The 55,998-nt window shown below is 71.0% G+C and carries 58 protein-coding genes, 2 tRNA genes and 1 pseudogene (2 of these 61 cut by a window edge); 34 read left to right on the top strand and 27 right to left on the bottom strand.

The genetic code is table 11. The features are described 5' to 3' along the window. From ER308_RS02910 to ER308_RS02870, 9 genes are all read right to left on the bottom strand, one after another. On the bottom strand, positions 1-50 hold the 5' end (the start) of the coding sequence (locus ER308_RS02910) for a EutN/CcmL family microcompartment protein (RefSeq protein ID WP_131153613.1). Its footprint begins 235 nt before the window's first position; 50 of the gene's 285 nt are visible here — the first part of the coding sequence; its start codon is at positions 48-50; the stop codon falls past the left edge of the window. A gap of 97 nt (positions 51-147) precedes the next feature. Then, entirely contained in the window at positions 148-732 is a 585-nt protein-coding gene (locus ER308_RS02905) for a BMC domain-containing protein (protein ID WP_131153612.1), read from the bottom strand. A gap of 4 nt (positions 733-736) precedes the next feature. Then, positions 737-2,197 (bottom strand): aldehyde dehydrogenase family protein, encoded by a 1,461-nt coding sequence (locus ER308_RS02900; RefSeq protein WP_131153611.1) that lies wholly within the window; start codon positions 2,195-2,197, stop codon positions 737-739. Continuing rightward, entirely contained in the window at positions 2,194-2,502 is a 309-nt protein-coding gene (locus ER308_RS02895; protein WP_131153610.1) for a EutN/CcmL family microcompartment protein, read from the bottom strand. Before ER308_RS02895 ends, ER308_RS02900 begins: the two co-directional genes overlap by 4 nt. 67 nt (positions 2,503-2,569) lie before the next feature. Continuing rightward, complete coding sequence (locus ER308_RS02890) at positions 2,570-2,881, bottom strand: BMC domain-containing protein (RefSeq protein WP_131153609.1); 312 nt, start codon at positions 2,879-2,881, stop codon at positions 2,570-2,572. Between the two features lie 74 nt (positions 2,882-2,955). Next, the gene (locus ER308_RS02885; RefSeq protein ID WP_131153608.1) at positions 2,956-3,591 is read right to left on the bottom strand and encodes a hypothetical protein; all 636 of its coding nucleotides are present in this window, start codon (positions 3,589-3,591) and stop codon (positions 2,956-2,958) included. A 44-nt stretch (positions 3,592-3,635) separates the two neighbouring features. Then, positions 3,636-4,520 carry a deoxyribose-phosphate aldolase gene (gene deoC, locus ER308_RS02880; RefSeq protein WP_240731934.1) on the bottom strand — a complete coding sequence of 295 codons (885 nt, stop codon included), beginning with the start codon at positions 4,518-4,520 and terminating at the stop codon, positions 3,636-3,638. After that, positions 4,517-5,119, bottom strand: a complete 603-nt coding sequence (gene rpiB / locus ER308_RS02875) for a ribose 5-phosphate isomerase B (RefSeq protein ID WP_205745866.1) — start codon at positions 5,117-5,119, stop codon at positions 4,517-4,519. Before rpiB ends, deoC begins: the two co-directional genes overlap by 4 nt. A 22-nt stretch (positions 5,120-5,141) precedes the next feature. Continuing rightward, positions 5,142-5,936 (bottom strand): GntR family transcriptional regulator, encoded by a 795-nt coding sequence (locus ER308_RS02870; RefSeq protein ID WP_131153607.1) that lies wholly within the window; start codon positions 5,934-5,936, stop codon positions 5,142-5,144. A 199-nt stretch (positions 5,937-6,135) separates the two neighbouring features. Here ER308_RS02870 and ER308_RS02865 point away from each other — a divergent pair, with 199 nt between their 5' ends. Continuing rightward, positions 6,136-7,515, top strand: coding sequence for a glycine--tRNA ligase (locus ER308_RS02865; protein ID WP_420826240.1), 1,380 nt, complete (start codon positions 6,136-6,138; stop codon positions 7,513-7,515). 490 nt (positions 7,516-8,005) lie between these two features. Here ER308_RS02865 and ER308_RS02860 read toward each other — a convergent pair whose 3' ends face one another. Further along, on the bottom strand, positions 8,006-8,401 hold the full coding sequence (locus ER308_RS02860; RefSeq protein ID WP_131153606.1) for a hypothetical protein: 396 nt from the start codon (positions 8,399-8,401) through the stop codon (positions 8,006-8,008). 112 nt (positions 8,402-8,513) lie between these two features. Here ER308_RS02860 and ER308_RS02855 point away from each other — a divergent pair, with 112 nt between their 5' ends. The 3 genes from ER308_RS02855 (at position 8,514) to ER308_RS02845 (ending at position 12,390) form a co-directional block, all read left to right on the top strand. Continuing rightward, positions 8,514-9,530 (top strand): deoxyguanosinetriphosphate triphosphohydrolase family protein, encoded by a 1,017-nt coding sequence (locus ER308_RS02855; RefSeq protein WP_131153605.1) that lies wholly within the window; start codon positions 8,514-8,516, stop codon positions 9,528-9,530. Between the two features lie 89 nt (positions 9,531-9,619). Continuing rightward, complete coding sequence (dnaG, locus tag ER308_RS02850; protein WP_165491770.1) at positions 9,620-11,464, top strand: DNA primase; 1,845 nt, start codon at positions 9,620-9,622, stop codon at positions 11,462-11,464. Continuing rightward, positions 11,461-12,390 (top strand): sigma-70 family RNA polymerase sigma factor, encoded by a 930-nt coding sequence (locus ER308_RS02845; protein ID WP_165491769.1) that lies wholly within the window; start codon positions 11,461-11,463, stop codon positions 12,388-12,390. Before dnaG ends, ER308_RS02845 begins: the two co-directional genes overlap by 4 nt. Positions 12,391-12,394: 4 nt before the next feature. On the opposite strand, the gene ER308_RS02840 is transcribed toward ER308_RS02845, so the two are convergent. After that, complete coding sequence (locus ER308_RS02840) at positions 12,395-12,667, bottom strand: YtxH domain-containing protein (protein WP_131153602.1); 273 nt, start codon at positions 12,665-12,667, stop codon at positions 12,395-12,397. 131 nt (positions 12,668-12,798) lie between these two features. After that, positions 12,799-12,871: transfer RNA gene (locus ER308_RS02835), tRNA-Asn, on the bottom strand. A gap of 154 nt (positions 12,872-13,025) precedes the next feature. Here ER308_RS02835 and ER308_RS02830 point away from each other — a divergent pair. The 5 genes from ER308_RS02830 to ER308_RS02810 all read left to right on the top strand — a co-directional run bounded on the left by ER308_RS02830 (position 13,026) and on the right by ER308_RS02810 (position 17,976). Continuing rightward, positions 13,026-13,928: an SCO4651 family lipoprotein gene (locus tag ER308_RS02830; protein ID WP_131153601.1), complete on the top strand. Its 903-nt coding sequence runs from the start codon at positions 13,026-13,028 to the stop codon at positions 13,926-13,928. Between the two features lie 114 nt (positions 13,929-14,042). Continuing rightward, complete coding sequence (locus ER308_RS02825) at positions 14,043-15,482, top strand: FAD-binding oxidoreductase (protein ID WP_165491768.1); 1,440 nt, start codon at positions 14,043-14,045, stop codon at positions 15,480-15,482. Continuing rightward, positions 15,473-16,639 carry an FAD-binding protein gene (locus ER308_RS02820; protein WP_131153599.1) on the top strand — a complete coding sequence of 389 codons (1,167 nt, stop codon included), beginning with the start codon at positions 15,473-15,475 and terminating at the stop codon, positions 16,637-16,639. Before ER308_RS02825 ends, ER308_RS02820 begins: the two co-directional genes overlap by 10 nt. An 11-nt stretch (positions 16,640-16,650) precedes the next feature. After that, positions 16,651-17,889, top strand: coding sequence for a (Fe-S)-binding protein (locus tag ER308_RS02815; protein WP_131153598.1), 1,239 nt, complete (start codon positions 16,651-16,653; stop codon positions 17,887-17,889). 14 nt (positions 17,890-17,903) lie between these two features. Then, positions 17,904-17,976: transfer RNA gene (locus ER308_RS02810), tRNA-Ile, on the top strand. Between the two features lie 231 nt (positions 17,977-18,207). On the opposite strand, the gene ER308_RS02805 is transcribed toward ER308_RS02810, so the two are convergent. Further along, positions 18,208-18,438, bottom strand: coding sequence for a type II toxin-antitoxin system RelE family toxin (locus ER308_RS02805; protein ID WP_165491767.1), 231 nt, complete (start codon positions 18,436-18,438; stop codon positions 18,208-18,210). A gap of 22 nt (positions 18,439-18,460) precedes the next feature. On the opposite strand from ER308_RS02805, the gene ER308_RS02800 reads away from it, so the two are divergent. Genes ER308_RS02800 through ER308_RS02790 form a run of 3 tightly spaced genes read left to right on the top strand, consistent with a single transcriptional unit; the run spans position 18,461 to position 19,855 of the window. Continuing rightward, positions 18,461-18,802: an ArsR/SmtB family transcription factor gene (locus ER308_RS02800; RefSeq protein ID WP_131153596.1), complete on the top strand. Its 342-nt coding sequence runs from the start codon at positions 18,461-18,463 to the stop codon at positions 18,800-18,802. Next, positions 18,799-19,281 carry an SRPBCC family protein gene (locus ER308_RS02795; protein ID WP_131153595.1) on the top strand — a complete coding sequence of 161 codons (483 nt, stop codon included), beginning with the start codon at positions 18,799-18,801 and terminating at the stop codon, positions 19,279-19,281. Before ER308_RS02800 ends, ER308_RS02795 begins: the two co-directional genes overlap by 4 nt. Continuing rightward, positions 19,268-19,855 (top strand): TIGR03086 family metal-binding protein, encoded by a 588-nt coding sequence (locus ER308_RS02790; protein ID WP_131153594.1) that lies wholly within the window; start codon positions 19,268-19,270, stop codon positions 19,853-19,855. The genes ER308_RS02795 and ER308_RS02790 overlap by 14 nt, the downstream gene beginning before the upstream one ends. 379 nt (positions 19,856-20,234) lie before the next feature. Here the strand turns inward: ER308_RS02790 and ER308_RS02785 are convergent, their stop codons facing one another. Both ER308_RS02785 and ER308_RS02780 read right to left on the bottom strand, forming a co-directional pair. Next, on the bottom strand, positions 20,235-20,849 hold the full coding sequence (locus ER308_RS02785) for a histidine phosphatase family protein (RefSeq protein ID WP_131153593.1): 615 nt from the start codon (positions 20,847-20,849) through the stop codon (positions 20,235-20,237). A 52-nt stretch (positions 20,850-20,901) separates the two neighbouring features. Continuing rightward, on the bottom strand, positions 20,902-22,236 hold the full coding sequence (locus ER308_RS02780; protein WP_205745865.1) for a PEP/pyruvate-binding domain-containing protein: 1,335 nt from the start codon (positions 22,234-22,236) through the stop codon (positions 20,902-20,904). Between ER308_RS02780 and ER308_RS02775 the strand changes: the two genes are divergently transcribed. Together ER308_RS02775 and ER308_RS02770 are read left to right on the top strand one after the other, a co-directional pair. Continuing rightward, positions 22,213-22,596, top strand: a complete 384-nt coding sequence (locus tag ER308_RS02775; protein WP_131153592.1) for an SANT/Myb-like DNA-binding domain-containing protein — start codon at positions 22,213-22,215, stop codon at positions 22,594-22,596. The genes ER308_RS02780 and ER308_RS02775 overlap by 24 nt on opposite strands. Then, positions 22,593-23,231 (top strand): transcriptional regulator, encoded by a 639-nt coding sequence (locus ER308_RS02770; protein ID WP_131153591.1) that lies wholly within the window; start codon positions 22,593-22,595, stop codon positions 23,229-23,231. Before ER308_RS02775 ends, ER308_RS02770 begins: the two co-directional genes overlap by 4 nt. 292 nt (positions 23,232-23,523) lie before the next feature. Here ER308_RS02770 and ER308_RS02765 read toward each other — a convergent pair whose 3' ends face one another. Beyond that, complete coding sequence (locus ER308_RS02765) at positions 23,524-24,384, bottom strand: NAD(P)-dependent oxidoreductase (protein ID WP_276319865.1); 861 nt, start codon at positions 24,382-24,384, stop codon at positions 23,524-23,526. A 582-nt stretch (positions 24,385-24,966) separates the two neighbouring features. On the opposite strand from ER308_RS02765, the pseudogene ER308_RS23045 reads away from it, so the two are divergent. Continuing rightward, positions 24,967-25,512 (top strand): annotated as a pseudogene (locus ER308_RS23045) (putative immunity protein). Here the strand turns inward: ER308_RS23045 and ER308_RS23040 are convergent. Beyond that, positions 25,509-25,703: a DUF5615 family PIN-like protein gene (locus tag ER308_RS23040; RefSeq protein ID WP_420826239.1), complete on the bottom strand. Its 195-nt coding sequence runs from the start codon at positions 25,701-25,703 to the stop codon at positions 25,509-25,511. The pseudogene ER308_RS23045 and the gene ER308_RS23040 sit on opposite strands and share 4 nt — an antisense overlap. 183 nt (positions 25,704-25,886) lie before the next feature. On the opposite strand from ER308_RS23040, the gene ER308_RS02755 reads away from it, so the two are divergent. The 8 genes from ER308_RS02755 to ER308_RS02720 all read left to right on the top strand — a co-directional run bounded on the left by ER308_RS02755 (position 25,887) and on the right by ER308_RS02720 (position 34,345). Further along, positions 25,887-26,321, top strand: a complete 435-nt coding sequence (locus tag ER308_RS02755; protein ID WP_131153589.1) for a VOC family protein — start codon at positions 25,887-25,889, stop codon at positions 26,319-26,321. A 146-nt stretch (positions 26,322-26,467) separates the two neighbouring features. Then, the gene (locus ER308_RS02750) at positions 26,468-27,880 is read left to right on the top strand and encodes a stress response protein (protein WP_131153588.1); all 1,413 of its coding nucleotides are present in this window, start codon (positions 26,468-26,470) and stop codon (positions 27,878-27,880) included. 236 nt (positions 27,881-28,116) lie between these two features. Further along, positions 28,117-29,781 carry a bifunctional metallophosphatase/5'-nucleotidase gene (locus tag ER308_RS02745; protein WP_131153587.1) on the top strand — a complete coding sequence of 555 codons (1,665 nt, stop codon included), beginning with the start codon at positions 28,117-28,119 and terminating at the stop codon, positions 29,779-29,781. 230 nt (positions 29,782-30,011) lie between these two features. Further along, complete coding sequence (locus tag ER308_RS23035) at positions 30,012-30,569, top strand: GNAT family N-acetyltransferase (protein WP_420826238.1); 558 nt, start codon at positions 30,012-30,014, stop codon at positions 30,567-30,569. A gap of 25 nt (positions 30,570-30,594) precedes the next feature. Beyond that, positions 30,595-31,533: an ABC transporter ATP-binding protein gene (locus ER308_RS02735; RefSeq protein WP_131153585.1), complete on the top strand. Its 939-nt coding sequence runs from the start codon at positions 30,595-30,597 to the stop codon at positions 31,531-31,533. Beyond that, on the top strand, positions 31,530-32,399 hold the full coding sequence (locus ER308_RS02730; RefSeq protein ID WP_131153584.1) for an ABC transporter permease: 870 nt from the start codon (positions 31,530-31,532) through the stop codon (positions 32,397-32,399). Before ER308_RS02735 ends, ER308_RS02730 begins: the two co-directional genes overlap by 4 nt. Before the next feature lie 72 nt (positions 32,400-32,471). Further along, positions 32,472-33,668, top strand: a complete 1,197-nt coding sequence (locus ER308_RS02725) for a sensor histidine kinase (protein WP_205745864.1) — start codon at positions 32,472-32,474, stop codon at positions 33,666-33,668. Continuing rightward, positions 33,665-34,345: a response regulator gene (locus ER308_RS02720; protein WP_131153582.1), complete on the top strand. Its 681-nt coding sequence runs from the start codon at positions 33,665-33,667 to the stop codon at positions 34,343-34,345. Before ER308_RS02725 ends, ER308_RS02720 begins: the two co-directional genes overlap by 4 nt. 337 nt (positions 34,346-34,682) lie before the next feature. On the opposite strand, the gene ER308_RS02715 is transcribed toward ER308_RS02720, so the two are convergent. From ER308_RS02715 to ER308_RS02700, 4 genes are all read right to left on the bottom strand, one after another. After that, entirely contained in the window at positions 34,683-35,156 is a 474-nt protein-coding gene (locus tag ER308_RS02715) for a hypothetical protein (protein ID WP_131153581.1), read from the bottom strand. Positions 35,157-35,338: 182 nt separating this feature from the next. Then, positions 35,339-36,250 (bottom strand): NAD-dependent protein deacetylase, encoded by a 912-nt coding sequence (locus ER308_RS02710; RefSeq protein ID WP_131153580.1) that lies wholly within the window; start codon positions 36,248-36,250, stop codon positions 35,339-35,341. Positions 36,251-36,436: 186 nt separating this feature from the next. Next, positions 36,437-37,012, bottom strand: coding sequence for a copper resistance CopC family protein (locus tag ER308_RS02705; protein WP_131153579.1), 576 nt, complete (start codon positions 37,010-37,012; stop codon positions 36,437-36,439). A gap of 23 nt (positions 37,013-37,035) precedes the next feature. Next, positions 37,036-38,916: a copper resistance D family protein gene (locus ER308_RS02700; protein WP_131153578.1), complete on the bottom strand. Its 1,881-nt coding sequence runs from the start codon at positions 38,914-38,916 to the stop codon at positions 37,036-37,038. Between the two features lie 161 nt (positions 38,917-39,077). Between ER308_RS02700 and ER308_RS02695 the strand changes: the two genes are divergently transcribed. Continuing rightward, the gene (locus ER308_RS02695; RefSeq protein ID WP_205745863.1) at positions 39,078-39,557 is read left to right on the top strand and encodes a DUF2243 domain-containing protein; all 480 of its coding nucleotides are present in this window, start codon (positions 39,078-39,080) and stop codon (positions 39,555-39,557) included. A 292-nt stretch (positions 39,558-39,849) separates the two neighbouring features. Then, positions 39,850-40,335, top strand: coding sequence for a nucleoside deaminase (locus ER308_RS02690; protein WP_131153577.1), 486 nt, complete (start codon positions 39,850-39,852; stop codon positions 40,333-40,335). A 269-nt stretch (positions 40,336-40,604) separates the two neighbouring features. Here the strand turns inward: ER308_RS02690 and ER308_RS02685 are convergent, their stop codons facing one another. The 3 genes from ER308_RS02685 to ER308_RS02675 form a co-directional block, all read right to left on the bottom strand. Continuing rightward, the gene (locus ER308_RS02685; protein WP_131153576.1) at positions 40,605-41,156 is read right to left on the bottom strand and encodes a TIGR03086 family metal-binding protein; all 552 of its coding nucleotides are present in this window, start codon (positions 41,154-41,156) and stop codon (positions 40,605-40,607) included. Between the two features lie 209 nt (positions 41,157-41,365). After that, on the bottom strand, positions 41,366-41,587 hold the full coding sequence (locus ER308_RS02680) for a VOC family protein (protein ID WP_205745862.1): 222 nt from the start codon (positions 41,585-41,587) through the stop codon (positions 41,366-41,368). Continuing rightward, positions 41,584-41,982, bottom strand: a complete 399-nt coding sequence (locus ER308_RS02675; protein ID WP_240731929.1) for a helix-turn-helix transcriptional regulator — start codon at positions 41,980-41,982, stop codon at positions 41,584-41,586. The genes ER308_RS02680 and ER308_RS02675 overlap by 4 nt, the downstream gene beginning before the upstream one ends. A gap of 230 nt (positions 41,983-42,212) precedes the next feature. Between ER308_RS02675 and ER308_RS02670 the strand changes: the two genes are divergently transcribed. After that, complete coding sequence (locus ER308_RS02670) at positions 42,213-43,247, top strand: NAD(P)-dependent alcohol dehydrogenase (RefSeq protein WP_131153573.1); 1,035 nt, start codon at positions 42,213-42,215, stop codon at positions 43,245-43,247. Positions 43,248-43,369: 122 nt separating this feature from the next. Here the strand turns inward: ER308_RS02670 and ER308_RS02665 are convergent, their stop codons facing one another. After that, on the bottom strand, positions 43,370-44,206 hold the full coding sequence (locus tag ER308_RS02665; RefSeq protein WP_131153572.1) for an alpha/beta fold hydrolase: 837 nt from the start codon (positions 44,204-44,206) through the stop codon (positions 43,370-43,372). A gap of 100 nt (positions 44,207-44,306) precedes the next feature. After that, entirely contained in the window at positions 44,307-47,144 is a 2,838-nt protein-coding gene (locus ER308_RS02660) for a winged helix-turn-helix domain-containing protein (RefSeq protein WP_131153571.1), read from the bottom strand. 530 nt (positions 47,145-47,674) lie between these two features. On the opposite strand from ER308_RS02660, the gene ER308_RS02655 reads away from it, so the two are divergent. From ER308_RS02655 to ER308_RS02625, 7 genes are all read left to right on the top strand, one after another. Continuing rightward, on the top strand, positions 47,675-48,739 hold the full coding sequence (locus ER308_RS02655; protein ID WP_420826237.1) for a tartrate dehydrogenase: 1,065 nt from the start codon (positions 47,675-47,677) through the stop codon (positions 48,737-48,739). 174 nt (positions 48,740-48,913) lie between these two features. After that, entirely contained in the window at positions 48,914-50,101 is a 1,188-nt protein-coding gene (locus tag ER308_RS02650) for a CaiB/BaiF CoA transferase family protein (protein WP_131153570.1), read from the top strand. Between the two features lie 2 nt (positions 50,102-50,103). Continuing rightward, complete coding sequence (locus tag ER308_RS02645; protein ID WP_131153569.1) at positions 50,104-50,883, top strand: enoyl-CoA hydratase/isomerase family protein; 780 nt, start codon at positions 50,104-50,106, stop codon at positions 50,881-50,883. Between the two features lie 15 nt (positions 50,884-50,898). Beyond that, complete coding sequence (locus ER308_RS02640; RefSeq protein WP_205745861.1) at positions 50,899-51,423, top strand: gamma carbonic anhydrase family protein; 525 nt, start codon at positions 50,899-50,901, stop codon at positions 51,421-51,423. Next, positions 51,420-52,613, top strand: a complete 1,194-nt coding sequence (locus tag ER308_RS02635) for a CaiB/BaiF CoA transferase family protein (RefSeq protein WP_131153568.1) — start codon at positions 51,420-51,422, stop codon at positions 52,611-52,613. Before ER308_RS02640 ends, ER308_RS02635 begins: the two co-directional genes overlap by 4 nt. Positions 52,614-52,645: 32 nt before the next feature. Further along, on the top strand, positions 52,646-53,851 hold the full coding sequence (locus ER308_RS02630) for an MFS transporter (protein ID WP_131153567.1): 1,206 nt from the start codon (positions 52,646-52,648) through the stop codon (positions 53,849-53,851). 87 nt (positions 53,852-53,938) lie between these two features. Beyond that, positions 53,939-55,051: a zinc-binding dehydrogenase gene (locus tag ER308_RS02625; RefSeq protein WP_131153566.1), complete on the top strand. Its 1,113-nt coding sequence runs from the start codon at positions 53,939-53,941 to the stop codon at positions 55,049-55,051. 57 nt (positions 55,052-55,108) lie between these two features. Here ER308_RS02625 and ER308_RS02620 read toward each other — a convergent pair whose 3' ends face one another. Further along, entirely contained in the window at positions 55,109-55,501 is a 393-nt protein-coding gene (locus tag ER308_RS02620) for a universal stress protein (RefSeq protein WP_131153565.1), read from the bottom strand. A 279-nt stretch (positions 55,502-55,780) separates the two neighbouring features. Between ER308_RS02620 and ER308_RS02615 the strand changes: the two genes are divergently transcribed. Next, a protein-coding gene (locus ER308_RS02615; RefSeq protein WP_131153564.1) for a tripartite tricarboxylate transporter substrate binding protein crosses the window boundary here: on the top strand, positions 55,781-55,998 show its start. The gene runs 913 nt beyond the window's last position; the window shows 218 of its 1,131 coding nt (coding positions 1-218); the start codon lies at positions 55,781-55,783; its stop codon lies beyond the right edge, outside the window.

Genomic DNA, 55,998 nt, shown 5'->3' with positions numbered 1-55,998 from the left:
GCGGCCTTCACCGAGGCGACGACCGTGCCCCGCACGCGCGCGAGCTGCATCAGTCGACCCTCCCCATCAGTCGACCCTCGCCGACCGCGCCCATCAGTCGACCCTCGCCGACCGCGCCCATCAGTCGACCCTCGCCGACCGCGCCCATCAGTCGACCCTCCCGGGGATCCGCGGGGCGAAGCGCGCGTCGGCGGTGAGGTTCTGGTCGGTCTCCTCGTGCAGCTGCGCGATCACGACGTGCTCGATCAGGTCGCCGGCGGGAACCCGAGCGGTGCCGATGTCGACGCCGGCCTGGACCTCCGAGACCGTGCCTCCCAGCAGTACGTAGGCCTTCCCCCCGAGGTCGTCGGCGAGCCGCAGCTCGCGCAGCACGACCTCGGCGCCCTTGACGGCCGCGTCCGCCGACTCGATCGCCGACGCGACGGTGCCGGTCTCGATGACCCCGAGCGCCTCGTGCGCGGGCCGGCGGACGCCCTGGATGGCCGCGACCACGTCCTCGTGCACGTCGGGCAGGAACACCAGGCCGACCATGGCGGCGCCCGCGGCCTCCTGGCCGGCCTCCAGGGCCTCCTCGACGTCGGCGGTCTCGCCGGCGAGCAGCACGAGGTACTTGCCCGGGTGCACCGTTCCCGCGCGCATCACGTCCAGCGGCGAGCGCTTGACCATCGCGTCGGCGGCGGCGATGCCCCGTGCGACCGAGTCGAGCTCGCAGACCGCGACCGAGGGTTCCATCGCGCTAGACCATCCTCAGCGAGCCGACGATGGTCATCCGCCGCTCCCGCGAGAAGGTCTGGGGCCGGGTCAGCCCGTCGCCGGTCGGGGTGGCGATCGAGAAGGAGCAGAAGCCCTCCCCGCCCTCGCCGAGACCCGCGTAGCAGGGGCCGTTGGCGACGAAGATCGAGCAGTTCATCGCTCGGCCCATGCGGGTGATCCGGCCCACGTCCGAGGAGTGCATCGAGGCGGTGTGGCCGAAGCGGTGCTCGGAGCGCACCGCCAGGTCGATCGCCTGGTCGACGTCGCGCACGCTGGTCACCGGCATGACCGGCATCATCTGCTCGGTCCAGACGAGGCTGTGCTCGTTCGGCACGCGGGCCACCGCCATGCGCACCTCCGGGCCGACGCGCACGCCGATCTCGGCCAGGATCGCCTGGACGTCCTGGCCGACCCACTGCGGGTTGATGCGGCCCGGCTTGTTGGGCTCACCGAGCTCGCGGAAGATCACGCGCTCGAGCCGGCGCAGCTCGTGCTCGGCGAGGACGTAGGCGCCGCTGCGCTCCATCGCCCGCACCAGCGGGTCGGCGATCGAGTCGACCGCGATCGTGGTCTTCTCGTCGGTGCAGATGATGTTGTTGTCGAACGAGCCGCCGGCGACGATGTCGGCCGCCGCCTGCTCGATGTCGGCGGTCTCGTCGACCACCGCGGGCGGGTTGCCCGGCCCGGCGGTCACCGCGCGCTTGTCGGTCTTGAGGGCCTCACGGACCACCCCCGGACCCCCGGTCACGAGCAGGAGGCGCACGTCCGGGTGGTTCATGACCTCCTGGGCGCTCTCGATCGTCGGCTCGGCGATCGTGGTCACGAGGTCCGGCGGGCCGCCGGCGCGCATGATCGCCTCGTTGATGAGCCGCACGTTCTCGGCCGAGACCTGCTTGGCGTTGGGGTGGACGTTGAACACCACCGCGTTGCCGGCCGAGACGATCGCGATCGTGTTGTTGATGACCGTCGACGTGGGGTTCGTCGTCGGGGTGATCGCGGCGACGATGCCGAACGGGGCGAACTCGGTGACGTTCATCCCGCGGTCGCCGGTCTCGGCGTCGAGCTCGAGGTCCTCGGGCCCGGGCGTGCGGGTGGTCACGAGCCGGTTCTTGCGCGTCTTGTCGTCGGCCCGGCCGAGTCCGGTCTCGGCCTGGGCCATCTCCGCGAGCCGGTCGCCGTGCTCGAGCATCGCCTGCCGGACCGACGAGATGATGCGCTTGCGGGCCTCCAGGCCGGCGCCGTCGAACGCCGCGAACGCGCGCCCCGCCGCCGACAGGGCGTCCTGCACGCCCGCGTGGACGCCGCCGCCGGCGGAGACGCCGGGCGACGCCTCGAGCGCCTGCTCGCCCCGCAGGCGGGCGCCGTCCGGCTCGCCGTCGTCACCCACCCGACGGCGAACCCGCTCGATGATCGCCTGGATCTCGTCAGGCTGGAGCCCGCTCATGCCTCATCCACCGTCCGGTACTTGTGGAATCGTTCCTGGCCACCCACGTCCCACGTGTCGACGATGGCCATGACCACCGCGTCGCAGGGCCGGTCGCGGGTGGTCTCGGTCTGGCGGGCGGAGCTGCCCTGCGCGACCATCACGACCTCATCGACCCCTGCGCCGACGGCGTCCATGGCCACGAGCGACTGCCCGGTCTCGTTGCCGTCGTCGTCGAGCGTGCGCACCAAGAGGAACTTGATGCCCTCGATCGTCGGCTCCTTGCGGCTCGCGACGAGCGTGCCGGCCACCTTCGCTAGGAGCACGCGCGCCTCCTTCCGTCACCGAGGGCGCCCGGTGCCGCGATGCGGCGGCTGACCGTCATCGGTCGGCCTACGCGTCGCTGCCGGCGCCGACCTCCGCCGCGGCGCCGCGCCCGAGGGGCAGCACCTCGTCGACGTTGGCGTGCGGGCGGGCGATCACGTGGCTCGTCACCAGCTCACCGACGCGCTCGGAACTCTGCACGCCGGCCTGTACCGCGGCCTTCACCGCGGCGACGTCGCCACGCACGACGGCGGTCACGTACCCGCCGCCGGTCTTCTCCATCGACACCAGCGAGACCTTCGCGGCCTTCACCATCGCGTCGGCGGCCTCCACCATCGCCGGAAAGCTCCGGCACTCGATCATGCCCAGGGCCTCAGCCATCGCTCTGCTCCTTCTGCTGCTCGGGGTTCGCGTTGCTGCTCGGGGTTGTCGCGGTACTTGCTCGAGGGATCGCGCTACCGCGAGGGCTCGCGGCCGTCCAACCCCTCGAGCGCCGCCACGGCCGCCTGCCAACCGACGTCGATGTCGCGCTCCTCGCCACCGAGGTAGACGCGACCCTGCGAGCCGAACGCCCGCACCTCGAGGATGTTGACCTCCGCGGCCTTCTCGGCCTCGTTGGCCGCCAGCGCCGCGTAGGCCGCCGGCTGGCACTCCAGCACGTACAAGGTCTGATGGCGGATCAGCATCTGCCCGTGCCGCATCCGGTTGATCAGCTGGGTGTGGTGGTCGTCGACGTGCCGGATGATCTGGCTCGACAGGATCTGCGGCTTGATCCGGTCCTGCTCGGCCAGACCGATGGAGTCGAGGACGGCCGCGCCGGCCTCGCGCGTCTCGGACTGCTCCGGCGCGTGGACCTCGAGCAGCCCGAAGACCCGCTCGACGATCTGCATCCCGGGCTTGACCGTGGTGGACTTCACCGCGACGTCGGTCAGCCGGTTGATCTCGATGCCCGGGGCCACCTCGATGAAGAGGGAGGCGTCGCCGGCGACGGGCAGGAAGCCGGGCGCCACCGTCCCCAGGAACGCGGCGTACTGCGGCTGGAGGTTGTCCAGGAAGCAGTACGCCCTGAGCTCGACATCACCACTGCTCATCGGTTCTCCTTCGGCCTGCTCATCGCGCCTCCCATTGGCCGGGTTCAGTACCCGCCGTCGCCGTCGCCGCCGGTCATGATCTGCACGCCCGCGGACGCTCCGATGCGCGTCGCGCCGGCGGCGAGCATCGTGCGGATGTCCTCCTCGGTGCGGATGCCCCCCGACGCCTTGAGTTCCATGTGCTCGCCGACGGTCTCGCGGATGAGCAGCACGTCGTAGGCCGTCGCCCCTCCGGGTCCGAAGCCGGTGGAGGTCTTGACGAAGTCGGCGCGCGCCTGCTTGGCGAGGTGGCTGGCGACCACCTTCTCCTCGTCGGTGAGGTAGGCGGTCTCGATGATCACCTTCAGCCGTCCGCGGGTCTCGTGGCACGCGTCGGCGACGCCCTCGATGTCGGCGCGGACGTCGTCGTGATGGCCGCTCTTGAGCGCCCCGACGTTGACGACCATGTCGATCTCGGTCGCGCCGTCGCGCAGTGCTCGGCGCGCCTCGAGGGCCTTGGTCTGTCGCGTCGTCGCCCCGAGCGGGAAGCCGACGACGGAGGCGACCTCGACGTCGGTGCCGCGCAGCAGCTGCGCGCAGCGGCGCACCCAGGTGGGGTTCACGCAGACGGCCTTGAACGAGAAGCGCAGCGCTTCGTCGCAGAGCTGATCGACGTCGTCGGCGGTCACGTCGGCGCGCAGCAGCGTGTGGTCGATGTAGGAGGCGAGGTCGTCGGGCACGTCGTGTCCGTGCCCGTTGTGGGCGATGCGGTCGGCTCCGGTGTCGACGATCTCGCGGACCTTCTCGGCCGGGTCGGTGGCCCGCGTCCCGGTGCAGTTCGGGCATCCGGTTCCACCGGCCTGATCGGTGCTCGACCCGTGGCGGGCCTCGAGCGCCCGCACGACCTCCTCGGTCACCGTCTCGACGAGCCTGTCGCGGTCGCTTCTCACCGCTGCCCCCTCAGGTAGCGCCCCTCGTACTCGGTGATCTTGTTCACGCGCCGCGCGTGCCGCTCGCCTCCCCACGGGGTGGCCAGCCACGCGTACACGACCTGCAGGGCGAGGTTCTCGCCGAGCAGCCCCGCCCCGAGGGAGAGCACGTTGGCGTGGTTGTGCTCGCGGCTGTTCTGCGCGCTGGAGACGTCCCAGCACGTCGCGGCCCGGATCCCGGGGACCTTGTTCGCGGTCATCGCGGACCCGATGCCCGCGCCGTCGACGACGATGCCGACGTCGCAGCTGCCGTCGGCGACGTGGCGGGCGACCGCGTGGGCGAAATCGGGGTAGTCGGCGGACTCCGTGCTGTGGGTCCCGCAATCGGTGACGGCGTGGCCGCGGTCGCGCAGCTCGGCCGCGAGCCGCTCCTTCAGGGCGAACCCGCCGTGGTCGGCGCCGACCGCGATCCGGTCCGCGCCGGCCGCGCCGCTGCGCGCGTCGGCCTCGCTGCGGGCGGCGGCCTCCTGGGAGGCCGGGTTCGACGCGTCGCCGAGGACCTCGTCGACGACCGCCGTGACCAGGCCGCGGATCTCCTCCCGTGACGGCTCGCCGCTCACGCGGGGCCCTCCGCCGGCCGGCTCACGCGGGCCCCTCCGCCGGCCGGCTCGGGTGGAGCTCGACGCGGTACTCGTAGTGCCCGCCCAGGAAGCGCAGTCGGGACCACTCGAGCGGCTCGTCGTCGGCGGTGTGGGTGACCCGGTGGATCAACAGCAGGAGGGTGCCCGGCGCGCACCGCAGCAGCCTGGCGCTCTCGTCGTCGGCGATCGCGGGGTTCACGGTCTCGATCGCGCGGGCGAGGCGGAGGCCGAACGGCTCGTCCTGCAGCACCGCGTAGAGCGACCAGTCGCCGTCGGCGGGGTCCGCCAGCAGCTGGTCGTGGGGTTCGAGGCGCGCGATCGGCAACCAGGTCTCGGCGGTGCCCACCGGGCTGCCGTCGGCGAGGAAGAGCCGCTGCAAGCGCCGGCAGGGAGTCCCGACGGCGGTGCCGAGGCCCTCGGCGACCTCCCCGGGGGCCTCACGTACCTCGGACTCGAGGAGGCGGTGGCTGGCGTCGTAGCCCTGCTTGCGCAGGAGCTCGGAGAACGACTCGAGGACCGGCAGGTGCTGGATCTTCGGGGTCCCGACGAACGTGCCCTTGCCCTGGACGCGCGTGACGTGGCCCTCGGTGGCGAGGTCGGCCATCGCCTGGCGGATGGTGCTGCGGGACACGCCGTACCGTTGCTCGAGCTCGCCTTCGGTGGGGAGCCGGTCGCCCGGTCGCAGGCCCCGCTCGTGGATCTCGGTGAGCACGGCCCGCCGGAGCTGGACGTGCAGTGGCAGCCCCGATCCCTGGTGGATGGCGGCGCCGACGGCGGGGGGATCCTGAGTCATCATGATGACGTGATGAACCTAGTCGTCGGCCGCCGGGCTCGTCAAGTGCGGCTACGCTCGGGTGTCGACTCGCGCCGCCAGCGCGGGCACCCGATCCCAGGAGACCGACGTGAGCACCGAGACCTCCTCCCTGAGCGGCGCCCATCCGCACGAACTCCCGCCGGCCGACGGTGACCCGGTCGTCGATGCCACCTACACCGAGGTGGCCGAGGACGCCGACGACACCGTGGAGTCGCACCACACCTCGATGCGCGAGATCACCGAGCTGTGCAAGCGCCGCGGGATCATCTTCCAGTCCTCGGAGATCTACGGGGGACTGCGGGGCGCCTGGGACTTCGGTCCGCTCGGCGCCGCGCTCAAGGACAACGTCAAGGCCGCATGGAAGCGACACATGATCCAACTGCGCGGCGACGTCGTGCAGCTTGACGCGTCGGTCCTCATGCACCCCCGGGTGTGGGAGGCCAGCGGGCACATCGAGAACTTCACCGACCCGCTGACCGAGTGCCGCACCTGCAACGCGCGGTTCCGCGCCGACCAGGTCACCCAGGGCGACGCCTCCACCTACGAGTGCCCGCGCAGCGACTACTCGCTCTGCGAGTTCGGCGAGCCGCGCCAGTTCAACCTGTTGTTCCAGACCCACGTCGGTCCCACGCAGGAGTCCGGCAGCGAGGTGTGGCTGCGGCCCGAGACCGCGCAGGCGATGTTCGTCGACTTCGCCCACGTGCAGCTGACGAGCCGCCAGAAGGTCCCGTTCGGGATCGCGCAGGTCGGCAAGTCGTTCCGCAACGAGATCACCCCGCGCAACTTCATCTTCCGGGTGCGCGAGTTCGAGCAGATGGAGATGGAGTACTTCGTGCGGCCCGGCACCGACGAGGCGTGGCACGAGTACTGGATCAAGCACCGCTGGGACTGGTACACCCGCTACGGCCTCCGCGCGGAGAACCTGCGGATCCGCCCGCACGCCTCCGACGAGCTCAGCCACTACGCGAAGCGCACCGTCGACGTGGAGTACCGCTTCCCGTTCGCCTGGTCGGAGCTCGAGGGGATCGCGAACCGCACGGACTTCGACCTCGGCGCACACGCCGAGACCAGCGGCAAGGACCTCACGTACTACGACGGCGAGCGCGACGAGCGCTATCTGCCGTACGTGATCGAGCCGGCCGCGGGCGTCGACCGCGCCGCGCTGGCGTTCCTGATCGACGCGTACCGCGACGAGCAGGCGCCGGCCGCGAAGGGCGGGACCGAGCGGCGCGTGTGGTTGCAGCTGCATCACGCGCTCGCGCCGGTGAAGGTCGCGGTCCTGCCGCTGTCGCGCAACGAGAAGCTCGTGCCCACGGCCCGCGAGGTCGCGGACCTGCTGCGCCCGCGGTTCCCGATCGAGTACGACGACGCCGCCTCGATCGGCAAGCGCTACCGCCGCCAGGACGAGATCGGCACGCCGTTCTGCGTCACGGTCGACTTCGAGACCGTGGAGGATGACCGGGCGGTGACCGTGCGCGACCGGGACACGATGACCCAGGAGCGCGTGGCGATCGACCAGCTGTCCACGTATCTCGACGAGCGCCTCGACCTCACGCCGTAGACGAGCGCTTCGACCGCACCCCGTGATTGCGAGGTTCGCCCCCGTAGTCCTCCCTGACGGCGCACCCCTGGCGGCCTGTGCTGGCGGGGGTGAGCTTCCCGACGAGGTCCGGACGGTGTGGACGACTCCGCAGGTTCCACGCGCGGAACCGTCCACACCGTGCGCGGAGAGCCGTCGCCTTCCCGGCGGTGTGGACACATCGGGGAGGTGGCGCCGCCGGGTCCGTCCACACCTCGCGCGCACGGGCCCGACGTGGTAGCGGTGTGGACACCATTGGCACTTGCGGTGTGCGGTCGTGTCCACACCGCCGGCAAGCCCGTGTCGCGGCGCTGGTGCAGGCCGCCGAGGCGCTTCCGCGGTCGTCGCGGCCTGGGCGTCGGCGCTGGTGCAGCCGCCGAGGCGCTTCCACGGCCCGTAGCGGCCTGGGCGTCGGTGCTAGTGCCAGCCGCCGAGGCGCTTCCACGGGTGCGTGGCGGCCTGGACGTCGGCGCTAGTGCCAGCCGCCGAGGCGCTTCCACGGGTCCGGGGGTTCGTCGCGCCCGCCGGGTCGGCGCCCCCCGGAGTCGCCGAAGCCCGGGGGGAGGTCGCGTTCGTGGGGGCCGGCCCCGGGATCCTGCTCGCGCGGGCGGACGAGCAGGTGGGTGAGGTCCCGCTCCATCCGGGCGGTGCGTTCCAGCAGCTCGGCGAGGGCCTTGGCGGCCCAGGCGGCCAGCCGCAGAGCTGCGCCGGCCACGAAGGTCAGCACCCAGGCCACGACGGCGAACCAGCGCTGGCCCTCCATGAACAGGACCCCGCCGGCAACGACACCGGCCACACCGGCGGCGTAGACGAGCGCGTCCGCGACGCGGGCGGCCACGATCAGCTCGCGTGGTTTGACCTGCTCCATGGGGTTGCCTGCCCTTCGCGTCGTCATCGTGGTCCCGAACGCCCGATTCCGGGCCGTTCTGGGCCGCTTCGGGGCTCCCGATCCCTCGTTGCCTGCTGGTACCATGCCCAGTGTGATCGAATCGTTCGACATTCGGGAGCGCGCGGAAGCGGTCGAGCGAACGAGCCTGTCGACGTGGGCGGCGCTCTCCGGCGAATCGAAGGGTCGGGATCGCTACGAGGACCCGGATCCGATCCGGACGGCCTTCCAGCAGGATCGGGACCGGCTCCTGCACGCGGACGTGTTCCTGCGGCTCGCGGGGACGACCCAGTCGTTCGTCCCGGCCGAGCCCACCGCGCAGGTCCTCGACGTCGTGCCACCGTGGCGGTCGCGGCTCGCGCACAGTCTCGCTACGAGCCAGCTCGCGCGCACGATCGCGCGGGCGCTGCGCCTCAACGAGGACCTCGCCGAGGCCGTCGCGCTCGGCCAATCCGTGGGCGCCCCGCCGTTCGGGGTGGCCGGCGAGCACGCACTCGCCGAGGTCGCCACCGCCGGGTTCGACGTCGGCGAGCAGAGCCTACGCGTCGTCGAACGCTTGGTTCGCGACGGGCGGGGCCTCAACCTCACGTGGGAGGTGCGCGACGGCCTGCTGCACCAGACCTGGCCCCGCTCCCATGCGGCCACGCACGAGGGCCAGGTGGCGGCCCTGTCGACGTGGGTCGCGGGCAGCCTCCACGATCTGACCGGGGCCCTGCGAGGCGAACTCGTCCACCTCGACGACGTGCCGGCCGAGGTCCGCACCGGTCTCGGCGCCGGACACGGCACCAGGGTCGCGGCCGTGGTGACGTCGGCGGTGCAGGCCAGCGCCGAACGGCCCGAGATCGCGCTGACCCCGCCGGTGGAGGCCGCGCTCGGGACGCTGGAGGCGTTCCTCGACGAACGCGTCCACGGACGCCCGGAGGCGCGGGCCGAGGCCGGGCGGGCCGCGCACTGCCTGCAGAGCCTCGCCATCGAGGGGGCGACCAACCCTGAGAGCCTGCCGGGCCGCGACGGCGACGTGACCGAGCAGCGGGTGCTCGACCACCTCTGCCGGCTCACCGACCGCGAGGCGCGCAGCGCCTTCACGGAACGCTTCCTGCCGCGCGGGTAGCCGCACGGGCGACATCCCCACAAGCCGGCGGCTCGGGTTCGGCGACGGCCGGGAGCGGCTGCGTACACTCGCGCCGGAGCATCCAAGTCGTGGCCTTCAGAGGGGAGCGGGTGGCCGGTCGCATCAGCTCCGGGGACATCGAGGCGCTGCGCGAGCGCGCTGACCTCGCGTCGGTCATCGGGGACTACACGGGCCTGAAGCGCGCCGGGACGCGGTACAAGGGCCTCTGCCCCCTGCACGAGGAGCGCACCCCGTCCTTCACGGTCGATCCGGCGCGCGGGCTGTGGCACTGCTTCGGCTGCGGGGAGGGCGGGGACGCCTACAAGTTCCTCGAGAAGGTGGAGGCGCTCACGTTCCCCGAGGCCGTGGAGCGGCTGGCGCGCCTCACCGGCTACGAGCTGACCTACGAGGACATGTCGCCTGGCCAGCGCAAGGCCCTCGGCCGGCGGACGCGGCTGACCGACCTGGTGGGGGAGGCGGCGCGCTTCTTCCACCAGCACCTGTTCACCGACGACGGCTCGGCGGCGCGCACGTACCTCAAGCAGCGCGGGCTCGACCGCGAGGCGGCCGAGCACTTCCAGCTCGGCTGGGCTCCCGACCGGTGGGACGGGCTGGTCCGCCATCTCACGAACGCCGGCTTCGGCCAGGCCGAGCTGGTCGACGCCGGCGTGGCGACCCGCGGCCAGCGCGGGCTGCTCGACCGGTTCCGCGGCCGGCTGATCTTCCCCATCTTCGATGCGAGCGGGCGCGACGTGCTCGGGTTCGGCGGCCGGGTCCTGCCCGACCGCCCGCCCACGACCGCGCCCCGCGACGGGGAGCCCCCGAAGTACATCAACTCGCCCGAGTCCGAGATCTACGTCAAGAGCAAGGTGCTGTACGGCCTGAACTGGGCCCGGGCCGAGGCGCAGCGCCGCGACACGGTGCTCGTCGTCGAGGGCTACATGGACGTGATCGCCCTGCACCGGGCGGACGTGCGCAACGCGGTCGCGACCTGCGGGACGGCGCTGACCGCCGAGCACTTCCGCCAGCTCGAGAAGTTCGCCCGGCGGGTCGTGCTCGCGCTCGACGCCGACGACGCCGGATTCGCCGCCGCGGACCGGGCGCGGGCGCTGGCCGAGGAGGCCGGGGTGCGCGAGGTCGCGGTCCTGCCGCTGCCCCCGGGTGAGGACCCCGCCGACCTGGCGGCCAGCGGGGCCGAGCGGGTCGAGGAGGCCCTCGCCGACGTCCGCACCGCGATCGAGTTCCAGATCACCCACCTGCTGCGGACCGCGAACACCAGCACCCCCGAGGGTCAGGTGGAGGCCTACCGGCGGACGTTCCCGCTGCTCGCGCGGATCGGCGACCGGGTCCTGCGCTACCGGTACATCCGCGACATCGTCGCCCCGGTCGTGAAGCTGTCGGCGGACCGGATCGAGGCCGAGCTCGACGCGGCCGACCAGGAGCCGTCCTCGTCGACCGCGGTGGAGGTCGCCGCGGCCCCTCGTCCGTCCGAGCCCCGCGACCCGCAGCTGCGGCTCGAGCGGCAGGTGCTGCAGCTCGCGCTGCAGCGGCCCGACCTGCTGCCGCCCAGCTGGTCGAAGGTCGGCGAGCACGATTTCACCTCCCCGGCGTCGCGGCAGTTGTTCGTGGCGCTCGCGGCGGCACCGAGCGGGGGGCTCGACGACGTGCTGGAGGCCCTGCCGGACGAGGACACCCGGCGACGCGTGCGTGCCCTGGCCCTCGCGGACCTGCCGACGTCCGACTCGGCGCACGCCGCGCAGGTGATCGACGCGCTGCGCCGCGCGGCGATCGACCGCGAGATGGCGGAGGTCCGCGCGCGCATGGACACCCAGCGCGAGCAGCTGTCCACCGACGAACGTCGATCGCTGGCCGCCCGGATCGAGGAGCTGCGTCGCCGCCGCGACGCGATCCGCGACGGCCACGAAGGGGGGTGAGCCCGCTGACCGCTGCCCGTGTGTCCCCAGCCAAGCCGGGTGGCCTCGACCCCGATCCCGAGCAGGCCCGCCTGCGCACTCCCGCCGAGGAGGCCGATCTCGCCAAGCGGGTCGCCGCCGGCCAGGAGGCCTCGCGCCTGCTGCGCGGGGCGGATGCCGCGGCGTGCCCTCGGCGGCTGGACCGGGTGCGGCGCGAGGGCGACCGGGCGCGCACGACGTTGGTGGAGGCCAACCTGCGGCTGGTCGTCTCGGTCGCGAAGCACTATCGAGGGCGCGGCCTCGCCTTCGCCGACCTCGTGCAGGAGGGCAACATTGGACTGATGCGCGCCGTCGAGCGGTTCGACCCCGCGCGGGGCTACCGGTTCTCGACCTACGCGACCTGGTGGATACGCCAGGCGATCGTCCGCGCGCTCGCGGACCAGGGGCGCACGATCCGGATCCCCGGGCAGGTGCTCGACGAGTTGCACCGGGCGCGTCGCGCCGAACAGCAGGCCAGTCAACGCCTGGGCCGGCAGCCCGAGGTGGAGGAGGTCGCCGCGCTGACCGGGATGACGCCGGAACGGATCCGCGAGCTCGACGGCCTGCGCCGCGAGTGCGTGAGCCTGCAGACCCCGGCCGACGAGGGGGACCGCGAACTGGTCGACGTGCTCCCTGATCCCGACGTGCCGCAGCCGCCCGAGACGACCGACCGGGTCCTGCTGCGCGAGCAGATCGAGCGGCTCCTCGCCGAGCTGTCCGACCGCGAGCGACGGGTCGTGCGGTGGCGCTTCGGGCTCGACGACGGGTACCCCCGCAGCCTGGAGGAGGTGGGGGCGGCCTTCGACCTCCCGCCGGATCGGGTCCGCCAGATCGAGGGCAAGATCCTCTCGAAGCTGCGCCACCCCGCCCGGGTTCGAACGATCAGCGCCGGCGACCCGACGGGCTAGCGGATCACCGGCCCGTGGTCGGGTCGTCGGACCCGTCCCCGCCGCGCTTGACCGAGTCGGTGATCCGGCTCACGCCCTGCGTGGCGCGGTCCTCGAGGCGGCCGCCGGCCTTGCCGGCGAGGTCACGGACCTCCCCGGACAGCTGCTGCGCGGGTCCGCTCGAGCTGAGGCGCTGGTACATGCTGCGGATCTGCTCGTAGCGCTGGCGGCCCGCGGCCGCGCCGGCGATGTAGCCGATCGCGAGGCCGAGCACGAGTCCGAAGCGGAACAGGCGCATCGCGGCTCCTCCCTGGTTGCCGTACCGGGTTCGTATCCCGTTGCGCGTAGTCTCACACGACGGGGGCGGTCCGCGCCCGCCCCGGAACGCACCACGCCCCGCCCGAGGGGCTCGGGCGGGGCGCTTCCCGGCTCCGGGGGCCGGGCTCGAACCGGCGACATCTCGCTTAACAGGCGAGCGCTCTGCCAACTGAGCTACCCCGGAATGGCGTCCACGAGTCTAGCGTCTCGCGCCCGTCCGCAACGGCGGGGTGCCTGCGCGCCGCACCGGTGGCGTGCCCCGATGCCGCCGATCGCATAGGATACCTGCGCGGACACGGAAGAAGCTCAGATCAAACGGGGGGAGCATCATGCGGGTCATGATCGGTGTGGGGGTGCTCGCGGGCCTCGCGTTGCTCGCGGTGGCGTGCGCGGGTGAGGGCGGAGCGGCGGAGCGGGTCGCCGAAGCCGCGGAGGCCACGGGCGACGAGACCGCGCGGCTGAGCTTCGAGGTCGAGACCGAGGGTGGTCCCGACATGGCCGGGCCGATGACCATGGACGGCGAGGGGGAGATCGACTTCGCCGAGCACCGGATGACGATGCGCACCGACCTCGGCGCGATGATGGGGGCGCCCGGCCAGGACGGCATGGACGAGATGGAGATGCGCATGATCGATACGACGATGTACATGCGCATGGGCGACATGGGCGAAATGATGGGCCTCGACGCGGAATGGATCCGCCTCGACCCCGAGGCGATGGGCGTGGATCCGGCCGCGTTGATGGACGCCCAGCCGGACTGGGACCCGGGTGCGCAGCTCGCCGTGCTGAAGGAGGCGGCCTCCGAGGTCGAGGAGGTCGGCGAGGAGGAGGTCCGCGGGGAATCCGCCACCCGGTACGCCATGGTGGCCGACCTGGCGGAGGTCAGCCTGGAGGACATCGACGACCCCGACACACGGGCGGCGCTCGAGGAGCAGATGGACGTGACGGGGTTCGACGAGCTGCCGATCGACGTCTGGGTCGACGAGCAGGAGCGGGTCGTGCGGATGGAGATGACCGTGGACTTCTCGGACGTCGATCCCGAGGAGCTCGCGCCTGACGCTCTCCCCGATGAGGGCCCCGAGCAGGCCGACGTGGACGCGATGGTCGACGAGATGGCCGACATGACCCAGACGACGCGGATGGAGTTCCACGACTTCGGCGCCGACGTCGACATCGAGGAGCCCGAGGACGCCGTCGACTTCGAGGAGGCCTTCGGGGAGATGCCGGGCGCCGACTTCTGACCCGGCATCGTTGGCGGGATCCCTCGCGTTGTCGCGGGAAGGCCAGCTCCGTAGCCTGCGGCCGACCGAGCGAACCCGCCAACACCGGTGCTGCGGGAGGACGGAGAGGCGTTCGTGGACGACGCGACCTTCCTCGAGCGTCTCGAGCGGATCGTCGGGCCGGAGGGCCTGCGGGCGGGCCGCCTGGGCCGCGCGCTGTACCGGCGGGACGCCTCGTTCCTGAACGCGGAACCACTGGCGGTGTGCGCGCCGGCGACCGTGGCGCAGGCCCAGCAGGTCGTCCGCCTCTGCCGGGAGGCGTCGGTGCCGTTCACCCCGCGCGGCGCGGGCACCGGCCTCGCGGGCGGCGCGGTCCCGGTGGCGCCGGAGCGGGCCCCGCTCGTGGTCGCGCTCGGCCGCCTCGACCGGATCATCCACATCGACCCAGAGCACCGACGCGCGTGGGTGCAGCCGGGCGTGCCCAACGCGCGACTGTCGGAGCGGGCCGCGCCGTACGGCTTGCGGTTCGCTCCCGACCCCGCGAGCCAGATCGCGGCGACGCTCGGCGGCAACGTCGCGACCAACGCCGGCGGGATCCACTGCCTCTCGGAGGGGGTGACGAGCGCGCACGTCCTCGCGGTCGAGCTGCTCGGCGCCGACGGGGAGCTGCACCTCCTCGGCGGCGACCTGCCCGAGCAGGGAGGCCTGGACCTGCGGGGCCTGGCCGTCGGCAGCGAGGGCACGTTCGGCCTGGTCACCAAGGCGTGCGTGCGGCTGCAGCCACTGCCGCCGCAGACCCGCACGCTGCTCGCGGGCTTCCCGAGCGCGGTCGCCGCCGCCCGCGCGGTGAGCCGCATCGTCACCGGCGACACTCTGCCCGCCGCGCTCGAGCTGATGGACCGCGAGGCGGTCGAGCTCGTCGAGCCCTACGCGCGGGCTGGCTACCCGATGGACGCCGAGGCGGTGCTGCTCGCCGAGTTCGAGGGGCTGCCCGCCGAGGTCGCCCACGGCGCCGAGGCCGCCTCCGAGGCGTGCACCGCGGAGGGCGCGACCAGCGTCGAGATCGCCCGGACCGCCGAGCACCGCACCAAGCTGTGGAAGGGGCGCAAGGGCGTGGCGGGTGCGATCGCCAAGCGGGCTCCCGACTTCTACCTGCACGACGTGGTCGTCCCTCGGTCCGGGCTGGCCGACATGCTCGCCGGCGTGCTGGAGATCGCGGCCGATGAGGAGCTGCTCGTCATCAACGTCGTGCACGCGGGCGACGGCAACCTGCACCCGTTCCTGCTGTTCGACCGCGAGGACCCGGGGGTGCTCGACCGGGTCCTGCGCGCCGGGCACCGGATCGTCGAGACCGCGCTGGCCGCCGGCGGCGTGCTGACGGGTGAGCACGGGGTCGGCATCGAGAAGCGCGACCTCCTCGGGGACGTCTACAGCGAGGACGACCTCGCGGTCCAGCGCGCGGTGCGCGACGCGATGGACCCCTCGGGGCTGGCCAACCCCGGCAAGGTGCTGCCCTCGCCGCAGGGGTGCGCGGAGGGCACCCAGCGCCTCGTGCCGGAAGGGACGTGGGTCTAGTGTCCGCGGCCCCCACCCCCTCGACGCCGTCCACACCGGGGGAGGTCGCCGAGGCGATCACCGAGGCCCGGTCGGCGGGCACGGCGCTGGTGCCGCGCAGGGGCGGCAGCGTCCTGGCGCGCCTACCGGCGGGGGAGGGGGTCGGCGCGGGCCAGGACGGCGACGACGGGGCCACCGCGGGCCCGGACGGCGACGACGGGGCCACCGCGGACACGGTCCCTGCCGACCCGGTGGGCGCTGGGGCGGTCGGCACGCGGCCGCTCGACCTCGGCGGGCTGACGGGGATCGTCGAGCGCCGGCCCGAGGACCTCACGCTCACCGTGCGCGCCGGCACTCGGCTCGACGAGGTCGCCGGCGTCCTCGCCGCCAGCGGCCAGGAGTGCCCGATCGAAGCGCCGACCGACGCGCGTGGCGCGCTCGGCACCACCGTGGGCGGGCGGCTCGCCACCGCGCTCGCGGGCCCGCGACAACTCGGTGCGCGTCCGTTGCGCGACTGGGTGCTGCGGGTGCGGTTCGTCACCGGCGAGGCCCGGCCGGCCCGCTCCGGAGGGGTGACGGTCAAGGACGTGACGGGGTTCGACCTGGCCCGGCTGCTCTGCGGCGCCTGGGGGACCCTGGCCGTCCTCACCGAGGTCACGCTGAAGGTGCGTCCGGCGCCTCCGCACGCGGCCTGGTTCGCGACCGCCGTCCCGCGTGAGCGCTGGCTTCCCAGGGTCTTCGGCCCGTCGGCGGTCGTGGCGTCCCCGAACGAGACGCGCGTGCTGCTCGAAGGGCATCCCGACGACGTGGCCGAGCAGTCCGCCGCCGCGGGGCTCGAGCCGAGCGAGGCACCGGTGCCGCCGGCGACCGCACGGCTCGCGGTGTCCCCCGCGGCGCTCGACGCCGTGACCCGCCGGGTCGCGACGCGGTGCCACGACTGGGCCGCCTTCCACGGGGTGGGGGTGCTCTGCGTCGACGCGCCCCACGGGGAGCTGGCCGCGCTGCGGGCGGAGGCCGAGGCCGCGGGCGGCTCGCTGCTCGTGCTCGACCCCTCGGCGCCGGGCCCCGCCCTGGCCAGTGACGAGCGCCCCCAGTCGGGGCGTCTGGTCGACGCGCTCGACCCCGACCGAGTGTTGCACCCCGGTGTCCTCGCGACCGCGCCCAGGCGTGCGTCATAGGATCGGCGGCCATGGCCGCCGAACCGCAGCCCCAGCAGCAACGCGCCACCGGGCGCGTCTTCGAGCCGTCGCAGCTCGCGCAGTGCGTGCAGTGCGGCCTCTGCCTCTCGTCGTGCCCGACGTACGAGCTCACCCACCTCGAGGAGCACGGGCCCCGGGGTCGGATCATGGCGATGCGGCTGACCGAGTCGGGCGAGCTGTCGCTCACCGACCCGGACGTGCGCGAGTCGCTCGAGACCTGCGTGCAATGCCGCGCCTGCGAGTACGTCTGCCCGTCGCTGGTCGAGTTCGGCGATCTGATCGAGACCGCGCGCACGGCGATCACCCGGCGCGAGCCCCCCACGGGGTTGCGAGGCCTCGCCCACGCGGTGGGGTTCCGGCTCGTGCTCCCGCGCCGCGCTGTGCTGCGGGTGCTGTCGGCGCTGCTCGCGGTGGCGCAGCGGCTCGGCCTCGACCGGCTCGCCCCCGCGCAGCTGCGTCCGGCGCACCGGGTCAGCCTCGCCGAGCTGCGGCGACCGCTGCGCGGCACCCGGGACGGTGAGCCGGCCCACCTGTTCCGTGGCTGCGTGATGGACGCGTGGTTCCGCGATGTGCACCGCGACACCGCCGAGGTGCTCGACGCCGCCGGCTACGCGGTGTCCGCGGAACCCGGGGTCCCCTGCTGCGGCGCGCTGCACCTGCACGCGGGTCGCGAGGAGGAGGCCAAGGCGCTCGCGGCGCGGGTGGTGCGCCACTATCGCGACACGAGCGGGCCGATCGTCGTGAACTCCGGCGGTTGCGGGGCGATGCTGAAGGAGGCCGGGCATCTGCTCGACACCGACGAGGCCCGGGCCGTGAGCGCGCGCGTGGTCGACCCGAGCGAGATCGTCGACCCGGCTCGCCTCGACCTCGGTGACCTGGGGGAGCGGATGGCCTTCCAGGCTCCCTGCCACAGCCGCAACGTGCAGCGGCTCGGTGACCGGCCCCGCGACCTCGTGGCCAGCGTGCCCGGCGTGGAGCTCGCCGAGCCCGACGACGGGCAGCTGTGCTGCGGCTCCGGTGGGATCTTCTCCGTCGAGCGTCCCGACTTCGGTCGGCCGCTGGGGGAGAAGAAGGCGGCCGCGATCCGCCGGACCGGCTGCGAGCAGGTCGTCAGCGGCAACCCCGGCTGCGCCATGCAACTGGAGCAGCAGGGCTTCGAGGTCGTCCACCCGGTGACCGTGCTGGCTCGCAGCCTGCGGGCGCGGCGCGGGGGAGGCGGTGCTGGGTAGGCTGCGTTCGTGCCGGGCCCGTAGCTCAGTGGTCAGAGCAGGCGGCTCATAACCGCTTGGTCGCGGGTTCGATCCCCGCCGGGCCCACAACTACCGGCTGCTGCTCGATGAGGCCGCCGCGTGGGCGGCCTGGCCCGACGGGCTGCGTTGGCGGAGTGGCGACGAGCAGGCAGCCCTCCGAGCGCAGGTCGCAGCTGCGACCAGCCTGAGGCGAGCGCGGGCATTCCCGGCATAGTCCGAGCCCAGAGGCATTGGCCGGGACGATTGGTCCGCAGTCGCGGTGGCTGTCAGAGGAGGTCGGCTCGTCTTCTGCGCTCGTCAGCGAGGGTCGGTGCCGTACGCGTGGCCGCGGTGGCGGATCGCGACCACGCGGACGGTGTTTGAGTTGCGCAGCTGGTAGATGATCCGGTAGCTCCCCACCCGGTAGGACCGCAGCCCGGTCAGTCGCCCGCGCAGCCGATGGCCAGCAGCCCGCCCGATGTGCTCCTCGGGACCTTCTTCAACCCAGCGGTTGACAAACGTGCCGCAGGCCCCTACGGTTTTATTCAACCCTGCGGTTGAGGAGAAGTCGTTGGACGAGCCGCTGTCGAAGGTGTTCGCCGCGCTGGCCGACCCGATGCGTCGGGACATCGTCGCGCGGCTGGCGGTAGCGGACGCGACGGTCGGGGAGCTCGCCGAGCCCTACGACGTCAGCGTGCAGGCGGTCTCCAAGCACCTCAAGGTGCTGGAGGACGCGGGGGTAGTCAGCAAGACCAAGGTCGCGCAGAGCCGTGCGGTGCACCTCGAAGCAGAGGTGTTCGACCTCATGACCGCATGGATCGAGCGCTACCGGCAACGCGCCGATCAGCGTTACCAGCGCCTGGACGTCGTCCTGGCGCGCATGACCGAGGAGCAGAAAGGACAGGCATCATGACCACAACCACGCAGGCCACAATCGATGCGGACGGGCGGCTACCGATCATCCGCATCACCCGCGACTTCGCGGCCACGCCCGCGCAGTTGCTCGCGGCGCACACCGACCCCGCACTGTTCGCGCAGTGGGTCGGCCCGGACGGCACGGAGACCCAGATCGCCGTCTGGGATGCACGCGACGGCGGCGAGTGGCGGTTCGTGTCTCGGCACGCCGATGAGGAGTACGGGTTCCGCGGCTGCTTTCACCAGGTGGCCGAGCGGCGCATCGTGCAGACCTTCAGCTTCGAGGGTGAGCCCGACGGCGTGGCGCTCGAGACGCTCACCTTCGAGGACCTCGGCGACGGTCGCACCCGGCTGCACGCCCAGTCGCTGGTCGACTCGTTCGAGGCCCGCGACGCGTGGCTGCGCTCGGGCATGGAGGTCGGCGTCAACGACGGGTACGCCAAGCTCGACCGGGTGCTGGCCGATGGCACTGTCTGACCTCACGGCGGCCGAGCGGCACCGCCGGATCGCCGGTGAGTTCACCGAACGAGTGCAGCGGGTAGCCGATTGGGACGCCCCCGCACCGGTGGCCGGCTGGACCGCGCGCGACGTCGTCGACCACCTCGTGACCTGGCTCCCGGGCTTCCTGTCGGCCGGCGATCACGAGTTGCCCACGGGCCCGACGGTGGCCGAGAGTCCGGTGGCGGCGTGGACCTTCCACGCCGCTGCGGTGCAGGCGCTGCTCGACGACCCGGAGCGGGCGGCGACGCTGTACTCGCACGAGCGGATGGGCAGCATGCCGGTCGGCGAGGCGATTGACCGCTTCTACACCACCGACGTCTTCATGCACACCTGGGACCTCGCCCGCGCCGGCGGGCAGGACGCCGCGCTCGAGCCCGAGTTCTGCGCGACGCTGCTCGCCGGCATGGAACCCATGGAGGAGGCGATGCGCTCCTCCGGCCAGTACGGCCCCAAGGTCGACGTGCCCGCGGACGCTGACCCCCAGACCCAGATGATCGCCTTCATCGGACGCAACCCGTCCTGGCAGCCAGACCTACGACCCCGTCCATGACCGCGCGATCGCCTACACCCCCCGTGCCTCGCCAACCTCACGATCGTCGTCCGAGCGCTCCCGCTCGGCGTTCTTACCAGTGGCATCGGTCATCAGCTGTCCCTTCCGGCCGGGCGGATAGCTCAGCCTGTCAGGCCAGCTCCGTTACACCCTTTAACTTAACCGACACTCCCTCGGTGGGAGGTTGGACCGAACTCGCTCGGCCCTGTCGCGGTCCTGTGGGCGGACTCGGCGGTTGGGGGCGTCGGCTTCTGCGAGGTCAGGACGCGTCCCTGATGAGCGGCGCGGAGTCGTTGCCAAGGTGGAGTGGACGACGGTCGCCCAGGTCGGTGGTAGGCGGTCGAGTGCTCACGTGACGTGAGCGGTCGCGGTGCCTGGCTCATGGCCTGGCCGTTGCGGGGAATCCGGTCCAGCGCAGGTCGGTTGGGAGGTGGCTCATCTCGTTGAGCATCACGACTGCTGGTGGGAGGCCGGTGCGGTGTTCGATGAGGGTCAGGGCCGCGTTGGCGCCGTCGAGTCCTAGCCAGCGGGCTGGTGGCGCGTCGAGTGCGTGGCGGATCAGCCAGGCGATGGGGTAGGAGTGGGTGATCAGGACCTCGTGGGTGTCGGTGGGCGCCCTAGTAGTCGTAGCGGAGGCGATGCCGCCGAAGCGGGCCACGAGGGTTTCGGCGATGTGCTGTCCGGCTGCGGCTTCGGCTTCGTCGTAGCCGTCGAAGAACCCGATCCAGGACGGGGGCGTTTCGTTGGCCGGCGGCACGTAGGGGACGTGGTCGGTGAGCTCGGGCGCCTCGATCACTGGCACGCTCGCAAGCTGCCTGGCGATCTCCTGGGCGGTGTCGGCGGCGCGTGGCAGTGGGGAGTGCCAGACCACGTCGATCGGCGCGTTCGCGAGCCGTTGGCCGAGCAGCTGTGCCTGCTGGTAGCCGGTCTCGGTGAGCTCGCCGAAGGCGTCAGCGGCGCCGTGGCGAGCGAGGTGGAGGTGTCGAGTGACCATGGGGCGATGCGGCAGCGCATCCGTGCGGATCCGCTGTCCTCCTCCTGTCGGGCTATCGGGTTGGTGGGGTCGGTCCGGCATGCGTCGTGGTCACGGTGCCGGCGGTGCCGTCGATGGTGACGACGCTGCCGTCGGTGATCGTCGTCGCCCCCGGGATGCCGAGGACGGCGGGGATCTGGTGCTCGCGGGCGACGATCGCGGCGTGGGAGAGTGCGCCTCCCGCCTCGGTGACCACGCCGGCGGCGATGCGCAGCAGCGGCGTCCATGCCGGGTCGGTGTAGGGGCAGATGAGGATGTCGCCGGGTCGTATGCGCCCGAAGTCTTGCGGACCCTGCACGGTTCTGGCGGTGCCGGTGGCCGTTCCCCGGCTGGCGGGTGTGCCGCTCAGCGTGACGGGGCCGGAGGGCGCGCTGGATGGTGGTGGCGCGGGTGGCGCGGCGGTGATCGGTCGCGCCTGCAAGAGCCAGAGGCGGTTGTCGGCGATGGACCATTCGATGTCTTGGGCAGCGCCCAGGGTGGCGGCGACGTTGCTGCCCAGAGTCGCGAGTGTGGTCGCGGTGGCTTCGTCGAGGGTCGAGCGTTGGCGGCTCTCGCGAGGCACGGCTCGAGTGGCGAGCTGGGTTCCGACCCGGTCGAGCCGGGTCGGCTTGTCCGCTACCACGCAGGTCACCGTCCCGTCGGGGTGGACGTGATACGTGTCGGGTGTGACCGTGCCGGCCGCGACGCTTGGCCCCAGTCCCCAGGAGGCTTCGATCGCGGTCGGCTCGTCCTGGCCGGCGGGCGTGAACATGACCCCTGACACCTCGGCGTCGAGGTGGCGCTGGACGATGACGGCGATGGCCGGGTCCTCGCTCCCGGACCCGTCCTCACCAAAGCGGGTTCGATAAGCGGTTGCGCGTGGGGAGTGCAGCGAGGCCCAGCAGGTCCGAACGGCTGCCGCAACGTCGGCGACGCCGCAGACCGCCAGGACGCTGTCGTACTGGCCTGCCGCCGACGCTTCGCTGGTGTCCTCGTTCGCAGCGGACGATCGAACCGCCACAGGCTGGTTCCCGAGCCCTTCGAGTGCGCGCTCCAGCGCCTTGACCACGGCAAAGGGCAACGGTCGGCTCTCGACCGCTGCGCGTAGCGTCCCGAGCCCATGCCGGTGGCTGGTGTGCGGTGCGAGGTCGCGGACAGCGGCGTCGTGCACGGCGAATGGCACGACGAACCCGTCGGGCACCGCCAGGCCCGCCCGCAGCAACACGCCGAGCACTCCCGCTTTGCCGCCGCAGGTCTCGCCGGTCGCCTCCGCAAGTGGCACGAACAACTCGTTTGTCTTCAACGTCATGTTGACAACAATACGTTGAAGACGGACCATGTGTCCATGCCCCGCGATCCACACGGTCACACAGACCACGCCCAAGCCGAGCGAGAGTGGCGTGCCCAAACACGCCTGACGGAACTGGCTGCCGACGCGATCGCGCCCCGCCCGTGGCGGCCGGCTCCGGTCCCGCCATCGGCGGTCGACCTCGCACAGTTCGCCCTCTGGCGCTCCACCGAGCTCGACCCCGATGACCTCCTGGCTGCGCTCACTCTGCTGCCGGCGGCCCGCGCTGAGGTCGAGGGGCTCGAAGCCGGCCTGCTGTTCACCGCCCGCAGCGCAGGACTGACCTGGACCCAGATCGCGCAGGCGATGGGGTTCAAGTCCCCGCAGGCCTGCCAACAGCACTACACCCGACTGACGGCACGACACGACGCCGGCTCGTGAGCCACAACTCCCCGCCCGACCTGCTGGTCCTGCACGCCGTCCGCATCACCGGGTTCGCCGACACCGCGACGGTCGCCCGCCGGTTCGACCTCGACGAAGACGAGACGCAAGAGCTCCTGCGCGACGCCGAAGCACACGGCTGGACGACCTACACCGCCTTTGGCGACACCGCAGGATGGTCCCTTACCGAACGCGGCCGCGCCGAGAGCGAGCGCCAACTCGCATCAGAGCTCACCAGCACCCGCGGCGCAGATGACGTCCGACACGTCTACCGCGAGTTCCTGCCCTTGAACGCCGTGGTGCTGCGAGCCTGTACCGACTGGCAACTCAAACCCGCCCCCGGCGACCGACTCGTTCCCAACGACCACACCGACCCCGCCTGGGACGCCAACATCCTTCGGGAACTCACCACCATCGACCGTGCGCTTCGCCCGCTCATCGACCGACTCGGCAACCGGCTCACACGTTTCCGCGGCTACGACAAGCGGTTCACCACCGCGCTAACGCGTGCCCAAACCGGCGAGCCCGCCTGGGTCGACCGCACCGACATCGACTCCTGCCACCGCGTCTGGTTCGAACTCCACGAAGACCTCATCGCCACACTCGGCATCGACCGCCGTACCGGGCCCGGCTAAACCACCACGACGGAGAATGGAGGTCCCGGCAACCCCGAGCGCGGGCTATCCCGGCGAGGGCCGCGGTTGAGCCGCGTCCTGGGAGATGTTGGACCGCACTCGCGGATCCTGCCCGGACTCCTTCACGGCGGAGCAAGGCGCCGGTTTCTGTCCCAGCGTGGCGGGGTTCCTGAAGGGGCTGGCGAGGCGGGCGCTAAGCTGCGGGCACCCTTGAAGCGGCCCGCGACCGCGGCTGAGGGCTCATCGACTTCCAGCGTTGCCTGCCGTCGTCGCCCCGCTCCCGGTCGGCCAGCTAGCGGGTCGCAGTGTGCCCTGCGATGCATGTCCAGTCGGCGTCACCGTCACCGGCTTCGGAGGCAGCGGCAAAGAGCCGGTGCAGCGCGTCGTACATCCCGGCGTCGAGGCCCAGTTCCCGCAGGTAGGCGGCATACTCTGCTGCTCCTTCGCCCCAGACCTCGACGGATGCCTCCACGCTGGACACCGACGAGTCCGCCTCCGGGGGGACCCGGTCGAGCAGCGAGCGGATGTGGAAGGGGTACAGCTCGACGACGGTCTTCTTGAACCACTCCATGGGAAGGTCGTGCTGCTCGCAGATGCGCAGCCCCTGCAGGAGGCCGACCGCCATCGGCAGGTATGCGAGCAGAACCGCCATCTCGCTGATGTACGCGGCCCCCGGTGCCTCGTCGACATAGCTGGCCCGGCCGATCTGCTCAAGCCGTTCGCGGTGCGCCTCGTAGGCGGTGCGGTCCCCCGAGATGAAGAAGACTCCGGCCCCCGACCGAACCTCGCTGGGATACGCGAGAATGGAAAGGTCCAGGTAGCCCCCGCCCGCTGCGCTCACGATGGCAGCGAAGGCTCGGCTCTGCTCCGGGGTCGCGAAGGAGGTAGAGGCCACCGCCTTTCCTTGCAGATCCGGTCCCGCCCCTTCCACCAGAGTGCGCGCGAGTTCGTGGTCTGACACCGACACGACCGCGAGCGGGCTCACCGTGAGGGCTTCGGCAACCGACTGCGCGATACGGACCCGCGGTCCCGACAGGGTTTCGGCTTTGTCGGTGGTCCGGTTCCACACCGCCACTTCGGCTCCCGAGGCGGCAAGGGCCTCGACCAGCGCGCTGCCCATCACTCCTGTCCCGATGACTGACACGTCACTCATCGATCCTGCTCCAAGTGGGCGGGAGTCCAGGGCGGTGGGTCTTGATCCTAGTCCTCCACATCGGTGGAAGCTATACCGTCCCACGGGCTGGTTTCGACATCGAGCCTGCCCGGCTGAGGTTGAACTCGAGAAAGGCTCCGCGGGATGTTGTGCCGTGTTGCAAGGGGCGGGTAGCTGCGGGGTATTCGAGGCGTGCTTCGGGCATGCGGCGCAGGAGCGGGAACGCGCCGTGCAGTGAAGTGATCCGTGCTCGTGCGTGAACGCGTGGAGGCTGTGATGCGAGCTGTCGTGCAGTTGGGCTACGGCGGGCTTGGTTACGAACGGCATGACAGCGGTGCCGAGGCAGCATTGGCGGCAGCAGGCTTGACGGACGCTGACGAGGTGACGACGCGCGGTCAGGGCGGCCCGGCCAAGTGCCGATAGCGACTGCTTCGAAGGGACATTGGGTCGTGTCTCCTGGCTGGGTGGGGCCTCGTTCGGCTGCTGACCGCTATCCGGGAACCGACACGCTGGTGACCGCGCAATAGTCGTGACGATGTTCTGGTCACCGGGTGGCGGGCATCGACTGATAATGTTCTCGCGATGGCGAACGCTCCGCAGACCTTGAGTGTCGACGATCGTCGACTTGTTGCGTCGTGGGCAGCCGATTGCGCGGAGCGCGTCCTCGCCATCTTCGAGGACGCTGTGCCCAACGACGTCAGGGTGCGAGCCGCGATCGAGCAGACTCGCTCCTTTGCCGCGGGCGACCTCGACGTCGCGGACGCGGTGCGACATCGAGGTGGGTAAGCGGGTGCCGCTGCTCGGGAAGCGCCAACATCAGCGGCAAGGGCAGCGGCCTACGCGGCCGAGCAAGCAGCCGCTGTCGCCCACATGGGAGCACATGCGCTGAGTGCGGCTGGATACTCCGTTAAGGCATCGACATTGGCTGCAGGTGGCGATGCCGGAACGGTGACGCGGTCAGAAGCCCGCCGCCTTGTCACGGCCACGACGGATGCCGTCGCGCGTGCCCTTGGTTCTTTGCCGGCACTTGGCGAGAACCGCTCCGGGCCACTCGGGCCTGGACGCTTGAGCGGCGGCCACGTGGGCGACGCAATTCGAGCGATCCAAGAGCTCCTGGAAGAGCACTAGTCTCGGGCTCGACGATGCTTCGGAGCCCGAAGGGATGCGGGAGGCCGTCGGGAACCGTCCGCCCGGGACACGAACACGACCGCCGGCTCCGTGGCCTCGCTCGCAGCCAGCGGATCAGCGAAGTCCGTGTCCGCAGCCACGATCACACGCCCATTCCGGGCAGCACGCGCAAGGATGTCCGTATCAGGGATGGCTAGCCGCAGGGGCGCATCGGTCGGTCCGCCGAGAGCCCAGCCGAATCACGTCGGAACAACTGGCGAAGGTGAAAGTCGAGCACCTCAGCGGGGAGCGTTGGGCCGCAGCATCGGGTAGCGCGACGCGGTCGTGCCTCCCGGCCCCCGACCCTGCGGAGCCGCAGGCGGTAGCGTTGGGACATGGAACAGCGCGTCAATTTGATCACGCTCGGCGTCGCCGACCTCAGCCGTGCTCGCGCGTTCTATGAGGGCCTCGGGTGGGAGGGCCAAGAGGTCGAAGAAACCGTGTTCTTCCAAGCCGGGGGCCTGGCCGTGGTGCTTTGGGGACGCGAGAAGCTCGCCACTGACTGTGGAGTCCTTGACGAGCCTGTCGACCGGTTCGGCAACGTGGTCCTCGCTCACAACGTCCGGTCAGAGGGCGAGGTGGAGGACATCGTGCAGGCTGCCAGGGACGCCGGAGCCACGGTGACCCGCCCGCCCGGAAAGACGTTCTACGGGGGCTACGCCGCCTGCTTCGCTGACCTGGACGGTCACGTGTGGGAGGTCGCACACAATCCTGGTTTCACGCTCTCCGAAGACGGGGCGCTCACCGTTCCCGACTTCACCAGGCCGTAGCCCTCAGCTACGCGCCAACCCGACACGGCCAGGGTCGGCCTGAGCGTTCTGGGGGTTGACGGCTACGGGAGTGCTGTCGATCGTTGGCCCCTCTGAGATGTTTCGGGGAGGCTATTGGGATATGCGCGAGTGCTCGTGGGGATGTGATGGCTGAGGGTAACGGCGAGGTGGTCTGGCAGGCGGCGCGGCTGATCCCCACCGCGGGGATCGGTGGTGCCCGGGAGCAGGAGCAGCGGGCGACCTCGACGTTGCTGGCGGTGATGAGCGGGGTGCCCGGCTTCGGACGCGAGTTGCTTGCCGGGCTGGGAGCGCCGCGGGGAAAGGTCGAGGCCTACACCGAGGTGCCGTTCACCGACGAGCAGGGCAAGACGGTGCGCCCTGACGGGGTGATCGTGGCTACGCGCGGCAAGCGGCGTTGGTCGGTGCTGGTGGAGGTCAAGACGCGCAACAACACTGCCAGCGCGGAGCAGGTGACCTCGTATCTCGACGTGGCGCGCCGGGAGGGCTTCGACGGGGTGTTGGTGATCGACAACCACATCCTCGGCGGCCCCGACGACGTGCCCGTGGAGGTGCCCAAGAAGAAGCTGCGTAGCGTGTCACTGTGGCAGCTGTCGTGGTGGCGCATCCTCACCGAGGCGATCATCCAGCACGACCACCGGGGCATCGAGGACACCGAGCAGCAGTGGATCCTGCGGGAACTCATCGCCTACCTGCTGCACGAGAACTCCGGGGCGGGCGAGTTCGATGACATGGGCCCGTCGTGGACCAAGGTCCGCGACGGCGCCCGCCGCGACGCGCTGAACGCCAAACAGCCCGAGGTCGCCGACATCGCTCGCCGCTGGGAGCAGTTCGTTCACTACGTCGCGCTCGGGATGACCCAAGACCTCGGCCGCGACGTCGTGCCCGAACGCTCGAAGAAGCCCCTCGACGAGCGCCTTGCCGACACGCGCAGCGAACTGGCGGAGCACGGCACCCTGTCGATGAGCTTGAAGGTCCCCGACGCGGTCGGGCTGGTCGCGCTCACCGCTGACATGCGAGCACGGATGGTGACCAGCAGCGTGGGCATCAAGGCGCCCCGTGAGGGCAAGCCCACCACCCAGGTGAACTGGATCCTTCGCCAGCTACGCGACGCGCCGGACGACCTGCGCATCGAGACCAAGTTCGTGCGCACCAGCAAGTCCACGACCGTGCTGCTCGGCGACGTGCGTGACAAGCCCAAGCACGTGCTGCTGGCCGACGACCCCAAACGCGAACCCCGCGAGTTCGCGCTCTCGCTGGCGCGCCCCATGGGCACCAAGAAGACCACCGGCCCCGGCGCGTTCATCACCGACACGCGCCAGCAGGCCATCGACTTCTACCGCGACCTCGTCCAGCACCTCAGCGACTGGCAACCCAGCGCCCCCCGCATGCGCAGCACCCGTAGCAGCGCCACCGACGAGCACGACGCCGACAGCGACAGCGACAGCGACACCAGCGGCGAGTGGCACGCACCTCCACCTGATCAGCCACCCGACCACGACACTGCGTCATCGTCCGAACCCGCCGGAACCGACCAGTAGCCCCACCCACGAGCCCGGGTACGATCACCACGTGTGACCCCACCCGGCGAGGGCCGCGCGGCTCGCCCCACGGGGGCTAACCTCTTCGCGCCTCGGAACGCACCCCGCCGGGATCATTGCCTCGCACCGTTCCCCGCCAGGCCTTGGCGCGTGGTGCGGACGGGGCGACGCAGCGCGACGGAAGCGACACCAGGAGCTGCCATAGGAGCTGCCATGCCGACCACCCCCATCGTCTCGTGCTGAAGCTCTCCCTAGTCGCCGCGGCGGTACTCGCGATCACCGCGGCGGGTCCCGCGGCCTCCGGCCCGCCCGACCACGCCCCCGGCCCGCCGGACCACGCCCCCGGCCCGCCCGACCACGCCCCCGGCCCGCCCGACCACGCCCCCGGCCCGCCGGACGACGACGAGGAGCCGACCTCCGGCTCGTTCACGCTGCTGCACGACACCCACTTCCACGGCAATTACCACGATGACCGTGTGGGGGAGGACGGCGCCTCTATCTCCCAGTACATGGGGCTCGCGCGGGAGCGCTACGAGGCGCTCGACCAGGTGCTGTTCGTGGGCGCGGGCGATGATCTCGGCTCCTCGGTGGAGTCCGCGGTCTTCGAGGGTCAGCACATGATCGACGCGCTGAACGCTTCGGTCTTCGACTACAACACCTTCGGCAACCACGACTTCGACTACGGCGCGGCCAACCTCTACGAGCTCACCGGCGAGAGCGAGTTCCAGTGGCTCAGCGCCAACGTGCGCGACGCCGACGACCCTGACGAGGTCTTCGCCGCCGATCAGGGCGCGGCCAAGTACGCCATCGAGGAGCTCGACGGCGTCACCGTGGGTCTCACGGGGGTCGGGCCCCGTGGCATGGAGGACTTCACCAGCACCGACGGCGAGGCAATCGAGATCGACGCCGCCGAGGCGCTGCCGCCGGTGATCGACGAGCTGCACGACGAGGGCGCCGACGTGGTGGTCGTAATGAACCACCTGCTCAACCCCCACGCCGAGGAGGTGGCCGGGGAGGTCGACGGGATCGACGTCTTCGTCGGGGGGCACTCGCACGCTGAGCCGCGCGAGCCCATCGTCATCGAGGCCGGTGAGACCGACACCATCTTCAGCTACGTCGGCTACGAGTTCGAGCACCTCGGGGAGCTCGAGCTGCACGTCGAGGAGGGTGACGTGGCCGATTTCGACTTCACCATGCACGACCTCGATCCCGAGCAAGAGGCCGATGAGGCGGTCCAGGACGTGCAGGACGCTTACGAGGCGGAGCTCGACGAGGAGCTCGACGAGCCGATCGGCGCCACTGCCGACACCTGGGGCTCGATGAGCGAGCGCGCGGAGCAGCTGGAGGACGAGGGCTACGACGTGCGCGACCAGCACAACCGCGTGTTCCTCGCGGATGTCCTGCGCGACTGGGGTGACGCCGACGTCGGCCTCACGAACACCGGAGGCGTCCGCGACGACTTCACCGCCGGGGAGGCGATCACCCGCCGCGACGTGCTGAGCATGCTGCCGTTCGCCAATTACTCGGTGCTCATCGAGCTCTCCGGCGCCGAGCTCGAGCAGCTGATGGAGGACAACTTCGTCCATCACGACACCGACGAGGACCGCACCCGGTACTTCCAGGTGAGCGGCGCGCAGAAGTTCGTCGATCTCGATGCCGAGCACGGTGACCGGGTGACGCAGCTCGAGATCGCAGGCGAGCCGGTCGACCCCGACGGCACTTACACGGTCGCCGCCTTCGACTTCCTGCTCGACCGCGGCGAGGCCTACGAGATGCTCAACGAAGGCGAGATGCTCATCGATCCGCAGGCCGGCGGCCTGCTCAGCGAGCTCGTCATGGACTACGTCGAGGAGCGCGAGGAGGTCGATGCTCGCGTCGACGGCTGGATCGTCTACGAGTAGCTGAACCGCGACGGTCGGGTCCACCGTGCTACGGCTGCGCGGACGGACCCGACCGCCGCCGTGTCCCCACCGCCCCCTCGGTGCTTGAGCGTGGCGTGTCGGTCCCCACGAGTGACGCCGCGCGTGACGATCACCCGCCTACCACCTCGACCGCCGCTCACCGGTAGCTGTTGCGGACGTCTTGGACGAGCTCGCCGTCGCGGACCTCGAGGATGCGGTCGGTCATCTCCGTGACCAGGAGAGGGCTCTCGGGAGCCTGCCGTCGGTGCATCGACGGGAGGGTGTCGAGGGGCGCGCTCATCGTGGCCAGACGCACCGCACTGGCTCGCCGCTCACAACGGTCCTCACATCGAAGACCGCCTCCGCCAGACCTCGCTCTACCGGCCCGACCTCGATCTGGTGGGCGTCACCGCGGCGCACGAGCGCGCCGGCTACGCGCTGTGCTGGTACGACCCCGTCACGAGGGTCGGCCCGTGGAACCGCTCCGCACCGAGGACGATCATCAGCGCCGCGGCCTCGCCCGTCACCTGGTCACCGCCGGCCTTCGCCGCCTCGTCGACCTCGGCGCCGAGCGCATCCGGATCAGCTGGGAGGCCGAGAACCCGGCCTCGTCTGCCGTCTACCCCGGACATCGGCTTTGTCCCGACGCAACGGATGCGCACCTACGTGCCGCGACGCTAAGCCCGAACGAACCTACGAAGCGTTCGCGGGTCATGTCGTTGACTACGCCTGCCGTGACTTTTGGCACTCGCCCTGGGGGGTCCTGCTGCGTAGCGTCGCTCGCGTAGAGGCCGTCCTTCAAGCGAGGTCCGCATGGCAGTGTTGGAGTTGGAGCAGGTGGGCGTGCGCTACGGCGAGGTGGTGGCACTCGACCAGGTGGAGATCGTCATCGGCCGTGGCGAGGTGGTGGCGGTGCTCGGCGCGAACGGTGCGGGGAAGTCGACCTTGTTCGACGTGCTCCTCGGACTGCTTCGCCCTGGCGACGGGACGGTTCGAGTGTTCGGACGGGCCCCTGGAGGTGCGCTGCGGTCCCGGGTGGGGGCGATGCTCCAGAACGCCGGGCTGCCAGGCCAGGTCAGCGTCGCCGAACTGGTCCGACTCGTGGGACGAAGCTATCCGTCGTCGCTGTCGGTCGACGAGGTGCTCGACCGCGTGGGCCTCTCACGGAAGCGTGACCGGACGGTCGAGGTGCTTTCGGGCGGGGAGCGGCAGCGTCTACTGCTCGCGATGGCGCTCGTAGGGGAGCCCGAGTTGCTGGTGCTCGACGAGCCGACCGCGGCGATGGACGTCGATGCGCGACGCGGCTTCTGGGAACGGACCCGTGCGAGCGTTGGGGAAGGCGTGACCCTGGTGTTCGCGACCCACGACCTTGCCGAAGCGGATGCGGTGGCTGACCGTGTGCTCGTGCTGCAGCGAGGGCGCCTGATCGCCGACGCCTCGCCGGCCGTGCTCAAGCGGCAGGTCTCGCGGGTGATGGTCACGGTGTCCACCGATGCCCCCCATGAGGTGGTTGCGGCGTGGGACGGTGTCGACCGCGTGGAGGAACCGCTCGACGCTGCGGTGGTGGACGGACTGTGGAAGCTGCACGTCTGGGCGAACGCTGCTGAGAACGTTGTGGTGCCCATGGCGCAGGCGGGCTTTCGGATGCGTGGCTTGTCGGTGGACGAGGCGGATCTGGAGGAGGCGTTCGCGGAGTTGACGGCAACGACCGCCGGGCCCGGTTCCCCGGCTGCGACACAGGGAGCGGCATGATGGCGAGTGCGAGGACTCCCGAGGTGACCGAACGGGCGACGGGGTCGCGGCCAGGGCTACGGCCCAACGGTGGGCGGCTGGGGCTGCTCGCAACGCACGCGGTGGTGGAACTACGAAGTACCGCCCGGTCGATGCAGTTCGTTATCGGCGCCGTGGCGCTGCCGGCCCTGCTGTACGCGATGTTCGGGTTGTCGAACGCCTCCCCCTCGAACGTGCTGCCCGACGGAACCCACGTCGGCACGATGCAGATGGTGTCGTTCTGCGCCTACGGGGTCGTGTCCTTGGCGATCTTCACGTTTGGTGAGAGCGTGGCCGAGGAGCGTGGCCGTGGGTGGGTGCGCACGATGCGTGCGACGCCGCTACCGAGCTGGAGCTTCTTCGCGGCCAAGGTGGGAGTCGCGCTCGTCGGAGGGCTGCTGATCGTCGCCTCGACCGGTGGGCTGGCGGTGGCGGCGGGCAACGTACGCCTGGACGCCGGCACCTGGCTCGCGATCACGTTGACGATGCTGGCCGGGGTGTTGGCGTTCAGCACGCTGGGGTTCGCGATCGCCTATGCGGTTCGGCCACGGGCCGCGACCGCGATCGCCAACCTGATCTTCCTGCCGCTGGCGTTCCTGTCCGGCTTCTTTGTGCCCCTTGGTGAGTTGCCCTCGGTGCTGTCTGACATCGCGGTGTGGCTACCCACCTACCACTTCGGCCAACTTGCTTGGCAGTACGTCGCCCCGGCGGCCGACGCCGAGGCGTGGACCAGTGTCGCACCGGCCAGCACCGTGGTTCACCTCGCCTGGGTGCTGGGGTCCGTCGTGGTGTTCGGTGCGATCGCCGCGCTGGCGAGCCGCCGGGCGGGGATCACCAGCCGCGCGTGAGGGCCTCGTCGGCACCGAGCTCGCAGGCAGGACGCCATGGCCACGACGACCGTACCGGCGAAGGATCAGCGCGTGGGAGGCCATGCCGAGCGGCACCTACCCCCACGGCAATGGCGCGCGTACGGTGACGGTGTGGACGCGGCGACCACGGAACGGTTCGGTGCACTGGCCGGGTTGATCGCCAGTGCCGCCGTAGGGGTGCCCGTGCTGCTTGAGTTCCTCGCAGGGACGGTGCGGTCCCCGGGGTGGATCGTCTGGCTGTGGTGGGGCTGCTACCTCGGTTACCTGGCGGCGTTCGCACTGCTCGGCCAGGTGCCGGCCGACCGCAGGCCCGCATGGCTGGCGGACCGACCGCTGCTCGCGGTCCAGGTGACCTTGGGAGCGCTCGCCTATGCGTTCGCTCCGGCCGACGGCTGGGCGCTGGTGCTGCTGGTGGTGACCGCGGCGGCCGCTGCCTACGTGCTGCCAAAGCGCGGCACGATCGCCGTCGTGGTCGTGCAGATGCTGTTGATCGCGGGGGTCACCTTCCGCACCGAGGACGACCCGCTGAACGCGGCCGTCTCGGTGGTGGTGTTCACCAGCTTCCAGGCGTTCGCGGTACTGGTGATCTGGAGCCAGCAGCGCGAGACGGCCGCCCGCGCTCGTCTCGCGGACGCCCACGCCGAACTGCGCGCGGCGACGACGCTGTTGGAGGCATCGAGCCGCACCGGAGAGCGACTCCGCATCGCTCGTGACCTGCATGACGTGGTCGGCCATCACCTGACCGCGCTGATCCTGGAGTTGGAGTCCGCGACCCAGGCCGAGCCAACCAGCGACAGCTCCCACGTGGGGCGTGCGCGTGACATCGCCCGCAGCCTGCTCGGTGCGGTCCGAGGTGCCGTCACTGACCTTCGTGATCAGCCGCCCGCGCTCCAGGACGCCCTGGCGGACGTGACCCGACTGCCGCACCTCCGCATCGAGTTGTCGGTCGAGGACGGCCTCGACATCGACGACGCGACCTCGCTGGCTCTCGTGCGGTGCGTGCAGGAGGTCGTCACCAACACGGTGCGGCACGCCGAGGCCACCACGCTGTCGATCGAGATCGGCCACGACGGCAACGGCGCCGTCCTCCTCGATGCCCGCGACGACGGGAAAGGCACGGCCCGGCTGCGCCCTGGTAGCGGCCTCAACGGCGTCACCGAGCGCATCGACGCCCTTGGCGGCAGCGTCGAGTTCGTGACCGCGCCCGGTCGCGGCATGCGCATAGCCGCACGGATCCCGTTGCGATGATCGAGGTCTGTGTGGTCGACGATCAGACCCTGGTCCGCCAGGGCATCCGCAGCCTGCTGTCCTACAGCGGCGAGGTCGTCGTGACCGCGGAAGCCAGCGATGGGGACGAAGCCCTCGAGGTTATCCGTCGCCACCGACCCGATGTCGTCCTGCTCGATCTGCGTATGCCCCGACGCGACGGCATCGCCACGCTTGAGGCACTGCGGGGACGGGGCGACGAGACCCCCGTGCTCGTGCTCACCACCTTCGACGACGACGAGCTTGTCCTGCATGCCCTGCGCAGCGGGGCGCACGGCTACCTGCTCAAGGACGTGACCTTCGAGCACCTCATCGGCGCCGTCCGAACCCTCGCGCAGGGAGGAACCCTGGTCGAGCCTTCGGTGACCCAGCGACTCCTGGACGCCGCCGCGTCCCAACCGCAGCCCGGCTTCCTCGACGGCCTACTCCGCGCGGAGGACCTGAGCGAACGCGAACTCGAGATCCTTCGGCTCATGGCCGCTGGCTACGCCAACCACGAGATCGCGGACGTCCTGTACCTGGCGCCAGGGACGGTCAAGAATCACGTATCGAGTCTGCTGCTCAAGCTCGGCGTGCGGGACCGCACCCGGGCCGTGCTACGAGCGCTCGACCTCGGGCTCCTCGGGGCACGAGGTCAGGACGATGTGGAAGGTGCATGACCCAGACTGGCTGAGGATCGGATACCGAAGATGCGACTCGAAGACATCCGTGCGTTCGTGACCACGCTGCCAGAAGTCGAGGAGAAACCACACTTCGGGCGTCCCGCCTTTCGCGTTAGGGACAAATTGTTCGTCAGCGTCCACACGGACGAGAACGACCCGTTCGCGATCGTGCACGTCGATCACACCGACGCGACCGCAGCTGCTCTGGACGATCCGGAGGTGATGGAAGAGATCTGGCGCACCCACGGCGGCAAGCGCATCTTCGTAGGACTGAAGGTCGAGCTGTCCAAGGTCAGCGCGAGCGTGAAGCGTTGCGCTGGGGCTGCCGTTCCCCTCAACGTTTGCTTCGAGACGGCTTGGCGGCGGCCTTGCGCTTGCGGTCCGCCTTGCCGCGTTCCGACGCCAGCAGCAGCGAGAGGCCGATCCCGAGCATCCAGAGATCCTTGGCCATGCCGGTGCCCTGCTCGGTGGGGCGCACGTCGCCCTCTTGCCGCATGCCGGGAGCCTTCCAGTAGAGCCGCAGCAGCCCCGCGGAGAAGCCGCTGAGCCCCAGGCCGGCAACCTGGCGTGGCACCACCGGCGCGAGCAGAGCTGCGCCGAGGCCGATCTCGGTGGCGGACAACAGTTTGGAGAACGTCGTCGGCTCGAGCTGATCGAGGCCCGGCACCTGGGCGGTCTGGGCGAACCCGTGCAGGCCCTCGGCCTGCTCGCGTGGCATGTCACGCTTGTTCAGACCCGAGTTCAAGATGAACGCGCCAGTCACCGCGCGAAGCGGCAGCTCCCACCGGCTCATCGTCAACAAGCTCATCGAAGGTTCCTCTCGTATAGGGCTCGAAGGGCCGAGCACGCCCCCACGTCCCATACCCGTGGGTGGGGTCGGTGACGCTCCTCCGTCCAACCGGCCTCCGCCTCCGCACGTTGTCAGGGTGCGCTGTTCGGGCTCGCGTTTGCTTCGAGGGTCACCAACGGAACATCGCGTCCCCACCGCGCTTACAGCTCGGACAGCGCCTTCTCGGGCGCTTGGTGGGCACTCCCGGGCCCTGCCACCCGTCCTGACGGGCGGGGCTCGAGGGCGCGGGCGGTGGCTGTGGGTAGCACGTCGCCGAGGGCTGCGTCGATCTTGAGCGAGGCGTGTCGGTCCCCACGAGTGAGGCCGCGCGTGACGATCACGATCGGGATGTCGCGCTTGGCCGCCGCGGTCACGAACCGATAGCCCGAGCCGACCGCCAGCGACGAGCCGAGCACGACCAGGGCGGCGGACTGCTCGACCAGGTCGAGCGCCCGGGCGAAACGGTCGCGGGGGACCTGCTCGCCGAAGTAGACGACGTCGGGCTTGACCGGCCCGTCGCAGCGCCGGCACGAAACCATCCGAAACCTGGCGACGGCCTCGTCGGACAGCACCACGTCGCCGTCGGGACGCAGGACGTCATCGGCGACCTCCTCGAGGAATCCGGGGTTGACCGCGTCCAACCGCAACGCGATCTCGATCCGGGGACGACGGACGTGGCACTGCAAGCACGCCACGACGTCGAGGCGGCCGTGCAGGTCGATGACCTGCCGACTTCCCGCTGCGGTGTGCAGCCCATCGACGTTCTGAGTGACGGTGTGTGCCAGGAGGCCAGCCTGCTCGAGTTCGGCGACGGCTCGGTGGGAGGCGTTGGGCCGGGCAGCGGCGACGCGCGGCCAGCCGACGTGGCTGCGAGCCCAGTACCGGCGACGCTCCTCGGGGCAGGCGACGAAGCGCTGGAAGGTCATGGGCGCGGTGTTGCGAGCCCGCCCGTCGGGGTCGCGGTAGTCGGGGATCCCCGAGTCGGTGGAGATGCCGGCGCCGGTCAGGATCAAGATCTCGCCCTGTGACAGGACGTCCGCAAGCGCCTCGACCTTTGTTGATTGCCCATGCATCCTGGGCCCAGGATACGCACTCCGAGTCGTCAGACCGTCCGGCGCGGACCCCGGCGGCGGTGGGTCGCAGCCGGCGTCCTCGAGTGACTTTCACCGGGATGACGGCGGAGAGGGGGTCGCGCCCTGCTGCCCCCGGTCCAGCGGCAGCACCGGCCGGGCTGAAGCGTCGCTGCGTGCCCGGCAGGGTTAGTCGCTGGTGTCGTGCGCACCCGCACGGTTCAGGCGGCGTATCGCCAGGGTCACGACCAGGGCGAGGACGACGGCGCCACCAGCGATGGCGAGCACCCTCGGGAGGGCGCCGCCGGCCGCGGTGCCGTCATCCTGCGCAGCGGTCAGGTCGCCGTTCTCGCCGGCTCCTGCGGTGGCGCCGGTGTACTCGAAGACGATCGACTCCTGCTGCTCGTGGCCGTCGTCGGCGACCAGGTCGATGGTGACCACGTGCTCGCCAGTGGAGGTCGGCCCGTGGATGGGCTGGCGCACCACCTCGTCCTCCTGCTCGGGATCGCCGGTGGCGAGGTCGTCGCCGTCGGGGCCGACCACCTCGATGTGCTGCGGGTCGACGACCTCGTCGAACTCGAGCGAGACCTCCTCGGGGGCCTCGCCGACGGTTTCCTCATCCGCGGGTTCGCTGTCGACCAGGTGCGCGTGGCCCCAGGCCGGCGGTGCGATGAGTAACGCCGATGCCGCGAGCACCCCGGCGACCAGGAGCAGCACGACAGCGGCGGGGCTGCGGCAGGGGCCGGAGGTGGAATGGGGTGGCATCGAGGTTCTCCTCGTCAGGTTCGTCAGGTGGGAGGGGGCAGGTTGACGAGCACGGCGGTGATCGCGAGCACGGCGACGAGCCCGGCAGCTTCCAGGCGCACGCTGCGGCGCAGTCGCGGCCACGCATCTGCCGCACCGGCACGACAGGCGGGAACGAGGCGGTAGCGCACGTGCGCGGCGAGCAGGGCCACCGCGGCGATCACCGCGACCTTCACGCCCAGCACCGCCCCGTAGGCGCCTTCGACCAGGCCGGCGGGCCCGCCGAGGTGGATGGCGGACAGCCCGAGCCCCGCGAGCGCGACCACCAGCAGGCAGATCGAGGCGAGCCGCGAGAACGCGGCGAGAACGTCTGCGGGTGGGTTCTGCGAGGCGCGGTGGTGCACCGTGACGGCCAACAGGACCAACCCGCCGAACCAGCCCGCCGCAGCGAGCAGATGGGCGTATTCCAATGGCAGTGCGAGCCAGGCCATGTCGGCGGTCGCGGCGTGACCCACCGGCAGGAGTGAGGCGACCGTCAGCAGCGCGCCAATCACGGCGACGCTCGTGGCGCGTGACCGCCACATGTCCGGCAGGGCCAGGAGCACTGCGACCGCCCCGGCGAGGCGCAGCCCAAACTCGAGGGCCCGGGGCACGTTGAGGGCCTCGCCCCACGCGTCGGGATCCGCGAGTCCGGTGACCCCGTCGACCGCCCCGACGCGCAACGGCCACGCGAGCACGGTCGCCACGAGTGCGAGGATGGCCGCCGCACTGACGATCCGCAGCAGCGGCAGGCGTTCGGTCCAATGCCGATCGTGCACCCCGGCGAGGAACCAGACGCCGCCTGCGGCAGCCAGCACCCCGACGTGCGCGAGCGTCTCGGCGGCGCTCGCGCCAGCGCGCCAGGACCCGTCGGGCGGGTCGCCGAAGGTGTCGGCGGCGAACTGGGCGACCGGTCCACGCGGTGGTTCGATGGTGACCGGCTCGTCGAAGGCCTCGTAGCGGTGCCGCATGAAATGGCCGCCCGTCAGCATGTCGGCGGCGTGGACCCGATCCTCGTCGTCGACGGAGAGGCGATACCAGATCGCCAGGTCGCCGGTGTCGATGAAGAACGCCAGCTCGGTGACGGGCGTCCCGTCGACGGTGGAGGATCCGACCTCCCGGACGGCCACCGGCGACTCGCCGATGTCCCAGATGTGGCTGGGCAGGTCGGCGGCGTCGCGTTCACGGGAGGTCCAGAAGCGCTCGGCATCGCGTTTGGTGAACGTGCGGTCTCCCACGCGGATCATCGTGCGGTCGCCTCCGAAGTCGACCCGGAGGCGGTCGGGGGCCTCGATGGCGTGGAGGTTGCGGGTCTGCGCTCCCTCCGGACCCACGAGTTCGACGAGGCGGTAAGTGTCGAGGCCGTTCATGTGCTCGGTGGCGACGTCGAGGCGTTCCTCGGCGGAGGGGGGTGGCAGCTGGTCCGGCAGCGGCAACGCGGCAGTGCCTCCGCCGTCATCGGGAATGTCCACCGCGACGTCCTCCCCACCGGCCACGGTGGCGGTCGTCGTTCGGCAGGCGTCACCGCAACGCTCCAGCGTCACCTCGTCGCCGTCGACGGTGAGGACGGGATCGAGCTCGGCGGCCTCCGGCGCGGGGTTGGAGGCCTGCAGATGCAGCCACAGCTCGGCGTTGCCGCCTTCGGCTGGACGTACCGTGAGAGCCACGAGCACCGACCCGGCGGTCTCCGCGAGCGTGAGGTCGCCGTCGCTCGGTAGCTCGCCGTCGTGGTCGACGCCGGCCTCGTCGGCGTGGACGAGGGTGGGGATCAGTGCGAGGAGCAGCAAGGCCAGGGGGACGGCCAGCGCGAGGCGTACAAGAGCAGCGCGGCTGGCGCTGCGGTGGATGGAGCCGAGGTCACCGATACGCGCCTCGTGCTTCGCCATGCAGCCAGTCTGGCAGTGCGGTGGATCGGGGGCAGGTCTCACGCGAGGTCAACGGCTCGGCAGGGTGAACGGTCGCATGTTGTTGGCTACGGGGGGTACGCAGCCGGCCAGCGTTCCGAGTCCGCAGGAGAGCGCAGCCGCGCGTGAAAGGCAGGGTCCCCTTGAGCGCTCAGCAGGAGATCGCGAGGCCGGCACCGATCACCGTGCCCTCGATCGTGGTGGGAGCGGGGATCGGCGGCTTCATCGACGGCATCGTGGCCCACCAGCTGTTCCAGTGGCACGGCATGCTCACGCAGCTGTATCCCAACACGACGATGGACAACATGCAGCTCAACATGTTCGCCGACGGCCTCTTCCATGTGGCCGCGCTTGCGCTCGTGCTCGTCGGGCTGTTCATGCTGTGGGCCCGGGCTGGCCGCGGAGGCTGGCGGTGGACCTGGCGCTCGCTGAGCGGCTGGATGCTGGTGGGCTGGGGTCTGTTCAACCTCATCGAGGGCTCGGTCAACCACCACCTGCTCCAGCTCCACCGGGTCAACCCCGAAGCTGCCTACCCGTTGGCGTGGGACCTCGGCTTCTTGGTTCTCGGCGCGCTCCTCGTTGTCGGTGGCACGCTCCTCGCACGCAGCGACTCGCCGCAGTGACCGTCACGCGGGCGGGGCGCCTTGCTGCTACTCCTCGTCCTTGGGTGGGCGGACCACGAGCTCGTAGACGATAGATGAGGTTGGCGACCGACTCACCTCTCGAGACGCTCGCCGTGATGGCTTCATCTCGCGATGCGGCAAGAGGCAGATGATATGCACTACCACGACTACTACCCCTGTATCCGGCACCCGGGTCCGCGAGGTGTTCCCGGTCCGCGGTGCTACGTGGAGACCGTCGGCGATCGCGACCGGGTACCCTTCGCGCCATTGCCCGCGCGCCGGAGGGTTCCGAATGGACAAGGTGGATCGGCAGCATCTGGGCCGCTGTATCGTGTTGGCCCGCGAGGCCTTCGAGGCCGGAGACGAGCCCTTCGGGTCGGTGCTGGTGGCGCGCGATGGCACGGTGCTCACCCAGGATCGCAACCGCGTCTCCGGCGGGGATCCAACCCGCCATCCGGAGTTCGAGTTGGCTCGGTGGGCGGCGGAGCAGCTGACGCCAGACCAGCGCGCGGCTGCCACCGTCTACACCTCCGGGGAGCACTGTCCGATGTGTGCGGCGGCGCACGGCTCGGTCGGGTTGGGTCGCATCGTCTACGCGGCCTCTTCCGCGCAGCTGCGGACATGGTTGGAAGAGTTCGGCGCTCCGCCGGGGCCTGTGGCGCTGCTGCCGATCCAACAGGTGGTGCCGGGTGCGGTGGTCGACGGCCCGGCCGAGGAGTTCGCCGACGAGCTGAGGGAGTTGCACCGCCGGCACGCGCAGCGCGTCTCAGGTGCCTGATCCTGAAGCCCACTGACAGGCCCCACGCATGCGGAATGCTCCGTCGGTCCCGGGCGGATGTCGACGTCGAGGACGACCGACGACGTCACGCGCAGGCAGGTGGGACCAAAGTTCCTGCGGCTCTCCGCCCTTCTGGGCGAACGGATGGTTGTGTCCGACGACGGCGGCGGCCGCGTGGAGCAACGCGTCGCGGACTCGAGGGGGAGATGAGCGTGTGGACGGCGGGCCGATGGCCACGGTGGTGGTGGCGGTGGGCCGTTGCTTGGTGATTACCAGGCGTGGCGGCCGAGGTAGGCCAGCAACCTGGTCTGCTCATCGGCTCCGGGCGGCGGGGTCAGCTCCGGGCCGCAGACGCCGTCGCTGCGGATGAGCTCGCCGAAGGACGCGGCCGCGTCGGCGGCCCAGCGCACGTCGTCGGTGTCGATGCGCTCCTCGAGCCCGGTCGCCCTGGCCAGGTCCCATCGGTGCACGACCAGGTCGAAGGAGAGAAAGGCGTCGACCGACTGCTCGAACGTGGTCTCGCCGGCCAGACCCTGTAACGGCGTCGTGGCCCTTGCGGGGTCGGTCAGGTCGGTGTGCACCGCCGCCTTCGCGCCCCGGACGGCGCCGAGCGGATCCTCATCGACCGAGGGCACGTCGCCTAGGTCCCGTCCGACGAACCCCAACTGCATCGCGTGGGCGTCGACCACGTGCTGGACCACGTCGCGTGCCGTCCACCCCTCGCAGGGCGAGGGGTTTGCCCACCGGTCGGCGGGGACGCCGGCGACCGTGCCGGCGAACGCGTCGGCCAGGCGCGCGTAGCGGTCGGCGATCTCGGACATGCTCGTCTCCTGGCTCGCTCGTGTGCTCGGTCGTGTCCGACAATAGGCGACGCGACTGCTCCTGGCGTGCACACCCTCGTCGTGGAGCCGGAATCTAGCTCCCGACGAAACCTGAGGACCACATTTCGTCGGAGGTTGCTGTGCTGCTTCCTCCGATGAATCAATCCGCGTGTACGGCCTGGTCGACACCCCCGACGCCGAACGGCTCTTCAGTCCTCTGCTCTTCCAGGCTCAGGGCGCCGTGATGGTGTCCTTGCGTTGGTCAGCCGCCAGTGGTTGCCGAAGGGATCACGGAAGGCGGCGTCGATGCCGTAGAAGCGCTCCTCGGGCTCTTCGATGAACTCGACGCCCTTGGCCTTGAGCTCGCGATAGGTGGCCCTGCAGTCCTTGGTTGCGAATGCACCAGGTCCCAGGTGGCCGGTCGCGATCAACGATCGGATCTGCTCGGCGATCGGACCGTCGACGGCAGCCGGGCCAGCTCCTCGTGACCGCCCAGCTCGCGGTACTCGCTCGGGCTCTGCCCGACGAACCGCCGGAACTGGGTGCTGAACGACCCCAGGCTCGTGAACCCGACCGCGAGGCAGACCTCGGTGACGGAGAGTTCACCCTCACGCAGCAGCGCCTTGGCGCGCTCCATCCGCCGGCTCATCAGGTACCGATGCGGAGCTTCCCCGAATGCGGCTTTGAAGCTGCGGCTGAAGTAGTCGGGCGACACCGACGCACTGCGAGCCAGCGCGGCAAGGTCGAGCTGCTCGGCATACGCCCGGTCGATCAGGTCGCGCACCCGCAACAGGTGCCTCGCAAGCGGTATGGCCGGTCGGTTCACGTGGTCCAGCCTCGCTCACGCCGCCCCGTACCGTCCAGCCGCCCGCGGTGCGATGTGGCAACGGCCTGAGCTGTCATGCCAATCGGGCTCCGGACGTTCCGTCGTGCGTCGTGAAGGGGCCGAACGACCCCCTCGACGGTAGGCCTTCGGATCGGTCGGGGAGGACCGCGCGGGGATGCTGGCGTGTGTGAGTATGCATGTCGGTCCCGGTCCTGTGGAGAGGAACACCGTTGCGTGCCTACCAACTGACCGCTTGGCAGCAGCCGCCCGAGCTGCGTGAGGTGCCCGTCCCCGAGCCGGGAGCCGGCGAGGTGCTCGTCCGTATCGGTGGGGCAGGGGCCTGCCACTCCGACCTGCATCTGATGGAGTGGCCTGAGGGCGTGGTGCCCTACGAGGTGCCCTTCACGCTCGGCCACGAGAACGCCGGGTGGGTGGAGGCCGTGGGGGCAGGAGTGCGCACCGTCGAGCCCGGACAGCCCGTGGCGGTCTACGGGCCGTGGGGCTGCGGGAACTGCAAGCGTTGCCGGCTCGGGATGGAGAACTACTGCGAGCACGCCGCCGAGATCGGTGCCGCGGGAGGTGGGCTGGGTCGTGACGGGGGCATGGCTGACTACATGCTCGTGCCCTCCGAGCGACTGCTCGTGCCCCTCGAGGGCCTCGATCCGGCGGATGCGGCACCGCTCGGTGACGCGGCGCTCACGCCGTACCACGCGATCAAGCGGAGCCTGCACAAGCTCGAGCCAGGGACCACCGCCGTGGTGATCGGTGTCGGGGGGCTGGGCCACATGGCCGTGCAGCTCCTGCGGGAGCTCTCGCCGGCGAGCATTGTCGCGATCGACCTCGACGACGCACAGCTCGAGCACGCCCGCGAGATCGGCGCCGACCACGTGGTGCGCTCCGACGGTGAGGCCGCCGAGGCGGTACGTGGGCACACCCGCGGCAAGGGTGCCGCCCTCGTGGTCGACAACGTCGGGGTCGACGGTACGCTCGCCCTCGCCGCGCAGGTCACCCGACCGCTCGCCGACATCTCGATCGTCGGGATCGGCGGCGGCGCGCTGCCGGTGTCGTTCTTCGGCGTGCCGCAGGAGGCCTCGGTGCAGACGACCTACTGGGGCACGGTCCCCGAGCTGCGGGAGGTCCTCGCCCTCGCCGCCGAGGGTCGGATTCACGTGACCTCGACGCGCTACGCCCTCGACGACGTCGCCGCCGTCTACCACAAGCTCGAGCAGGGCGAGGTCCGGGGCCGCGCGGTCATGGTGCCCTGATAGGGGCTGCTGCCGCTTGGCGGGCATGCTTCTGCTGCTACGAGTCCGGACGCAAGGATCGGAGGTCCACCGGCCCGCGAGCGGGGCGGTGGAACCGCTTGGAAGGGGCCTCAGTTCGTTGGTCAGGCCGGCTGCCGGACCGATTCGAAGAACGAGACCAGTGCCTCGGCAACGTGCTCGGGGGCGAGGGCCGGGGCAAAGTGGCCGATGCCGGGCAGCTCGCGGACGTGGGGGTCGGCGACGTGCTCGGCGACGTACTGCTCGCAGGCGGTGTAGTAGGTAGCGCGCAGGGTCCGTTGGCCTCGCAGAAGCAGGACCGGCACGCTGATCCGCGCCATCGCCTCGGGGTCGGTGGCTCTGGGTCCCTCGTAGCCCTGGAGCGCCTGCACCGTGCGCAGCAGCGGGGGGAAGGCGGGCCCGGAGCGTTCGTAGTAGTCCGGCCCCAGGGCAGCCAGCTCATCGTCGGTGGCGACGAAGGGGTGGAAAGCACGCGCCGCATCGGCCAGCCGGCCCTCGGCGACCGCCGCGCCGATCTGCTGGAACGCGGCGTTGATGTCGGCGAGGTCGTCCTCGCGCATCACTGACATCACGGTGGGCTCGTAGAGTGCCACGGCGGCCACCGCGCCACTGTTGGCGGCGGCGCCCAGCGTTGCCGTGACGCCGGCTGACCAGCCGGCTACGTAGACCGATCCGCCGATGGTGTCGACGAAAGCCCTGGCGTCCTCCACGTGGCGCGGGGGCGTGTGATCCTCGCTATCGCTGGACAGTTCTCGGCCACGCGAGCTCGGCAGGTAGCAGGTGAATCGGTCGGCGAGGTGAGGAATCAGCGCCTCCCAGGCGAGGGCGCCGTCGTGTGGCGCACCGTGGAACAGGACCAGTGGTGGCCCTTGGCCGTGGACGCGTCCAGCGATCTCGGTGCCGTCGGCGGAGACGGCGCGGTGGATCCGGTCGGAAGGCATGGTGGTCGCTCCTGCTCTCGGGTGCTGCGGCGAGGATGGAGGACCCCTTGCCGGAGAACATCACCCGACCGGGTACGAAACCGCGCAGGGGTGGGTACGCCTACAGGTCGCGGCGGGCAACCTCGGCGGCGAGATCGGCGCGCCCGTCGACGTCCAGCTTGGCGTAGACGTGGGACAGGTGCTTCTTGACGGTGTTGACGCTCATGAACAGACGCGCACCGATCTCGGCGTTCGTGCAGCCCTGCGGGACCAGCCGCACCAGGTCGTGTTCGGCGGGGGTCAGCGAACCCCAGCCCGACTCCGGGCGTGCGCGCTCCCCCCGACCGCGGCGCGCATAGGCGACCGCTTCGTTCAACGACAGGCCGGTCCCGTCGGCCCAGCACGCCTCGGCGTCCTCCTGATCGAGCGCTGCCTGTGCGGCAGCCACGTGCCGGGCCGCCCACCGAGCTGCCAGCGGGAACCGCACGATGCCCGCCTCGTCGCGGAATCGCTCGGCCGCGGCCAGCAGCCGCAACGCCTCGTCAGAGTGGTCGCGCGCGACGGCCAGTCCGGCGACGGTTTCCAGCACCTCAGCCGTTCCGACCCGGTCGCCGTGGTCGGCCAGCACCGCGAGACCCTCGTGTGCGAGCTCCCACGCGTCGTCGGGGTCACCGTCGGTCTCGGCGAGGTGGGCGAGCCCGAGCAGCGCGCGCCCGAGGGCGAACGGGTAGCACGGATCGACCGACAGCTGGCGGCTGCGCGCGAGGTGAGCGCGGGCGTCGTCGCGTCGATCCTCGGCCAGAGCGACGGCGCCGAGCACCCACTCGCCGCCCGCCTCGTCGAAGCGGCTTCCCCGCTCGCGCGCGGTGCGCAGCACCGCCTCGCCCCCGGCTCGGGCGACGGAGGCATCGCCCACCCGGTGTGCCGCCACGGCCACCCACCGGCTGGCGGTCAGCTCGAAGGTGGCCAGCCCGCTGCGACGGGCCGCGGTGACTGCCTCGGCGAGGTGCTCCCGCGCGGCACGGCCGTCGCCCTGCACCAGGTCGGCGACGGCGAGCCCGGTCCGCGCCCACGCGGCGACGCCCGGCCGCTCGAACCGTCGGACGAGCTCGAGGGCGCGCCGCGCGTGCGCGCGGGCGGTGTCGAGATCGCCGGCGAACCCGAGCCCCAAGCTCGAGAGCGCCAGGGCGGACGCGAGCTGATAGGTGAGTCCGGCGCGGTCGCAGACGTCGGCGGCTTCGGCCAGCAGCTCGCGTCCGCGAACGAGGGTGCGCCCGCCCATGGCGAGCTCTCCGGTGAGGACCAACGCCCGCGCGAGCGTCTTGTCGTCGCCGAGCTCGCGGGCGAGGGTGATCGCCTCCTCGGCGTCCGCCTCGACCTCTTCGCTGGTCGCGCACCCGCTGCGGAACCCAGCCGCCGCTCGGTAGGTCAGCGCCCGCACGAGGTGTGCGTCGAGCTCGGTCGCCCGCCCCAGCGCCACCGCCCGGTCGGCGACGCGGTGGCTAGCCCGACAGTCGTCTCCCGCCAGAGCCAACAGCGCGGCCGTCGTCAAGCCACGGGCACGCTCGACGTCGCCCGCCGCGGGCAACTCGACGGCGGCGTGCAGCCGTCGCAGCATCTCCGAGTGCAGACCGCGCTCGAACCAGAAGGCAAACGTGGGCTCGGCGATGTCCAGCGCCGCTGCGGGCCGGCCGGACTCGACCGCCCACGCCATCGCCGCACGCAGATCCTCCACCTCCGCGGTCAGACGCGCCTGCCACGCCTGCGGCTCAGGGCCGTTCAAAGCGACGCCCGCGCGCGCCGCCCGGCGCAGGGCCACGTCGAGGTGGCGCTCGCGTACTCGCGCGGGGTCGTCGAGCACACAGAGCCGCTGCCGGGCGTAGACACGGATCGTCTCGAGCAGGCGATAGCGGACCTCTTCGGTGTCGTCGATGGTCTGCACCAGGGATTGGTCGACGAGGCCGGCGAGCAAATCGATCACCGGGGTGCCGCAGTCGATGTCGCCGACGACCTCCGCCGCGGCGTCCAGCGTGAAGGATCCGGCGAACACCGACAGGCGCGCCAACGCCAGCCGCTCGGCATCCGACAGCAACCCGAAGCTCCACGCCACCGACGCCTCCAGCGTCTGCTGCCGCACCGGGGCCCCGCGCACCCCGCCGGTCAGCAGCCCGAACCGGTCCGACAACCCCGCTGCGATCTGCGCCGGGGACAGCACCCGCACCCGCGCCGCCGCCAACTCCACCGCCAGCGGGATCCCATCCAGCCGCCGACAGATCTCTGCCGCCGCCGCCGCGTTGTCGTCGCTCAACGCGAAGTCGGGCCGCACCTGCCGCGCCCGCAGCTCGAACAGCCGCGCCGCCTCCGCGCGCCCGACCTCGCGCGCCGATCCGGCATGCGCTTCGGGCACCGACAACGGGGCGACCTCCCACGCCGTCTCCCCCTCCACCGCCAACGGCGTCCGGCTGGTCGCCAGCACCCGCACCTGCGGGCACGACCGCAACAGCCCCGCCACCAGCGCCGCGCACGCCTCGACCAAGTGCTCGCAGTTGTCCAACACCACCAAGCCGTGCCACGCGCGCAGCTGCTCGAGGAGCGTGTCCACCAGCCCCCGCCCCGGCTGCTCACGCACCCCGACCGCCTCGGCGAGCGCCGCCGCGACCGTGTCCGCCTCTCCCGCCCCCGCCAGATCCACCCAGCAGGCCCCAGCGGCGAACCCCGCAGCCACGTCACCGGCGACCTCGAGCGCCAACCGGGTCTTCCCACAGCCGCCCGCGCCCGTGAGCGTGACCAGCCGCCCCTCACCGAGGAGCTCGGCGACCTCCCCACGCTCTCGCTCTCGACCCACCAGCGTCGAAACCGCCACGGGCAACGCGACCAACCCGTGCCTCCGCCGACCCGCACCCCATGCGCCGAGCTCGAGTCCGTCCACGGCCGATGCGGACTCCGGCCCGCCGTTCATGCTCGCCATCATGACCTCCGCACCGCCTGGTGCGAGTAGCCGCGAACATGAGTATGAGGTCCGCGCTCCGCGGTGCCAACAGGCCACCCCGCTGGTATCGCGTAAGGGATGACGCACGAACCTCGATCGGATCAACACGGTCGGCGTCAGCCCGAGCTAACGCCAGCCGCTCGCGGGCTACTTCGGGAACGGACCCTGTCGACGAGGGGCTCGCGTTTAGGCACGCCGTCCCATCGGCGCTACAGGCAGCCGCGCGCCACCCGGCCGGGCACGATCTGACCTCTCCCAGGCGGCGAGAGCCTCACCGACTCGGTGGGACGCCAACTCTGCCCGGTGGAAAAGCCCTTGGGTTTGGGCGCGCACGCCACGTTGGCGACGGAGTAGGGGTCGTCTGGCTCGGGCAGCGTCGGCACGCCCACGGGCCTTGTCGGCAGCGATGGCGAGCGGCCGAGTGCTTCCGATAGGCTGAACAGCGTCCGACGTCTGAGACGATCGAGGCTTGCGTGGGCGCGGCACCGGACAGAGTCGACATCGTGGCGCTTCCTGGCGACGGAATCGGCCGTGAGGTCATGGAACCCGCGCAGACATTGGTGTCTGCGGCGGCGGCACAGGAGGGCGTCCAGCTGCGGTGGCAGCAGCGGAACTGGAGCTGCGACCGCTATGTCGCACAGGGCGCAATGATGCCCGAAGACGCCTTGGAGGATCTCGAGGCCTTCGACGCGATCTTCCTCGGGGCCGTCGGTCGGCCGGATGTGCCGGACCACATCTCGCTGTGGGGGATGCTCATCCCCATCCGTCGGCGATTCCACCAGTACGTGAACCTGCGCCCGGTCCGCAGCTTCGCCGGGATCGCGTCGCCTCTGCGCCCGGAGGTCCTCGGGACGTTCGATGTGCTTGTGGTCCGCGAGAACGTGGAAGGGGAGTACTCGGAGGTCGGCGGCCGCGTCTACTCCGGACGGCCCGAGGAGCTCGCGATCCAGGAATCGGTGTTCACCCGCGCAGGGGTCGAACGTGTCGTGCGCGCCGGGTTCGACGCGGCCGCAGGGCGGCGAGGGGTGTTGACGTCGGCAACGAAGTCGAACGGCCTCGTCCACTCGATGCCGTTCTGGGACGAGATCGTGGCAGAGGTCGCCGAGGAGCACCCCGGCGTCGAGGTTGCGTCCATGCACATCGACGCGCTCGCCGCCGCGTGTGTGTCCCGGCCGAGCACGCTCGACGTGATCGTCGGCTCCAACCTCTTCGGGGACATCATGAGCGACCTCACCGCTGCGGTCGCCGGGAGCCTCGGCATCGCACCCTCGGCGAACCTGAGCCTCGGCGGGGATGGGCCATCCATGTTCGAGCCGGTGCACGGGTCCGCACCCGACATCGCAGGCAAGGGCGTGGCGAACCCGATCGGCCAGGTGTGGTCCGGGGCCTTGATGCTGCGCGACCTCGGCCTGGAGCGTGCGCACGACACGCTCCTCTCGGCGATCGAACAGCTCCTGTCGAGCACGGACGTTCGCACCGCCGACCTCGGGGGCAGCGCCTCGACGGAGGAGGTCGCCTCCACACTCGAGTCGCTCCTCGCACCCGCTGGCACCTCACGCAGCTGAGCGAAGAGACGCAACGGGAGGCGGATCGCCTCTTGCCACGGGTACCGACGACGCGTACGTTGCGCCGCCATAAGGTCTGACCATGAACCGTTCGGCCGTCGGTCCCGGTGGATGGAGGCCGCACCCGGATCGTCACGACCCAAGGGACGCCACGAGCCAAGGGAGAGGTGCCCAATGACGCTGCCGCTCGAGCACCTGCGTGTCCTCGACCTCACGCAAGCGATGGCCGGGCCGTTCTGCACCATGATCCTCGGGGACATGGGTGCGGACGTCGTCAAGATCGAACCGCCGTCTGGCGAGGTCTCCCGTCGCGCGATGGGCTTCAAGGGCAAGGGAGACGACACGGCTGCCTTCATCGCGATCAACCGAAACAAGCGCAGCCTCACCCTCGACCTCAAGTCCGAAGAGGGACGGGAGCTCTTCTACGCGCTCGCGCGCGAGGCCGACGTCATCTGCGAGAACTTTCGCCCGGGGGTGACGTCCCGTCTCGGCATCGATCCCGACACGATCCACGGCATCAACCCGCGTCTCGTGTACGCGAGCATCTCGGGGTTCGGCCAGACCGGACCCCACAGTCAGCGGGCTGGCTTCGACCTCATCGCCCAGGGCATGGCCGGCGTGATGAGCATCACCGGCGAGCCGGGAGGGGACCCGGTGAAGTCCGGGATCCCTCTCAGCGATCTCGGCGCCGGTCTGTACTGCGCGTTCGGGGTGCTCAGTGCGGTCATGGTCGCCGAGCGCACCGGTCGTGGTCAGGCGATCGACACCAGCCTGTTCGAGGCAGCACTCTCCCTGGGCATCTGGGAGACCGCGGAGCTTTGGACCACCGGGCGCGTCCCGCAACCGACGGGTTCGGCGCACCGACTGACCGCTCCCTACCAGGCCTACCGGACCTCCGACGGCTACCTCACCGTCGGGGGGAACAACCACAAGCTCTGGGTCAGCTTCTGCGAGGCCATCGGCCGTCACGACTTCATCGAGGACGAGCGGTTCGCGACGAACGAGGACCGGATGGCGAACCGCCAGGAGCTCGAGCACGAGGTCGAGGCCGTGCTCCAGAAGCGGACGACCGAGGAGTGGATGGAGGTCATGGGCGAGCACGGCGTGCCGGCCGGCCCCATCTACAACTACGCCGAGGTCTTCGAGGACCCTCACACGATCGAGCGCGGCATGCTCGAACAGTACGAGCATCCGGTCGAGGGCACCGTCAACACGCTGGGGCTCCCGCTGAAGCTCAGCGAGACCCCGGGGGCGATCCGCCGGCACGCGCCTCTCGTGGGCGAGCACACCGCCGAGGTGCTCCGTGAGGTCGGCGTCGACGACGAGCGGCTGGCCGCGCTGCGGCAGTCGGAGGTGGTCTAGCGATGAGTGACGAGGGCGAGGTCCGCTTCGAGCGCCACGGCGCGAGGGTCACGCTGACGTTCGACCGCCCGGATGCGCGCAACGCGATGACGTGGAAGATGTACGACGAGCTCGAGGCGCACTGCGAGTCCCTTGCCGACGACCCCGAGGCGCGCGTCGTCGTGCTGCGGGGGGAGGGTGGCAAGGCGTTTATCGCCGGCACCGACATCGGACAGTTCAAGGAGTTCGAGTCGGGAGAGGACGGGATCGACTACGAGCGGCGCATCGAGCGGATCGTCCAGAAGCTTGAGGCGCTGCCGATGCCGACGATCGCCGCCGTCGAGGGCTACGCCGTCGGTGGTGGGCTCACCATCTCCGCCGTGTGCGACCTGCGGGTCTGCTCGTCGACCGCCAAGTTCGGGCTGCCGATCGCCCGCACCCTCGGCAACTGCGTGTCGATCGAGAACATCTCGAGGCTCGTGTGGATGATCGGACCGACGGCGACGAAGGCGCTCATCTATCGAGCGGACTTCGTCGACGCCGAGCGGGCGCTCGCGTTGGGGCTCGCCACGGAGGTCGTCCCGGAAGGCGCTCTCGGCGCCCGTGTCGACACACTCTGCGAGCAGCTGGAACGTCACGCGCCGCTGACCATGGCGGCGACGAAGGAGCTCACGCGCCGGCTCATGCTCGAACAGCTCCCCGAGGACGAGGACATCATCCGGCAGGTCTACGGCAGCGACGACTTCAAGGAAGGCACCGCCGCGTTCGTGGAGAAGCGGCAGGCGAACTGGCAGAACCGCTGAACAAGGAGGCCGGCGGTGAGCGAGCCCATCATCGCATCGATTCACGGGGTCACCCCCTCCATCCACGAGGAGGCGTTCGTCGCCCCCGGGGCCACGGTCATCGGCAAGGTCGAGATGGCGCGAGGATCGAGCCTCTGGTACGCGTGCGTGGCCCGCGGTGACGACGAGCGGATCGTTCTGGGCGAGGACGTGAACGTCCAGGACGGATCGATCCTGCACGCCGACCCGGGCGAGCCGACTCTGCTCGGCGACCGCGTTTCGCTCGGGCATGGCGCGATCGTCCACGGCGCGATCGTCGAGGACGACTGCCTCATCGGGATGCGCGCGACCGTGTTGAACGGCGCGCGGATCGGGCGCGGCTCGGTGGTGGCGGCCGGCGCGGTCGTCACACCGGGGGCAGAGATCCCCCCGAACTCCCTGGTGGCAGGCGTGCCAGGCAAGGTGCGACGCGAGGCCGGAGAGTCCGAGCACCAGATGATCGCGCATACCACGAGCGAGTACCAGCGCAAGTCGCGCGAACACCAGGAGCTGTGGGCGTGAGTCGCGGGGGGCCGCTTGCGGGCGTACGAGTGGTCGACCTCTCCCGGGCGATGGCGGGTCCCTACGCGACGCTCATGCTGGGCGATGCGGGCGCGGACGTCATTAAGGTGGAGCGCCCCGACACCGGTGACGACACCCGTTCGTGGGGTCCTCCCTTCGTCGACGACGGTGACCGCTCGCACTCGGCGTACTTCCTCTCGGTCAACCGCAACAAGCGTTCGATCTCGCTCGACCTGAAGGACCCCGACGACCTCGTCGTGCTGGGGGAACTGATCGAGTCCGCGGACGTGCTCGTGGAGAATTTCCGCCCGGGGGTGATGGACCGACTCGGGTTCGGTCACGAGACGCTCCGCGAGCGCAACCCGCAGCTGGTGCAACTGTCCATCACCGGGTTCGGCCACGGAGGCCCCGAGGGACACCGGGCCGGCTTTGACCAGATCGTCCAGGGCGAGGGCGGGCTGATGTCGATCACGGGCCAACGGGGGGATCAGCCGACGAAGGTCGGCGTGCCCATCGCCGACATCCTCGCCGGGATGTTCGGGGCGTTCGGCGTCGTCTCCGCACTTCAGGAGCGGGATCGGACGGGTCGGGGCCAGACGGTGCGCACCTCGCTGCTCGCGGGGATGGTGGCCGTCCACACCTTCCAAGGGACCCGTTGGCTGGTCGCCGGCGAGGAGCCGCGGGCGAGCGGGAACCATCATCCGCTCATCGCGCCCTACGGGGCGTTCGAGTGCGCCGACGGGTCCATCAACATCGCCGTGGGCAGCGAGGGTCTCTGGCAGCGGTTCGCGCCGCTCGTCGCCCTCGATCCTCAGGACGTCCGGTTCGCCACGAACCGTGACCGCGTGGAGCGCACCACCGAGCTCGCCGAGGCGATGGCCCCCGCGCTCCAGTCCGCTGACGCGGCGACGTGGGTCGCACGGCTCGAGGAGGAGGGGATCCCGGCGGGCCGTATCCGGACGATCAGCGAAACCTACGCGTCTGCGCAGGTCGCGCACCTGGGGCTCATCGACGAGGTCGCCCACCCGACCCTCGGGGCGTTGCAGCTGCCGAGTGCTCCGGTCGCATTTGGGGAAGGTCATGCGGGGGACTCGACGCACCCACCGCTGCTCGGCGAGCACAGCGAGGAGATTCTCGCGGAGTTGGGGCGCCGAGCCGCTGGCCAAGAGGTGGGAGGGACGGCTGAGTAGGGGGCGTAGCCAGCCATGAGCCCTCGTCAGCCATGAGCACTGACACCGGCGGCCCGGTCGGCCCGGGACGTGCGGTCGCTGCGGCGATCGTGGTGACGACGGTCGGAGCGCTGCCACCGTTCCTGCTCGGTGGCATGGCGGTGCAGGTGCGCGGGGAACTCACGTTCACCGAGGGGCAGCTCGGTCTTGCGGTCACGGTGTTCTTCGCGGTGTCTGCGGCGCTCTCGGCGGCCGCTGGCCGGCTCACCGAGCGCCTGGGTATCGGGAAGGCGATGGCGACCACGGCCCTGTTCGCCGGGGTCGGGTTGCTCGTGATCGCGGCCTCCACGTCGTATGGGCACGTCCTCGCGGGCCTCGCTGTCGCGGCGATCGGGAACGCGTTCGCGCAGCCGGGGGCGAACGCGCTGCTCGCGCACAGTGTCCGTCAGCGTCGCCAAGGGTTGGTGTTCGGCGCCAAGCAGTCAGCGGTGCCGTTCACGAGTCTCCTGGGTGGGGCGGCCGTGCCGCTGATCGCCCTGACGGTGGGCTGGCGGTGGGCGTTCGTGGCCGCGGTGGGGCTGTGTGTCACCGCGGTGGTGCTCGCCCCGCGTGACCGGTCCCGAGCGCGCGGACCGGTCCGCGGGGAGGGCGGGCGGCGACGTTCGGCCGCCGCCAACCGCGTGCTCCGCGCGCTGGTGCTCGCCGCGTTGCTCGGGAATATGGGGGCGAACTCGCTCGGCATCTTCCTGGTGGAGTCGCTCGTCGACGACGGCGTCGCGGAATCGCTCGCCGGCGCGCTGCTGGTGCTGAGTAGCTCGTCAGCGATCGCCGCGCGCGTCGCGGGGGGCTGGCTCGTGGATCGACGTGGATGGCATTCGCTGCGACCCGTGGGCGGGCTGCTGGCGGTTTCCAGCCTCGGCTATCTCGGGCTCGCGTGGCTGAGCGGGCCGGTGCTGGCGCCCTTTGCGCTGCTGACTTTCGCGGCGGGGTGGGGCTGGAACGGGCTCTTCGCCCTGGCGCTCGTGCGGACGTTCCACCGTGAGCCGGCGGCGGCAAGCGGGGTGGCGCAAGGTGGACTGTTCGTCGGGGCGATGGCGGGCCCGGGGTTGTTCGGGTGGGCCGTGGAGCTCTTCGACTTCGCGTGGGCATGGAGCGGCGCGGGGGTCCTGGCGCTGTCGGCGGGGGCAACGATGCTGCTCGCGCAACGGCTGATCGAGCGCTACGCGGTCGACGAGGCCTCGACGGAGGCCCCGCGGTGAGCTCGCGCGCGACCGGGACGCGTCTCGGCGAGGGGGAGGCCCCGTGGTGTCCGCCCGGGGCAAGGTCGCAAGACAGGGAGGGACGTCATGACGGAAGGCAGCCGCGCCGCGGTCCTGGAGTCGTTCGGTGCGCCGGTCCAGCTACGCGAGTACCCGGTGCCCTCGCCGGAGCCGGGCGGGGCGATCGGGCGCGTCGCGTACGCGGGGATCTGCGGCACCGATGTGCACCTGCAGGAAGGACGCCTGCCGATCCCCCTGCCGGTCGTGCTCGGGCACGAGGCGTTCGGGCGGATAGAAGGGCTCGAGGCGCCATTCACCGACCTCCTGGGGCGAGAGGTCAACGACGGGGACCAGGTCATCTGGGCCTCGAACATCCCGTGCGGTCGGTGTGCGGCCTGCCTACGGGACCAGGAACGGACCCTGTGCCAACGTCGCCGCATCTACGGCATCAATCAATCCGCGGAGGAGTGGCCGCATCTGTCCGGGGGTTGGGCCGACGCGATCGTGCTGCGCCCTGGCTCCAGCGTACTGAGGCTCCCGGCCGGCGTTTCCGCCCTTGCCGCCATCTCGCTTGGCTGCGCCGGTCCGACGGTCGCCCACGCCCTGGGTCGCGTCCCGGCAGCGATCCCGCACGCGACCGTCGTCGTGCAGGGAGCCGGTCCCGTGGGGCTGGCCGCGTCGATGATGGCGATCCAACTCGGCGCCGCTCGCGTCGTCGTGGTCGGAGGCCCACCGCGTCGGCTCGAGATCGCAGAGGAGCTCGGCATCGGTGACGTGCGGATCCCGCTCGGCGAGCCGAACGACGTCGACGATCGCCTCGAGCGGGTGCGGGACGGGATGGGAGCGACCGGCGCCGACCTCGTGATCGAGTGCACCGGCGTCCCCTCGGCCGTGGTCGAGACGCTCGCCCTCGCCCGCCCGGGAGGCACCTGCCTCGTCGTGGGGCAGTACACCGATCAGGGGGCGACATCGCTGAACCCCAACGAGATCACGCGGAAGCAACTGTCAGTAGAGGGGTCCTGGGCGTTCTCGGAGCGCGACTACGCGACATACGTGGAGTCGTTGCCACGCCTGACCGAAGCGTTCGAGCTCGAGCGTCTCGTGACCGAGTTCCCGCTCGAGCGGGCACAGGAAGCCCTCGATGCCGTCCGCTCTGGGACCGTGGCCAAGGCCGTGCTCTCACCGGAGGCCGAGCCTTGAGGGGGAGTCGGCGGTCCGTGGGCGGTCCGTTCGGGGAGGCCTCAGGTGATGCCTGCACTAGTCCTCGTGGGCCTTCACCGCGATGACGGGACAGTCCGCTCCGAGCAACGCGTCCTGGGCGTCGCTGCCCAGCACGAGCTTGCCCACCGGCGAACGGCGGCGCAGGCCGAGCACGAGCGCTGCCGCGTTCCGCTCGTCGGCCAGCCATACCGCAGCGGTACCCGCCGAACGATGGGTTCCGCCGAGCACCATCTCGACCTCGAGGCCGTCCTCCTCGAGCCGCGTGGCGGCGTCCTTCGCGGCCTGGGAGGCCGGCGGCTGCCGCGTGTACGCGTCGAGGAGCACAATCCCCGCGTCCCTGGTCCGGGCTTGGAGTGCGGTCACCTCCACCGCGGCCCGACCGGCCGGGCTGTCGGAGAAGAAGCACACGATCGTGGTGGCAGTGCTCACGGCTCGCCCTTTCGTCCTCCGTGCTCGCCGTCGACTCGGTCGGGGCCTTCTCCGCGCCGTTCGGGTTTTCTCTGCTGACCTCTTGTCAGCGTCTGGAACCTAGCTTACGCTCATCTTGCTACCGGGTCATTGTCAGACCATAGGTGATCTTCGGAGGCTGTCCACCCCCCTCCGACTCACCGCCGAAGCCACCGAGATGGGTCGCGGCGGAGAGGCGCGCAGGGTCCGTTTGGCATCCGTGGAGATCGCCGGATAGTCCCAAGAGCGAGTGGAGTTGCAATGAGGGACGATCAGCACCGGAGAGCCTTGCCCCGCTGGCGCTGGCTGGCGGCGGTCTCCCTGATGGCCGCCCTGACCGTGCTCGTCGCTGCCTGCGAGGCGGACGAGGCGGCCGACGACGACGTCGACGACGATCCGGCCGAGGGAGACGAGCCGGATGACGACGCTGATCCCGACGAGGAGGAACCGGACGACGACTCGGACGACGACGAGGCGGC

The organism is Egibacter rhizosphaerae, from assembly GCF_004322855.1.
GTDB lineage: Bacteria > Actinomycetota > Nitriliruptoria > Euzebyales > Egibacteraceae > Egibacter > Egibacter rhizosphaerae.
This window is presented reverse-complemented; position numbering and strand designations above follow the sequence as displayed.

What these genes read in the sequence shown, in the direction of transcription:
- ER308_RS02795 (WP_131153595.1), top strand. Translation starts at nt 18,799, where the DNA reads ATGACCACAACCACGCAGGCCACAATCGATGCGGACGGGCGGCTACCG.
- ER308_RS02885 (WP_131153608.1), bottom strand. Translation starts at nt 3,591, where the DNA reads ATGAGCAGTGGTGATGTCGAGCTCAGGGCGTACTGCTTCCTGGACAAC.
- ER308_RS02870 (WP_131153607.1), bottom strand. Translation starts at nt 5,936, where the DNA reads ATGATGACTCAGGATCCCCCCGCCGTCGGCGCCGCCATCCACCAGGGA.
- ER308_RS02750 (WP_131153588.1), top strand. Translation starts at nt 26,468, where the DNA reads ATGGCTGAGGGTAACGGCGAGGTGGTCTGGCAGGCGGCGCGGCTGATC.
- ER308_RS02905 (WP_131153612.1), bottom strand. Translation starts at nt 732, where the DNA reads ATGGAACCCTCGGTCGCGGTCTGCGAGCTCGACTCGGTCGCACGGGGC.
- ER308_RS02900 (WP_131153611.1), bottom strand. Translation starts at nt 2,197, where the DNA reads ATGAGCGGGCTCCAGCCTGACGAGATCCAGGCGATCATCGAGCGGGTT.
- ER308_RS02785 (WP_131153593.1), bottom strand. Translation starts at nt 20,849, where the DNA reads ATGGTCACTCGACACCTCCACCTCGCTCGCCACGGCGCCGCTGACGCC.
- ER308_RS02860 (WP_131153606.1), bottom strand. Translation starts at nt 8,401, where the DNA reads ATGGAGCAGGTCAAACCACGCGAGCTGATCGTGGCCGCCCGCGTCGCG.
- ER308_RS02710 (WP_131153580.1), bottom strand. Translation starts at nt 36,250, where the DNA reads ATGCATGGGCAATCAACAAAGGTCGAGGCGCTTGCGGACGTCCTGTCA.
- ER308_RS02690 (WP_131153577.1), top strand. Translation starts at nt 39,850, where the DNA reads ATGGACAAGGTGGATCGGCAGCATCTGGGCCGCTGTATCGTGTTGGCC.
- ER308_RS02890 (WP_131153609.1), bottom strand. Translation starts at nt 2,881, where the DNA reads ATGGCTGAGGCCCTGGGCATGATCGAGTGCCGGAGCTTTCCGGCGATG.
- ER308_RS02755 (WP_131153589.1), top strand. Translation starts at nt 25,887, where the DNA reads ATGGAACAGCGCGTCAATTTGATCACGCTCGGCGTCGCCGACCTCAGC.
- ER308_RS02765 (WP_276319865.1), bottom strand. Translation starts at nt 24,384, where the DNA reads ATGAGTGACGTGTCAGTCATCGGGACAGGAGTGATGGGCAGCGCGCTG.
- ER308_RS02705 (WP_131153579.1), bottom strand. Translation starts at nt 37,012, where the DNA reads ATGCCACCCCATTCCACCTCCGGCCCCTGCCGCAGCCCCGCCGCTGTC.
- ER308_RS02735 (WP_131153585.1), top strand. Translation starts at nt 30,595, where the DNA reads ATGGCAGTGTTGGAGTTGGAGCAGGTGGGCGTGCGCTACGGCGAGGTG.
- ER308_RS02700 (WP_131153578.1), bottom strand. Translation starts at nt 38,916, where the DNA reads ATGGCGAAGCACGAGGCGCGTATCGGTGACCTCGGCTCCATCCACCGC.
- ER308_RS02715 (WP_131153581.1), bottom strand. Translation starts at nt 35,156, where the DNA reads ATGAGCTTGTTGACGATGAGCCGGTGGGAGCTGCCGCTTCGCGCGGTG.
- ER308_RS02790 (WP_131153594.1), top strand. Translation starts at nt 19,268, where the DNA reads ATGGCACTGTCTGACCTCACGGCGGCCGAGCGGCACCGCCGGATCGCC.
- ER308_RS02685 (WP_131153576.1), bottom strand. Translation starts at nt 41,156, where the DNA reads ATGTCCGAGATCGCCGACCGCTACGCGCGCCTGGCCGACGCGTTCGCC.
- ER308_RS02630 (WP_131153567.1), top strand. Translation starts at nt 52,646, where the DNA reads ATGAGCACTGACACCGGCGGCCCGGTCGGCCCGGGACGTGCGGTCGCT.
- ER308_RS02660 (WP_131153571.1), bottom strand. Translation starts at nt 47,144, where the DNA reads ATGAACGGCGGGCCGGAGTCCGCATCGGCCGTGGACGGACTCGAGCTC.
- ER308_RS02815 (WP_131153598.1), top strand. Translation starts at nt 16,651, where the DNA reads ATGGCCGCCGAACCGCAGCCCCAGCAGCAACGCGCCACCGGGCGCGTC.
- ER308_RS02840 (WP_131153602.1), bottom strand. Translation starts at nt 12,667, where the DNA reads ATGCGCCTGTTCCGCTTCGGACTCGTGCTCGGCCTCGCGATCGGCTAC.
- ER308_RS02830 (WP_131153601.1), top strand. Translation starts at nt 13,026, where the DNA reads ATGATCGGTGTGGGGGTGCTCGCGGGCCTCGCGTTGCTCGCGGTGGCG.
- ER308_RS02775 (WP_131153592.1), top strand. Translation starts at nt 22,213, where the DNA reads ATGCCCCGCGATCCACACGGTCACACAGACCACGCCCAAGCCGAGCGA.
- ER308_RS02650 (WP_131153570.1), top strand. Translation starts at nt 48,914, where the DNA reads ATGACGCTGCCGCTCGAGCACCTGCGTGTCCTCGACCTCACGCAAGCG.
- ER308_RS02720 (WP_131153582.1), top strand. Translation starts at nt 33,665, where the DNA reads ATGATCGAGGTCTGTGTGGTCGACGATCAGACCCTGGTCCGCCAGGGC.
- ER308_RS02645 (WP_131153569.1), top strand. Translation starts at nt 50,104, where the DNA reads ATGAGTGACGAGGGCGAGGTCCGCTTCGAGCGCCACGGCGCGAGGGTC.
- ER308_RS02625 (WP_131153566.1), top strand. Translation starts at nt 53,939, where the DNA reads ATGACGGAAGGCAGCCGCGCCGCGGTCCTGGAGTCGTTCGGTGCGCCG.
- ER308_RS02665 (WP_131153572.1), bottom strand. Translation starts at nt 44,206, where the DNA reads ATGCCTTCCGACCGGATCCACCGCGCCGTCTCCGCCGACGGCACCGAG.
- ER308_RS02730 (WP_131153584.1), top strand. Translation starts at nt 31,530, where the DNA reads ATGATGGCGAGTGCGAGGACTCCCGAGGTGACCGAACGGGCGACGGGG.